Raw genomic sequence first — 57,671 nt, 5'->3', positions numbered from 1 at the left:
GACCTTGACCAGGCTGGAGGCCTGCTCGCCCGTGGGCTCGTAGTCGAGGGAGGCGTAACCGCGCGTCTTGGACTTCAGCTGGTCGAAGAAGTCGAAGACGATCTCGGCGAGGGGCAGGGTGTAGCGGATCTCCACCCGGTCCTCGGAGAGGTAGTCCATGCCGATCAGCGTGCCGCGACGGGTCTGGCACAGCTCCATGATCGCGCCGATGAACTCGCTCGGCGCCAGGATCGTGGCGCGCACGACGGGCTCGAACACGTCATCGATCTTGCCCTCGGGGAACTCGCTCGGGTTCGTGACCGTGTGCTCGCTGCCGTCTTCCATGACCACGCGGTACACGACGTTCGGCGCGGTGGCGATCAGGTCGAGCCCGAACTCCCGCTCGAGCCGCTCACGGATCACATCGAGGTGGAGCAGACCCAGGAAGCCGACGCGGAAGCCGAAGCCGAGCGCGGCGGAGGTCTCGGGCTCGTAGACGAGCGCGGCGTCGTTGAGCTGGAGCTTGTCGAGGGCCTCTCGGAGGTCCGGGTACTCCGAGCCGTCCAGCGGGTAGAGGCCCGAGAACACCATCGGCTTCGGGTCCTTGTAGCCGCCGAGGGCCTCGGTCGCGCCCTTGTTCAGGGTGGTGATCGTGTCACCGACCTTGGACTGGCGGACGTCCTTCACACCGGTGATGAGGTAGCCGACCTCGCCGACGCCGAGACCGTCGGCCGGCGTCATCTCCGGAGACGAGACACCGATCTCCAGCAGCTCGTGGGTGGCGCCGGTCGACATCATCTTGATGCGCTCGCGCTTGTTGAGCTGCCCGTCGATCACTCGTACATAGGTCACGACACCCCGGTACGAGTCGTACACGGAGTCGAAGATCATCGCGCGGGCGGGAGCGTCGGCGACGCCGACCGGCGCCGGAACGTCCCGGACGACCCGGTCGAGCAGCGCGTCGACACCGACACCGGTCTTCGCGGAGACCTTGAGGACGTCCTCCGGCTGGCAGCCGATGAGGTTGGCGAGCTCCTCGGAGAACTTCTCCGGCTGGGCGGCCGGCAGGTCGATCTTGTTCAGCACGGGAACGATGGTCAGATCGTTCTCCATCGCCAGATACAGGTTGGCGAGGGTCTGCGCCTCGATGCCCTGGGCCGCGTCGACGAGCAGGACCGTGCCCTCACAGGCCGCCAGCGAACGCGAGACCTCGTACGTGAAGTCGACGTGTCCGGGCGTATCGATCATGTTCAGGATGTGCGTGGCGCCCTGGGCCGGCCCCTCGGTCGGCGCCCACGGCAGCCGGACCGCCTGGGACTTGATCGTGATGCCCCGCTCCCGCTCGATGTCCATGCGGTCGAGATACTGGGCACGCATCTGCCGCTGGTCGACCACACCGGTCAGCTGGAGCATCCGGTCGGCGAGCGTGGACTTGCCGTGGTCGATGTGCGCGATGATGCAGAAGTTGCGGATCAGAGCCGGGTCGGTACGGCTCGGCTCGGGCACGTTGGTAGGAGTCGCGGGCACGCAGGGTCTCGTCTCGGGGCGATGTCGGATCGATACGTAGGCTCCATGGTCCCATGCCCGCCGCCCTGTGCCCGGTTTGGGCGGCCCCGCGGGTGACTGATACTGTGGACAGCTGTGTCTCGTGTGCCCTCTCAGCCCGCGAGCCACAATCCAGAAGGAACATCGAACCTGTAAAGGCTCTTTCGTGGCGAACATCAAGTCCCAGATCAAGCGGAACAAGACCAACGAGAAGGCGCGCCTGCGCAACAAGGCCGTCAAGTCGTCGCTCAAGACCGCGATCCGCAAGGCCCGTGAGGCTGTCGCCGCCGGCGACCTCGAGAAGGCCACCGTTGCCACTCGCGCCGCCTCGCGTCAGCTCGACAAGGCTGTCTCGAAGGGTGTCATCCACAAGAACGCCGCCGCCAACAAGAAGTCGGCGCTGGCGATCAAGGTTTCCTCCCTCCAGGGCTGAGCTCTGATGTAACCGGTCGTACGGGACCCAGCGGGCCCTCTCTCCCGCTCCCGCCCGACCACCTGGACTCGCACGCGGACGCGTTCGCCACGCGGGTGCGAGCCCACCCATCTGTACGCCGAAGGCCCCGCCGCCTCCTTCCCCAGGAGCCGCCGGGGCCTTCGCCGTACCGGGGCGCAGCAGGGTTGGGCGCGGCACGGCAGCGGCCGAGCACGGCATGCCAGCTCTGAGGGCGGCACGACTGGGCAGGACACGACTGGGCACGGCGGGCCGGGGCCAGCAGGGCGAAGCCCCCCACAGGGCACATCCCCGAGGGCAGGACGGGGGCCGGAACGGAGTTCCGGACAGCGCGGCGGGAGTTACAGCAGGGGCGGGCGGGGGCCTGGACAGCGCGGCGCGAAGCCGCCGGGGGGCTGGGCGGAGGCCTGGACAGCGCGGCGCGAAGCCGCCGCAGGGGACTGGGGCGCAGCCCCAAACACACGGCGCGAAGCCGCGGCAGGGACCGGGGCGCAGCCCCGGACGGCATCAACCCGCGCCAGCCCCCGGCAGGGTTTCGGGAAGGGGCGGGGTGGGGGAATCGAACCGCCCCGGAGCAGCGCACCCGCACCGCATCCATAGGGCACCCCGCCGCCCCCTACCGCCGCAGCCGCGCCGCCCGCGCCACCGCCACGACCGCCTTCTCCAGGGCGTACTCCGGGTCGTCGCCCCCGCCCTTCACCCCCGCGTCCGCCTCCGCGATCGCCCGCAGCGCGAGGGACACCCCGTCCGGGGTCCAGCCACGCATCTGCTGCCGCACGCGGTCGATCTTCCACGGCGGCATGCCCAGCTCACGCGCCAGATCCGCCGGCCGCCCGCCCCGCGCCGACGACAGCTTGCCGATCGCCCGTACGCCCTGCGCCAGCGCGCTGGTGATGAGCACCGGCGCCACCCCGGTCGAGAGCGACCAGCGCAGCGCCTCCAGGGCCTCCGCGGCACGCCCTTCGACGGCCCGGTCGGCCACGTTGAAGGACGAGGCCTCCGCACGGCCGGTGTAGTACCGCCCGACGACCGCCTCGTCGATCGTCCCGTCGACGTCCGACGTCAGCTGCGCGCACGCGGACGCCAGCTCCCGCAGGTCGCTGCCGATCGAGTCCACCAGCGCCTGGCACGCCTCCGGCGTCGCCGCGCGCCCGAGCGCCCGGAACTCCTGCCGTACGAACGTCAGCCGCTCCGCCGGCTTCGTCGTCTTCGGGCAGGCCACCTCCCGCGCCCCCGCCTTGCGCGCGGCGTCGAGCAGGCCCTTGCCCTTCGCGCCGCCGGCGTGGAGCAGGACGAGCGAGATGTCCTCGACCGGGTCGTCGAGGTAGGCCTTGACGTCCTTGATCGTGTCGGCGGAGAGGTCCTGCGCGTTCCGCACGACGAGGACCTTGCGCTCGGCGAAGAGCGACGGGCTCGTCAGCTCGGCCAGCGACCCGGGCTGGAGCTGGTCGGAGGTGAGGTCGCGCACGTCCGTGTCGGCGTCGGCGGCCCGGGCGGCCGCCACCACCTCCTGGACGACGCGGTCGAGGAGCAGGTCCTCCTGCCCCACGGCGAGCGTCACGGGGCCGAGGAGGTCTTCGGGGGAAGTCTTTCTGGTGGCCATCGCCGTCCAGCATCCCACGGGCCACTGACAGCCACGCCCGGCAGCGACGCCCGCCGCCGCCCGGCACCGGTCCCCGACAGCACCGCCCGAAACCCATGCCCGAGAATGTCCGGGTGAGCGAACGACGACACGTACTGGTACTCCCCGACCGCGACGCCGCCGAGGAGGTCGCCCAGGAACTCCCCGACCGTTTCGGCGTGGCCGAGGCACCGCAGCTCGTCCGGGACGCCCTGGCCGGGGAGGACGACGCCGAGGACGCCCAGTGGCTGGTGGTCGTCGAGGACCCCGACGGCCGGCTCGACGCGGCGGCGCTCGACGAGCTCGCCGCCGAGTACGAGGGCTGGCTGGAGGCCCCGTAACCGCCCCACGTAACCGCACCCCGCGAGCGGCTCTCAGCCCTGCGTGGCCTTGGGGACGATCTGGATGTCGAGGTCGATGCTGATGCTGGACCCGACGGCCGCGATCCCGCGCGCGAGCAGCGTCTGCCACGTGAGGGTGAAGTCCTCCCGGTGCAGCTCGGTGGTGGCCCGGCAGGCCCCTCGCGTCTCGCCCTCCAGACCGCTCCCGATGCCCAGGTACTGGGTGTCGAGCGTCACCGTACGGCTGACGCCGTGGAGGGTGAGCGCCCCGGTGACGCCCCAGCGGCTGCCGCCCCGGTGGACGAAGCGCTCGCTGTAGAACTCCAGCGTCGGGTACGAGCCGACGTCGAGGAAGTCCCCCGAGCGCAGGTGGTCGTCGCGCATCTGCACCCCGGTGTCGATGGAGGCCGCGTCGATGACGACGTGCATCGCCGACTGCTCCATGCGGTCGGCGATCCGCACCGCTCCCGCGAAGCTGTTGAACCGGCCGTGGATGCGGGCGAGGCCGATGTGGCGGGCGGTGAAGCCGATCTGCGAGTGCGTCGGGTCGATCTCCCAGTCGCCCGGCTCCGGGAGCTGGGGCTGCGCCGCGATCTGGAGCAAGACGTCACCGACGCCCGTATGGCCGCCCTCGGTGACGACGGCACTGCCGTGGTACGGCGTGTAGCCCTCGGCGGTGACCGCGAGCCGGTAGTCGCCCGCCGGTACGGTCGCGAGCGCCGTGCCGTACGGGTCGGTCTCCCCGCCCAGCACCTTGCGGCCGACGGCGTCGCTGAGGACGAACTCGGCCTGCCGGACCGGTTCGTGCACGGGGTCGATGACCCTGCAGCTCAGGACCCCCGCCGAGGCCGGGATCGCGAGACCGGCGAGCGGACCGCCCCGAGCGGCGCCCGCCGCCCGCTTTCCGAAGAGACGATCGAACATTCTTCACGCACCCCCGCATGACTCGTTCACTATGCAACGAAGTTGCATTCGATCACTGTTGAGGCGTTCGAGGCAAACGAGCCAAGTGTTACCGAGGGTCCGAATTTTGGGGATTCCGTTTAGCACCCCCGCTGCGCCCCCGTCTCAGGCGTGCGGCCTCACGACGACCGGCAGCTCCTCCAGCACGATCCCGAACAGCTCCCGATACGCGTCCCTCACCTCCTCGTCCCCGTCGAGTACCCGCTCGACGCGCTCCCCCAGGGCGCGGGTGATCAGCTTCCGGTCGCTGAGGGTGATCCGGCCCTCCTCCGTGAGCAGGGAGCAGATGAGGGACCGCGGAAAGTGCGAGTCGGGCGAGGTCCGGTGGTACCAGGATCCGGCGGTGAAGTCCGCGAGCTCGCGGGGCCGCACCTCCAGCCGGTACTGCGGCTTCCCGTCCCGCAGTACGTCCAGATCGCCCGGAGCGCCGTCGGCCGCCTCCTGGACGCGGAAGACCCCGCCCGGGTCCTTCTGGTCCCCGCGCTCGTCGAAGGCCAGCGGATAGTGACTGTGGTCGCCGAAGCCGACGTCGGCCAGCCACCGCTCTCCGTCGGCCGTCTCCACGAGGAGCGCCATGTGGTCGTACGGGATCCCGAGCTTCCCCGTCGGGTCGACGACACGCGCCTGGAGCAGCGAGACCCGGTAGCCGAGCTCCCTCAACAGAACCGCGAACGTCGTGTTGATCTCATAGCAGAAACCGCCCCTGCGGCCGCCGACCACCTTGTCGACCAGCGCCTTCTCGTCCAGGACGATGTCCTCGCCGAGATGGATCGAGAGGTTCTCGAAGGGCACGCTCAGCAGGTGCCGCACATGCAGCTCGCGCAGGGCGGTGGCGTCCGCGCTCGCGGGCCGCGGCGCGCCGATCCGCTCCAGGTAGGCAGCGGCGTCCGGAAGGGCGGGCGCCGTCGGGACGGGGGCGTCCGATTCATCACTCACACGGCCAGTCTCCCTCTCCTCGGATGGTCACGACGCCCCGACGGGGGTCGACTCCTCTTTCCTCGCGGGCAGTTCACGCATGCGCGCCAGCGGCGAGGGCAGCAGCCAGAGCACGGCGAGGACGGCTCCGCCGGTGGCGATCCATAGCGTCGGGCGCAGTCCGATGGCGGTGCCGAGCAGACCTCCGGCGAGCGCGCCGAGGGGGCGGAAGCCGTGGTTGAGCGTGCGGTACGCGCCCACGACCCGGGCCCGTAGGGCGTCGGGGACCACCGCCATCTGGAACGAGCCCGCGGCGATGTCCACGATCATCACCGCGACGCAGGAGAGGAACTCCGCGACGAAGAGCACGGCCACCACCAGCGGAAGCGGTCCGTCGGCCAGAGGTATCAGGAGCAGGGGCAGTGTGAAGCCGAGGAAGCCGACGACGATCGAGGCGCCGATGCCGATCCGTCGGACGACCGCTCCGCTGCACGCGGCGCCGATGAGTCCGCCCACCGCTCCGGCTCCGAGGATCAGTCCGAGCAGCCCAGCCCCGATGCCGAGGTCGGCAGTCGCGTAGAGCACGAAGAGGGTGTGGAACATGTAGTTGAAGAACTGGACGGTGCCGGACGCCGAGAAGAGTGCGCGCATCGAGGGCTCACGGAGCACCCAGCGCATCCCCTCGGTGAAGTGCCCCTTGGCCACGGGGGCCGGCGGGGGTTCGACCGCCTTGATCCGGGCCAGATAGCCGGCCGACACCAGATAGGTGAGGGCGTCGGCGACCAGGGCGAAGGGCGCGGTGAGGACCTGCACGAGGACGCCGCCGATGCCCGGTCCCGCGAGCCAGGACATCGAACGGCTGCCGTTGACCAGCGCGTTCGCCTGGACGTACCGGTCGGTGGGGACGAGCGCCACGAGGAGCGTGGTGTTGCAGACCTCGAAGAGCACAGTGAGCGCGCCGATGCCGAAGGCCACCGCGTACAGCTGCCCGAGCGTCAACGCGTCGAGCGCGTAGGCCACGGGAAGGGTCAGCATGAGCGCCGCCCGCCCGAGGTCCGCCGCGATCATGGCGCGCCTGCGGCGGGCCTGCCGGTCGGCCCAGGCGCCGAGGGGCAGGTTGAGCAGGAGGGCGGGGAGAAGCTCGGCGGTCTTGAGCCAGCCCATCTCGGCGGCGTCGGCGCCGAGGATGAGGACGGCGGCGAGCGGGAGGGCGATGAGCGAGATCTGGTCGCCGACGAGCGAGACGGTCTGCCCGGTCCAGTAGCGGCGGAAGGTCCGCTCGCGCAGCAGTGCCGGTATGCGTTCCACGAGGGTCATCCCGCTCACTCCGCTTCTCGGTTGTCGGGAATCTCCTGGTCGACGTAGGCCATCCGCAGGATGGTCACGGCCCGGGTGCCCTCCGGCCTGAGGGACGGGTCGGTCCCACGCTCTTCGTAGGGCCGAAGCAGTGCGTCGATCCGCTTCCCGAGCTCGGTCAGCTCCGCAGGGGCGAGATGGAGCAGGGTGTCACCGAACTGCTCGGCCTCTCGCCACTCCTTCGGCAGTGCGTGCCGGTTCTTCATGGCCCGCGCGACCCGCTCGAAGTGGAGCTCGGTCGCGGCGGCGCTCAGCGCGCCGGCGGCCTCCGCGACCGCCGCGTCCTCGCTGTACTCCGGCCACTCCGTGTACCGGGCGGTGGCCTGCCAGGGCTTCTCCCGCCCCCGGCCGCCCGGCGCCTCCTGCACGAGGCCGTACTTGGCGAGTATCCGCAGGTGGTAGGAGCAGCTGGCCACGGACTCGCCGGTCAGTTCGGCGGCCTTGGTCGCGGTGAAGGGGCCGCTGACACGCAGTAGCCCGACCAGAGACATGCGCAGGGGGTGGGCGTAGGCGCGCAGGGCACGCGGGTCGGTGAGGCGGATGCTGCGGGGCTGCTCGCCCTCGGGTCGCGGGTCGCTGATCTCCGGCATGATGAAAACCTATCTTTAGAAAGATTTCTTTACAAGCATTTCTTTACATAGCGCTCCACCCCCTCGGTACGGCCACGAGCGCATGCCTCGCACCCACCACCGCGATCGCCCCGTCCCGGTCGGTCCGCAGCACCCGCGACCCACCGGCCCGCAGCGCCTCCAGCGTCCGGGGCGACGGATGCCCGTACGGGTTGTCCCGCCCTGCCGACACCAGCGCGAGACGCGGCCGAACGGCCCGTATCAGCCCCGGATCCTGGTGCGCGGATCCGTGGTGGGCCACCTTGAGCACGTCCACCGGACCCAGCCCCGGACTGCCCCTCAGAAGCGCGCGCTGAGCCGGTGGTTCGAGGTCACCGAGGAGCAGCAGCCCCAGCCCTCCGGCGGTACGGACGAGGAGGGTGACACTGGCGTCGTTCGGACCGTCGGCCGATCCGCCGGGGCCGGCCGGCGGCCACAGCACCCGCCACTCCAGGCCACCGACCCTCCGGTGCTCCCCCGGCCCGGCACGGACCAGCGGCACTCCCGCGGCGGCCGCCGTCCGCCGCACGAACGCGGCCTGCGCGGGTGGTTCTTCGAGCCCCGTGGTCTGGATCGCCCCCACCGACCGCCCCCGCAGCACCCCCGTCAGCCCGGCCACATGGTCGGCGTGGAAGTGCGTGAGCACCAGCAACGGCACCCGCCGCACCCCGAGCTCCCGCAGACAACGGTCCACCGGTACGGGATCGGGTCCGGCGTCCACCACCACGGCCGCGTCCCCGCCCGCCGCCAGCACCGTCGCGTCCCCCTGTCCCACCTGTTCCCTGTCAAGTTCAGCGTGTCGCAGGCGGACTTGCTGAACGATGGGGTCTCGCGACTGGGGAACAAGGCCCTCCCGGCCTGCCCGACAGGGGCTCCAGATGCCACCGAGCGCAACCAGTTACTTGGCTTATGATGACAAGTCACATTGGTGATGTAGGGACGGGTGCCATGGTGGGGACTGGCCAGGACGGTGCCGACGCCGCTGAGCGTCGACTTGGAAGAGCCGTCATTTTTCTTCTACAGCAGGCTCCGATGGTGACGAACAACGTCATCCGGGCCGATATTGCGACATTGCTTCGTGCCGGTCAGGCCATGGATTTCGCCTCGCGCCTTCACGGATTCAGCAGGGTATCCAGCCCTGATCTCATTCGGCAATTCGCGAGGCAGGCCGGCATCGCTGACATGGATCTTGTCTCGCAGATCCTCCCGGTTCTCAAGCAGGCAGACGTCATCGACTACACGCTGGCCACCGATGGCGCCATCGCGCATGTCGAGGAGTTCATCGGAGTCTCAGGAACCGTTATCCATCAGGCATTCAAGGTCTTGGGGATCTTGGGTCCTTCCGAGAATGAACTTGCACTTCTTCACAGCATCGAGATCGCCTCTTGGGCGCCACTCACTAAGACCCAGCATCTTGATCAGATCGTCAAGCGAGGAATCGGAGACGACGCGGCCGCGAAGGGGCTGGGCTACTCTCTCGCAACTTCGGTCAATCGCCGGGTCTTCTCTAGTGACCTAAACGAAGATGTCGTCTTCAACCCGAACGTCTGGGGAACCGGCCAGGTCCAGATCGCATCCTTCCTCCAGTCCCTCCCCCCGAACGAACGGGATGCGCTGCTCGCCATCTGCGAGAAAGCAACCGCCCGCCCTGGTTCCACTCTGGATATCATGGGAGGCAATCCTGCCATCATTCGAAGCGCGCGCAAGGTCGGTCTGATCCAGGCCGCAACTGTGAAATCTAGCGCCCATGGCCAACCTCTGTCACAGACCTACGTCTTCTCCCCGCTCGTTCAAACCACAGATGACCAGTCGACGACGACTGAGGCACTGCACCTGCGTAAGCTGTTCCTCGCTCACATCCTCTTCGGGCAGGAAAAAGCCCGACTCGGCCTGGGCAGGATCAACGACCCAGTCGTCCTCGTCTCAAAGCTCCTGAACTCCAGGTCCGTCGGTCCGGCCACCAACATCGGAACGGACTATCACCTTCTAGAGTCCGCTGGAGTCGTGCGGGTCGAGGAGCTTTCCAATGGGAGAGCCTTCCTTAAGTTGATCAAGGAAGAAATCGTTCGGGATGGCCTCGACTGGCTCAAGGCAAGCGTCGGCAATATTCCCGGCAGTGGCTCGTCTTCGTTGAAGATGGAAAATGTCCCCGGTTCCTTCATGACGCCGGAAGAGGACCGATCTATGATGCCCGATGACGCAGCCAGCGATGAGATCACGACCGCTGCAATTCTCGAACTGAGGAAGGAAGCCCAGCGTGCAGTCAGGCACGAGAGCCCGTTCGGGCGGTAGCGGGGGGGCCACCCCGAAGTCACCTCCCATCGGAGAACAGCTGGAAGCCCGGGTTGCTCAACTCTGGTTCTGGGAAGGTTACTATGCCCGGTATGGCGTCAATCTCCAGCGTTACTACCAAGAGCCGATCCTTGTCACGGATCTGGATCTCTTTGCTTTCGACTTCAGCCCCCACCTCTCCCTGATCAAACACATTGGTGAGGTCAAATCCGGGACTGGCAAAAGCGCGGAAAAGCCGCTGGATAGGCTCGTATGGCTCCGCGGGCTGCGTGAACTCGTCGGCGCTGACGCCGCAGAACTAACGATGGCCAAAGGTGTCACCAGCCGAATTCGCGACTTGGGGCGGAGCCTGGATGTCGCGGCCCAGAGTGTCCAAGATTTTGAGCGCAGGGAAAGTAACGCCGTCGGCAAGATGGCAGATCTCGGCTCTCATGGTGTAAGCGCACTGATCCTGGAAAAGGAAGTTCGGGAAACCTGCAAGCGTGTACCGGATCTAGAGCGAGCATTCTGGTTCCTGCGTGGCGAAGTTCTTTTCCTTGACCATTTCTTGGCGATCAAGCAACTGCTCGATCTACTCCAAGGAATCAGCAAGTATTGGACCCCTCGACTCCAAGACGCGGAGGCTCGCGCCGTCAGGTGGCTGGCATCAGAAAGCGTCAGCATCCTCACCCTGAAGTTGGTTGCGGCCTCTTCGACCGCAGTCACGCTCGACAGAAACGCCTGGGACGCTCTCGTTTCAGAAAGGCTCGCAGAGGGCGCCGTCCCGATGCATCAAATGCGGAAGATCTCGGACTCGGTCGATAAGTTCGTCGCCGGCATCCTGTCTGCGGCAAGAGTTGCCCCCGAGATCCGCACCGAGGCGATCGGTGCTTTCCTGCCCGAGCCTCCTGACTATGCCGCTTCCCTAGCGGAACTCTGCTGGAGATTGAAAAGTGATGCTCCAGTCGCCCGTGTTCTTCCCCGCCAAATGGACATCTTCATCTTTGAACGTCTGACTCACCAAAGGCATATCGACGCCTCGGTTGTCGGACGCCTCGGTCTGCAAAGGGACGCGTTTGGGCGATCGCGGCGCCTGATCTCTGCCTTCTTGCGAGGGTGCGGGGCCAGTTTCGATGAACTGGAACAGGCGCTGGTCGGACCTGCCATGCCCGGAGACGAAATCAGCGTCGAAATCCATGCAGGCGAGGCAGATCCTTCAGGAACGTGATACTGGCTGGGGTGGCAGGACTCGGAGCTTCCCCGCGCGCTCAGCCAATCGGAGTCGGAGTTGTCGATTCTCCGACTCCGATTGGTGTAGGGCTCCGATCAGTGCTTCGACGTCAGTCCGTAGCTGCTGGATTTCCTCGGCATCGGCAACGCGAAGTTCCTTGAGTTTGACAACCTGCTTTCGGAGTCGCCGTTCTTGGTCGGGGGTGCCGCCTCGGGCTCGAACCCTCTCATAGAAGTCGTTCTTCAGATCGAGATGGCGTTGGGTGAGCGCATTGCGTGGAACTCCGGCTTCGATGGCGAGGGCGACGATAGTGAGTGCGCCGTTGGATTCCTCAGGAGTGCCCGCCAGGATTCGGTCTATTGCGGCCTTGATCCGGTCGCGTTCGTCGGGGGCGGGGCTCATGCGGAAGTCTCCTCGCGGGTAATACGGTTGCTGCGGTGGTGCTCGACCAGCATGCGGAGCCGGTCGGCCTGGTCTCGGATCCGGTCAGCCAGCGGCAAGGGGACCGATTCAGAGGCCGCTTGCTTCTCCAAGGACTCGGCCTGCCAGGTCATTTCGGCAGCGTGCTGATCGGTGCGAGTGATGTTGACGCAAGAGGACACACAGCGATCGAGCGACGGAGTGTCGGCGGCGGTAGTCCGGTGGCAGAGCGCCTTTTCTCGGTTGTAGACACACATCAGGTAGGCGTGAGGGTTGTCGTGAACGGCGAGGACGGGGTTCCTGAGGATGTCCTGGGCCTGGCGGGCGGTGCGGATCGAACCGGCGAAGGTCGGAACTTGGGCTGCTGCGTGGATGGCTCGGCGGGCCGCGGGACCCGACAGGCCGGCGCCTTCGGCGAGGCCCTCGTGCAGGCTCATGAGTGTGTCCGCGGTGGCCCGTGCCGTTTCGATGTCGAGGAGGGTATGGATTCCGTCGCGGCTTCGAGCGGCGTATCCCGCGCTGACGGTAGTCCGAAGATGGCCGTACTGAACGGCGAGCGCGACCAGTCCGCCGGGGCGGCGGGCGATGTGCCAGGCCAGCGTCCTCCGGAATCGCGATGTTCCGACCCTGCCGTGTAGATCGGGAGGGACAACCTCGGTTGGCAGATCGAGATGGTGCGCCAGGTCATTGGCCCAGGAGATAAAGTCCTCAATCCTGCTGTTCATCGTATGGGCGAGAAGCGAACCGGCATTATCGGGGCGGTGGTTGGGGAAGTCATGGGCGCTGGAGTCGAAGAGGAGACTCTCATTGGGGACGATCTCCTCCAGGATGCGGATGGCGTTCACCGCCGGCTCGATCGCAACCCAGGGAGCCTCTCGGAGTTCGCCTCCGGAGTGGTGGTTTCCGTTCTCGTCCCGAGCGGTCTTGTAGGTGTTGCCGAAGATGAGGTGCCGGCCGGTTGCCGGTTGGGGGCAGCAGCCGGTGCGTAGTCCGAGTACCTCGCCGGGGCGCATGCCAGTGAGGTAGGCCAGGACAATGAAGCAGGCCGTGCCCAGGTGCCGCATCAGCACGTCGGCGTCGGCGAAGTCGATGGAGTCCGCCCACCTGCGGCCGTGGACGAGCGCGGTGATGGTCGCGGGCAGCGGGCTCCGTCCCGGGTGTTGGGCCCGGTAGTCCCGCCAGGCCTTGCGACGGGTCATGTTGGACACCTGGCCGATCGAGGCGCCGGTGAGACCGGCGATGTAGCTCACCGAGGTGACGTGCTTGCCCGCGTGGATGTGCATGGGGATGGGCCCGCCGGCCGCGGCAATCTCGTGCAGATAGGCCTTCAGAGAGGCCAGTGACTCATTGGTGGCGATCGCATTCTCGGCCCGCTCGATTAGCCTATTCTTCTCCGTCCAGGCAGCCAGGATGTCGGGGGCCAGGTCATCGACTGTCCGCATGGCCCAGATCAGCAGCGGCCCCATAGTTGCCGGTGTGATCGGCTCGGCGGAGTTCTCGCCGCTGCCGTCTGTCGCAGGCGGGAGATAGTCGTCGACCCCTTCGCGTTCCCAGGGAGGTTGGGCGACGCCATGCGGAGCGATGCTGATCGTGTCGAAGACCCAAAGGCGGGTCAGCGCGGTCATACGGTGCAGGACGGTGGACCGCGAGAGTCCACGTTCGCGTACCAGATGAGCGATGTATTCGGTGTAGGTCTGGTCGTCGCAGTCTGCCACGCTCGTGATTTCCGCGGCGTGCATCCAGCGGGCGAAGTCCCGCCAGACCATGGCGACTTCGTAGATGCTTTCGGCGTTCATGCGGGTTCGCCAGGCCCCCGACCGGCCGCGCAGGAAGGAGTCCGGCAGGCTCCCGTTGATGAACGCGTGTGTGATCTGCCGCAGTTCGTGTTGGGTGGTTCGGGGGAACTTGGCCCAGTGGATGCTCTTGCGCTCGACGCTCGGGTTGGCGTTCAGCGGAGCCAGGGACCATGTCGCGTCGCCATAGCAGGACATGGGCTCGTCGGGGCTGACGACGAGCGCGGCGTCGATGACCAGGGTCTGTGCCGTGGGCCGGGAGTGTCCAGCGGCGAGGAGGATTGTCACGCGTCGTAGTGTCCGTTCAGAAGGTGGTCGATGATCCCTCGGTCCTCGGCTGTGACGCCAGCCAGTGCCTGCTGCCAAACGGGCTCGCCGAGCCTGGCTTTGAGGTCTTCGAGACGGGCGTGCGCGTCGTGCCAGTCAGCGTCCCAGAGATCGGGGGCGAGGACGTCCCGCAGGCTTTTGAGGCTGCGGTGCAAGTGGGCCAGGCGGGGATGGTGAACGGGGGTGACACGGGCGTTCGGACAGGCGGTGCAGAGCAGGAACGACGCGCGGCAGCCGGTTCCGACCGGGGTGAACGGGCTGTTGCCGTAGTCGGTGCAGTCGGTTGTGGCCGTTTCGAGGGCGTCCGGTGCAGGTCCATCGCTGAGCCGGGCCCGCAGGACCGTGTTGCGTGCCTGATCGAGGGCCTCGCTGATGCCCGCGGCGATCACTGGGATCGCCGCTTCCTGGACCTGGGGCTCAGGTAGCACGTAGACACCGTCGTGCGTGTCCTGGGAGTTCTGGCCTGGTTCACGTCGGTGCAGGGCGTTGACGGTCTTGCGGAGACGTCTCATCGGTGAGCCGGGCAAACCGGTCTTGCGGGCCCAGTCGCTGGCCGCCGCGTCGTGCAGTCCGATGCCGAACATCTCGACCCACAGGTTCTCCGGGACGGTGCGGTCCCTGGGGTAGTTCTCGCGCCATATCAGGAGTCGGTCCACGTCGGGATCAAGCTCGGCGACGGCTTGCCGGGCCGGTGCCGTGGCTTGTAGAGCCTTGGTGATCAGTCGGCCCGGGGAGTCGGGCCCGAAGTCGGTGAGGTTCCTGGTCTCGAAGTGTCGGCCAGCGCCTCGGCGGGCCTTCTCCAGCTCCAGGCGATAGACGGGAATCCCGTTCTCACCGGAGCTCGGCGTCGCGCGTGGGACACGCAACTTGGAGACAGTGGTCGCGTTGAGGCCTTGCTCGGCGGACAGCAACACCGCCAGGGCGACGGCCTCCATCCGGTTCAGGAAGAGCCGCCGCCAGGTGTGCAGTGCATTCTCCCCGCCCAGGGCGACGCTGTAGCGGTTGATGACCCGGACTCGGCCGTCGGTTCCCTGATAGCGCGGGACGTTGCCGGTGCGGGCCAGAGTGTCCAGCGCCTCGCCGATCAGATGCTCACGGGTGTCCGGCACGACCGCCCCGGCCCTCCACTTCTGCAGGAGCACGGTGTTCTCGCTGATCCGCAGGTGAGCGGTGCGGAACATCCGCTGTGCCGTGGTGCGGACCTGGGTGAACTCGTCGGGTGGCAAGGCCGTCTCGGTCTTCTTTACTAGGGGGACGCGTTTCGCCATCACCTCTATGAGCGGCCCGGTCACTCGTGCGTCCCTCTGGAGGAAGGCCGCGACGCGGGTGATCTGAGCGCGGCCGGAGGCGTTTTGAGAACGGCTGAGCCGCCAGCGGTTCCAAAGGCCCGCTGTCAGGTCGGGGATGTCGGTGGGTGGGGTTTCCTCCATGGCGAGGAATCGCGCGAAGGTCTGCAACTGCCGCCAGGTGGCCAGACTCGCCGACAGGGCGTTCCAGCCTCCTCCCGGCTCGCAGCGTGCGGCGAACAGCACCGCCCACGACCGCTGCATAGGTGTCGGGACCGGGAGTTCGGCGAAGTCGTAACTCCGCATGGCGCCATCGCGGTCACGGTGGCGGACCAGAACAAGGCCTGGCTCCAGAACCAGTGGCCGGCGGTGGGGCTGCGGCGGCAGGGCTGCGGAACGGCCTCGTCGGCTCATGCACTCACCAACTGCTCGTCGAGGTCCTGAATGCCCTCGCTCTCGCGCGCGATGCGCGCGAACGTGCTGTTCAGTCGTTCTTCCGACAGCCTCGTAGCTAGGCTTGCGTCGGGAATCTGGTCAACCAGCAAAGATCGCAGCTGAAGGTCGGCGACGGGCGCGAGGTAGATCTTCCTCGTCGTAGTCAGCTCGGCATGACCGAGCAGGTCCTTGACCATATTCCAGGGATCGCCATAAAGCAGCCGGAAGTCTCTCCGTTCCTCCGGTGTGAGGCCCATCCGCTGGTCCACGAGGTGGTTGAGGACGACGAGCATGTAAAGCGCGAAGCTGTGCCTGGCCATGTGGGGGGTGGCAAACGGTGGATCCGAGAGGATGCCCGACAGGACGTCCTCGCAACGGTCCGAACCTGCTCTGAAGACGTTCTCCCAGGAGTCCGGGTGGAACGGGAGCCCGCTCTCGTTGAGCCAGAGCCACAACGGCTCCGGCCCTAGCGGTCCTTCCGTGAAGAAGGTCATCCGCTCTTCGACCGTTGCCTCGTTCAGCGGGGTCTGTCCGACCACGCCGTCCTGGTCCCGCCAGTGCAGCACCCGCTTCAGGCGACCGGTCTCATGGGTGACCAGGCGCCACTCGGGCAGGCGTTCATACCGGCCCTTGATCTGTGCCCGGCGGACTAGCCTCGCCCGGGTCGACTCCGTGTATCCCTCGATCTCGCCAACCACGACCGCCGAGGTGTAAAACGTCCGAGCCTTCTTCGACTTCGTCACCGCCCGTGCCAAACGGCCGGTGTAGTAACGGCCGCCTTCCAGACGCGTGCGGGGAATCTCGATCGTCAGCAGCGAAGCCCCCTCCGTCCTCCGCACCCCCGAGGAGAAGAGCAAGCTCGCGTAGGCAGCGTTCCTATCAGACAAGCGCCCCTGCCAGCTCGGATCGGGCAGCCCTTCGGCCGTATGCCCACGGAGTCCGACATCGACCCACAGACGAAACGCCCGCGGAGTCAGCCACCTGACATTGCTCATCCGGGCGTGCTCGGCGCGGCCCGCCGGCACCGAGACGATGTCGCCGTACCGATTCCGGACGGACTTCATCTCGACCGGGTTCGTTCCTGTGTGCTCGTGGTCGACGGCCCACGTGTAGAGACGCGTCAGCGCGGCCAAGCACCGATTCCAACGGTCGCCCCCGACTCTCCGAGGATTGCGCGGCGACCTCGTGCGCCAGTCTTCGAAGTCCCACAAGTCGTCAGACGTCGCCTCGTTCCAGGTGCGGCCGCGGGCCCAAAGAAAGTCGAAGAACAGGCAGTAGTCGTCCGTGTAGTTGCGCTTCGTCTCTCGCTCAAGCCGAGCAAACGATGTACGACACAGGAAGTGACTCAGCACCGGATCAATTTGATAGTCCGGCGACAGCAGGATCGGATCGCCAGGGTGGATTCCGGTATGGACCTCACGTTGCCCGAGGTCTCCCCAACCTGCCAACACTGGGACTCGGTCCGACGTGATCACTCGTCTCGTCGGAACCCAGTACCTTCGCCACCCCGCCACAGCACCACCTTGCTAGATCAGCTTCAACACGCTGATCCAACAGGGAACAGGCCGCACATCGCGAACACCCAGCCCGGCGGCGGCCACCCGGTGGCCCACCGGGCCACCGGCACCGGCCGCACGACCACCAGGAAGAGCACCGCCGCGACAAGCACACCCAGCCACCCCCGGTACGGTGCTCTGCGCGCCCCGAGCAGCACGAGCCCAGTGAGCAGCGCGAGGGCCAGCCCGCCCCACCATCCGCCTGGCCAGGCCAGCTGGGCACCCGGCAGCTCCCCGCCCGCGCGGGCCACCCCGGCGATCCACCCGGCCGGCCACCCCGCCACCCACGCCGTCGCCACCGCGGCCGGCTCCCACACCTGCGCCAGGGCGAGCGCGGCGAAGCCGAGCACCGTAGCGGGCGCGACCGCCAGTTCGGCGAAGAGGTTCGCCGGGATCGCGACCAGACTCACCCGGGCGGCGAAGACCACGACGACCGGCGCGCACACCGCCTGCGCCGCGAGGGCCGCCGCCAGCGCCTCCGCGAGCCGCCCCGGCACCCGGCGCCGCCGCAGCGCCTCGCTCCACCGTGGAGCGACCGTCAGCAGGGCCCCGGTCGCCAGGACCGAGAGCAGGAACCCGTAACTCCGCGCCAGCCAGGGGTCGTAGAGCACCAGGAGCAGGACGGCGGCGGCCAGCGCGGGGATCAGCGATCTCCGCCGCCCTGTACCGATCGCCAGGAGGACGACGAGCCCGCAGGCCGCTGCGCGCAGCACGCTCGGATCGGGCCGGCACACGACCACGAAGGCCAGCGTCAGCGCTCCCCCGGCCACCGCGGTCGCCCGCAGTGAGAGCCCGAGCCGGGGCGCGAGCCCGCCCCGCTCCACCTGGTGCGCCCTTCCGGGACGCCCGATGAGCAGGAGCAGGACGACGGAGAGGTTGCTGCCGGAGACCGCGAGGAGATGGGTGAGGTCGGTGGCCTCGAAGGCGTCGCGCAGTTCGGGTCCGATCCTGGAGGTGTCCCCGACGACAAGGCCCGGCAGCAGGGCACGCGCGTCCGGGGCGAGCCCCTCGGTCGCCCTCCGCAGCCCGGCGCGCAGCTCGCCCGCCGAGCGCTGCGGCGCGCTCGGCTGCCCGACGACCCGTGGCGGTCCCGCTCCGTCGACCTTGACCACCGCGGCGAACGGCTCACCAGAGCGCAGCGGCGGCGCCAGCCGGGCTCCGACGCTCAGCCGGGTCGAAGGAAGGAGCCGCAACCACGCCTCCCGCCCCTCCCCCGGCGGCACGACCAGCAGCACCGGCGCTCGCGTCCGGTGCGCCGCACCGTCCGTCCGCTCGACGCGGGTCACCTCGCCGTCGAGGACGACCGAGACCGGCGCCATGGCGTTGCCCCGCACCCGGGGCCGGGTGAGCCGCGGGTCGGAGATGACGGTGACCTCCAGCTGCGCCCGGACGTACTCCCGCGCCAGAGCCGGTACGGGACCGCGCCGCAGATCCGCCGTGTGCAGGCCCGCCGAGACCGCCCCGGCCGCGGCGCAGAGCAGGACCCCCGCACACGCGGTCGTCCGCAACCTCCACCCGGACGTCGCCGGGGCCGCCTCCCGCGCGTCCGGCTCCCCTCCCGCGCCGTCGAACCGCCGGGCCAGGACCGGAGCGAGCAGGACGGCCGCCCCCACCAGGCAGACGGTGACACCGGCCACCGTCCACCACCCGGTGACGCCCACCGCACAGGCCGCTGCCGCCCAGGCCGCCAGCGCCAGGGGAACGAGCCGCAGATCGACCGGCCCCTCCGCCGCTGCCTCCCGGTTCACGGCCGGACCAGCGGTTCGAGGTCGGCGAACCGCCGCTCGCCGATTTATCCGAACCACTGTCAGACCCGGGTCCTAGACTTGAGTTAGAAGCGTCGGAAGGGGCGTGGACGGGGCGGTCACAGCGGTATTGCCCCGAGTCGCCCGGAGTAGAAGCAGGTGATGCGTGCAGATTCGTGCCGAGCGGCAGAACAACCCTGTAGCTGATGAGGTAAGTGCCCTCGTAGCGGTCACCCGGCCGATCATCGCGGGGATCTATCACTCGATCAGCCAGGACACCCTGAGCGGCGTCGGGCCCCGTGAGGGCATAAAGCTGAAGCTCCTGGGCAAGATCAGGAGCCAGGGCGACGGCGATACCGGCATCGCGTTTGAATACGCCGTCCATGATGCGGTCGTCAGCGGCGTCCCCATCGTCGTTGAACGAGTGGCCGACGCGCTGGCGCAGTGCAAGATCAACAAGGGCGACCCCTCGTCGATCCTGTTCGCCATCGAGAAGAGCGGGTCTCAGCAGCTGATCTCCACAGAGATCGACCTCATCACGACCGATTCGAGGGTTCTGTCCGGAGAACGCGGGCAGCCGGTCAAGCTGAAGGCACATCTCAACCGGCTCGCCGCTGCTTTCCGGCGCCCCAGCACCCGCGCGCAGCTGCCTCAGAGCATCAGGGGCCTGTGGAAGGCGGACCTCTTCCTGGGGTCCACCGAGCCCGACCACTGGGTGGGCACCACGGTCAAGATCAACCGGTCGCACCTCGAAGCGGCCAGGGGGCTGCGCGTCGCCATCGTTCCCAGCAAGTCGGGAGCCTCTGACGCGATCAAGAAGGACGAACAGAAGAACCTGATCGTCTGCCCGATGCCGCACGACGGCAGCTTCATGCAGGTCTTCTATGAGGGGTGGCGGATCGTGCAGGCCCTCTGTGAAACCGACTTCAAGATGCCCAAGGAAGTGGATCTCCCCAGCCCCATCGACCGGGAGGTCGCCCGCGTCTATATCGAGCGGCGAGAGTTCCCCGTCCCCGACGTTCTGGATGCCACCAAGAAGTTCGCGCAGCCGGAGCTTCTTGTTGCCGACGAGTCCCCAGCCTCCAACGTTGCGTTCGGGGCAGAAGCAGAGCCGGAAACCTCCACGATCATCACGCCGTTCCCGCGGATGAACAGCTAACACCGAGCTGTCCCGCGGGCCGGACACAGCTCGCGGGACAGCCTGCCGTCAGATCCGTCGTCCGATTGACGAGCCGAAACGCGGCATCCCGAGATCGGTCCGGCCGTGTTTCTGGGCGAGGTCACGCATCGTCTTGAGCTTGCCTTCAGCAGCAGCGAGCGTGGCTTCGAGGCCGGCGACTTCACCGCGCCAACCGCGAGCGTGCGCTTCATCGAGCCGGGCATGAAGATTGACGATGATCTCCTCCATCCTGTCCTGCTGATCGGGATCCGGCCGGAGGGCAGGGCAGCGGACGCAGGCGTGCTCGTGGACGCAAGGGGTGCCGTAGTCCCGGGTGCAGACGCCGAGCGCGACCTTGCGGAGCTCGAAGTGGGTGATGAACTCGTCCCACTCCTCCCTGGTGAGGTCGTGGTACTCCTCGCTGGGGCGGAGTTGCCGGCGGCGGGCGATGTAGGCCCGGTGGTGGGAGATGACGTCCTCGGGGTAGATCGCGGCGTATCCCATGGTGGTGTTCACGTCCTCGTGCCCGAGGATCTTCGCGGTGATATGCGGCGGCAGGCCAGCCTGCAGTGCGTCGGTCGCGAAGATTCTGCGGAAGTCGTGGGGCGTGAGGTCCAGTGCCTGACCGGTCTGGTCCGTGAGCCCGGCCCGTTCCAGTGCCTCGCGTAGGACGCTCGCGATGAACGCGGGCGGGATCACCGTCGGGATGAAGCCGCGGCGCCGTTGAAAGAGGAACGGCAGGCGCGGGCTGTGGAGTCCTTCGTGCGGGTCGTAGCGGGAGATCAGTGGCAACGATCCATTCGTGTCGCGGGCGCGTTGGATGACGGCGGTCAGCACCTCGCCGAGTTCGGGAGAGACCAGTAGCAGACGCTCGCGATCCGTCTTGGACGGCGTGACCTGGAGCATGGGGACGACTTCACCGGTGCTGGGCAGGGTGTAGGCGATGAAGCTGTAGTGGGTGAGTTCGAGGACTTCCTCGATGCGCATGCCGGTGTGTCGCAGGGTCTCGACCGATGCCCAGGCCCAGAACGAGCGCTCGTCCTCGCGGGTGAGGTCACGTTGCTCGCCGGTCTCCGGGTGGATGACGGCGATCCGCCGACGGTCGGACTGGCGGCCGGCATGACGCTTCCAGCGCTCGCCGGCGATGTCGACTCCTTCGCCGAAGTCGACTGCCGCCGTGCGCTCGAAGAGGTCCTGGGTTTCCCTGCGCCAGCGCTCGACGGCGGCAACCAGAGTCGGCAGCAGGGGTGCCCTGGTTCTTGTGCGCTGGTGCATGCGTGCCACCGCGCTCTTGCGTTCCTTCGCGATCTGGGTGGCCGACAACGGGATGGGGTTCGGGGCAACCCATGGACCCCATCGGGTCGGCTCGTGCACCGCCCACTGTGCAAGGTCGATGTAGAAGGCCCGGACGAGGAGAAGGATCGGCTGGATCTGCAAACGCTCCTTGCCGACCCGGCCGGGGCTGTGCCGGATGGTCCGCAAGCGCTCCTTCCAGGCTGTGATCATCTGCTGGTCGAGCTTCAGCGTGTTGATTCCGGGGTGGTGGTCCTCCAGGTCCTTCCAGAACAGCTGGCAGAGATTCTGCGTCACCCGCCGCAGGCTGGAGTAGTCCAGGTCAGCGGACCGCACGGTCAGATAGTCGACGAGTAGATCGCGCACGGGTCTGCAACTGATCTTGTAGTAGTCGACCATCTCCGGGACGGTGAGCTGTCCCTTGACCGTGAGCGCGCGGAGTCGATCGGGGGCGTGTTCGCCGAACGTTCCCAACTCGAAGAGCACGGTGTAGAAGGCTCGGTCGTACTTCCCGCCGTTCCCGGGCAGGACGCGGTCGTAGACCTCGACGTACTCAAGGCAGTCCCCGATCGTGATGTCGCTGATCGACCCGCCCTTGGTCATCATGATCCGCGCGATGGTCTTGATCACCCGCGCTCGGGTGCGCTGGGCATCCCGGCCTGTCGCATCCAGGTGGGCAACGAGTCGGGCATACCCGTCGGGGTCGAAGGTCGCTGGGACGCGTGACAGCACGTAGTTGAACCGCTGGCGCAGAACCCATTCCAGCGACGGGTGGAAGGCCTGGGCCTGGATCAGCCAGCACATCGCCGAGCGGGCCTCGGGTTCGTCGTGGTTGACCCACTCGCCGCGGTCCTTGCGCCAGGCGAGGAACCTGATCGCCCAGTCGGCGTCTTCCTCCTCCAGGCCGCTGGCCAGCCACCGTTCCTGCCACGTCTCACCAGGCCACTGCGAGAACCAACCCAGCAGCTTCGGCGTCGCCCGCCGGAGCCGCGCGAGCTGCCGGTAGTCGAAGCGGTAGGCCTCCGAGGCAGCGAGCACCCGCTCATGGAGCTCACCCGAACCGAGCTGGGTGTGCGGCCAGGATGTCGGCCGCGGTCGGGCCGGTGGGATGTTCCACTGCCTGATGGCAGGGCGCCCGCGGCCGTCGACCTCCGGTTCCGGTGCGAGCTGCGGCGGCACCATGGTCCGGTTGGATCGCATCACGCCCACGGGCCGGTCCCTCCCAGGAGCGTCTTCAGGACCTCGGGGCGGTAGCCCTCCGCCGGCGCCTTGGGCGGGGCGATGGGCCGGGCCGGGGCATCGTAGTGTGCCCGCATCCGCTCAATCACGTCCTCGTCCCGGGGCTCTGTGTAGATCTGCGTGGTGGTGATCTGTGCGTGTCCGAGCACCCACTGAATGTCGGTCAAGTTCAGCTTCGGATCGTCGACCATTCGGTGGGCCGCGGCATGCCGCAGGTCGTGAAGGCTCCAGTTCGCGCCCAGCGAGCCGTTGGCGCGGGTGAAAACCATCCGGGCCGCGTCGTAGGTCAGCGGCTTCCACGGGCGACGCAGGGTCACCCAGAGCGGGGCTCCAGGCCCGCGCGGAGCGTCGGCGGCCAGCTCGTGGCGGTAGAGCTTGAGCCAGACGAAGGCGTCCGTGGAGGCGGGCAGCCATTGAAGGGCCCGCGTGCCCTTGCGGATGACGCCGATGAGCTGCTGCCCGGTGTTCAGCCGCTCGTTGGTGACACCGATCAGTTCCGATGCCCTCGCGCCGGTGGAGATGAAGAACGCCATCAGGGCCCGGTCCCGGTTGGAGCGCAATGCGGCGAAGACCTGGTCGAAGAGCCGGTCGGGGATGTTGCGGGGGGTTCGGTTCGGGCGGCGCTGGCGCAGCGGTGCCCTCCGGTGCCGCTTGAAGGTGTCCATCGGGTTGTGGTGGGCGTGCACCCGGCCGCCATCGGCAGACTTCACCGCTGGAACCGGGTTGGCCAGGGGGCCATCACCCGTCGACAGGTGATAGTCGTAGAACTCCCGGAGCACCGCGAGGTTGTGGTCGATCGTGGCGGGCGCGTAGTTCGTGTTCAGGTAGCGCTTGGCCGTCACCGGATTCGTCTGGCCGGCCCGCTTGTTCGGCCGCCCCGGCTTCGCCGCCTCACGCAGCCACAACACGAAGTCGGTGACGTCCGTCCGCGTGGCTCTGCCCCACGGCACGTCGACCGCGTCAAGGAAACGCAGCCACCGCAGCAGAGCCAGTCCGTAAGAACGGAGGCTGTGCGGACTGAAGTCGCTGGCGACCAGCTCGCGGAAGTAGTCGCTGACCGGACGTACCTCGCTGCCGTCGACGTCGAGCAGCTGATACGGCACCGGCCCGTCGACGACAGCGACCAGGCGGCCGATCTGCCGTACGCGGAGCGACCGTACGTCGCGCATCACAGTGGTCAAGAAGCCCTCCCATAGGTCCCAAGGGGATTGGGACGCTAACGAGGGCGACACAGGCCACGATGTCACTCGGTCAGGACACACCGCCTAGTTCGGTCAACACGACGCCGTTGACCTCCCGCAGCTCGGCCACCGACCGGAAGCCGCCTCGCTCCGCGCGATGGTCGACGATGTGCTGCGCGAGGACAGGACCGACGCCCGGCAGCGTGTCGAGCTGTTCGACGGTGGCCGCGTTGAGACTCACCGGCATCCCAGGCCCCCCGGTCCCGGCACCGGCACCGCCGGCCGGCAACCCCGGCAACCCGACCAGGACCTGTTCGCCGTCCATGAGGACGCGGGCCCGGTTGATTCCGGTGAGATCGGCCCCGGGTTTCGCCCCGCCCGCGGCCCGCAGGGCGTCCGCCACCCGCGAGCCCGCGGGCAGGGTCAGCACTCCGGGCCTGCGCACCTTGCCGCCGACGTCGACCACCACCTTCTGCCCACCCGGCCCGGCCCCCGGGGCTCGCTCGCTCCCCGGCCCGGCCCGCACCACGGGTGAGACGGGCGTGGCCGCCGCGGGGGCGGCACGGACGATCTCAGGGGCACGTACCGCCTCCGGCCGCCCCGTCCAGAAGTACCCGCCCGCGAGGCCCGCGGCCAGAAGCAGGACCACGCTCAACGCGGCCAGCGCCCGAGGCTCGAGCCCGCACCGCGTCTGCACCCACAGCGGAGTCCGCTCCCGTAACGCCGCCGCCAGCCGCCCCCGGGGCCGTACCGGAGAACCACGCTCCTGCACCGCCTGAGCCTCAGCCGCTTCCGGCGTCCCGGACCCCACCGGCGGCACCGGCGTCGGCGGCGGCGCCGGTGGGAACAGGGCGTCCCCCCGCAGCCGCACGCCGGCCGTGGACACCTCCGAGACCCGGCGCACCCGGGCGCGCCTCCGGGCCCGGCCAGGAGGCGCGCCACGCCCTCCCGGGCCGCTGCGCCCGTCCGAACCCGGTGCCCTGCCGGGCCCGCTCGTCGGAGCCCCCGGCCTGGCCGAGACTCCGGTGGTGATCGATGCGATACGTGTACGAAGAGCCATGCTCGTGACGGTAGAGATCGCGACGGCCCCGTGCGGGACTCACCCAAGTCCCGTGGAAAAGACTTCGGTTGTGGATATCTCCGTCACTCTCACGGGGGACGGGGCAGCTCAGCGAGGTGAGACGACGACCGCGAGAAGCCCCGGGCCGGTGTGCGCGCCGATGACCGCCCCCACCTCGCTGACGTGGAGTTCCTCGATGCCGGGGATCCGGCCCCTGAGCCGGTCGGCGAGCACGGCGGCCCTCTCCGGTGCGGAGAGGTGGTGCACGGCGATGTCGACGGCGCCGGAGCCGGCCCGCTCCACGGCGATCTCCTCCAGGCGCGCGATGGCCTTCGAGGCCGTCCGCACCTTCTCCCGCAGCTCGATCCGCCCGCCGTCGAGTTCGAGCAGGGGCTTCACCGCGAGCGCGGAGCCGAGGAGCGCCTGCGCGGCGCCGATGCGCCCGCCTCGGCGCAGATAGTCGAGCGTGTCGACGTAGAAGTAGGCGGAGGTTCCCGCGACGCGCTTCTCGGCCGCCGCGACCACCTCGTCGAGGGAGCCGTCGGCCTCCGCGACCTCCGCCGCCGCCAGGGCGCAGAAGCCAAGCGCCATGCCGACCATGCGGGTGTCCACCACGCGCACCGGCACGGGGGCGTCCTTCGCCGCGAGTACGGCGGCGTCGTACGTCCCGGAGACCTCGGCGGACAGATGGAGCGAGACGACACCCCGCGCCCCCGCCTCCGCCGCGTCGCGGTAGGCGGCTGCGAAGACCTCGGGGCTCGGCCGGGAGGTGGTGACGGACCGCCGCTTCTGCAGGGCCTCCGCGAGGGACCGGGCCGAGATCTCGGTGCCCTCCTCCAGTGCGCGATCGCCGATGACGACGGTCAGCGGAACCGTCGTGATGGCGTGCCGCTCCCTCGTCCGGGATGGCAGGTAGGCCGTGGAATCGGTGACGATCGCGACATGCCGGGACATGAGCGGGAGGTTACCCGCCGGAGCTACGGCGCGGCAGCCCGGCCCCCCGCCGAACGTCCTCCGGCGTCCCCGGCGTCCCCAGGCATTCCCTCCGGCACCACGGGGCAGCCCGCGTCAGATCAGGTCGTGGTCTCCGGGCGGGTCGACTTCTCCCACGGGTAGGCGGTTCGACGGGGGTCACGTGCCGTGATCGCGGGCGTCTCGTCTTCGGCCGTCGGACTCGGCGCCGCAGGACTACCCCACGTTCCCGCCTGCCCCGCCGCGGGACTCCCCCACGCTTCCGGCGCAGCGCCCTGCTCCGGGGCGGCGTCCGGGGTGTCCCAGTGCCGCAGGGCGCCCGCCTCGACGTCGATCTGGGCGCTCAGCGACGACAGGTCGTCCTCGGCGAACCTCAGGGCCCGGTCCCGAGCGGCCCGGCGCAGCGCGTCGGCCGACCCCGTGATCTGCTCCGTCCGCCGCGTGAACTCGGAGAGCTGTCCGGCCACCCACGCCTTGTCGGGCTCGCGCTCCATGCGCTTGAGGTCCTCGTCCAGTTCGAGCCCGTGCGCGCTGAGCCGGTGGAACAGGTCGAGTGACTCCTTCAGCGAGGCGTCCTCGCCGACACCCGCCTGGAGCGCTTCCTGCGTGGCCCTCATCGAGGTCCGCAGCGAGAGCCGCAGCCGGGCCAGCTCGCCCGCGGCCCCGGCCTGGCCGAAGCTCTTGGCCCGCAGCGTGGTGTCCTCCACCGTGCGCCGGGCCTGGTCCAGGGTGCGGTCCACGCCGCGCTTGGCGGCCTTGGCCACCTTCACGGTGGTGTAGACCCCGAGCGCCACGAAGGCCAAGAAGAGCAGCGCCATGATCGTGATAATCGCGGCTTCCATGTCCGCCCCTCCGGCATCCGTCGAGTCCCCACGACTGTGGTTCCTCCACGGTAAACGGAACGGGCAGGCCACGGGTTCCATCGGAACCCCCAACCTGCCCGTAGGGGAAACCCCTATGTGCCCGTCAGACGACCATGTGCTGTCAGGCGACGATGTTGACCAGCTTCGGCGCACGCACGATCACCTTGCGGATCTCCGCGCCGCCCAGCGCCCCGACCACGTGCGGGTCGGCCAGCGCCAGCGCCTCCAGCTGCGCGTCCGTGATCGACGGGGAGACCTCCAGGCGGGCCTTGACCTTGCCCTTGATCTGCACGACGCAGGTCACGGTCTCGTCGACGACGTACGCCGGGTCGGCGACCGGGAAGCCCTGGTGGACGACCGAGTCGGTGTGGCCCAGCCTGCGCCACAGCTCCTCGGCGATGTGCGGGGCCAGCGGGGCGACCAGCAGCACCAGCTGCTCGGCGACCGGCCGGGACAGCGCGCCACCGGTCTTCGTCAGGTGGTTGTTCAGCTCGGTGACCTTGGCGATGGCGGTGTTGAAGCGCATGGCCGCCATGTCCTGCGCGACTCCGTCGATCGCCTTGTGCAGGGCACGCAGCGTGTCCTCGTCGGCCGCGGTGTCGACGACGGTGACCTCGCCGGTCGACTCGTCGACGATGTTGCGCCACAGGCGCTGCAGCAGCCGGTACTGGCCGACCACGGCGCGCGTGTCCCAGGGACGCGAGACGTCCAGCGGGCCCATCGCCATCTCGTACAGGCGCAGGGTGTCGGCGCCGTACTCGGAGCAGATCTCGTCCGGCGTCACCGCGTTCTTCAGGGACTTGCCCATCTTGCCCAGAACGCGGCTGACCTTCTCGCCCTCGTACCAGAAGGCGCCGTCCCGCTCCTCGACCTCGGCCGCCGGCACGGCGATGCCGCGGGCGTCCCGGTAGACGAAGGCCTGGATCATGCCCTGGTTGTAGAGCTTGTGGAACGGCTCGGCCGAGGAGATGTGGCCCAGGTCGAACAGCATCTTGGACCAGAAGCGCGCGTACAGCAGGTGCAGCACGGCGTGCTCGGCGCCGCCGACGTACAGGTCGACGCCACCGGTCGGCATGCCCTCGCGCGGGCCCATCCAGTACTGCTCGACGGCGGGGTCGACCAGCTTCTCGGAGTTGTGCGGGTCCAGGTAGCGCAGTTCGTACCAGCAGGAGCCGGCCCAGTTGGGCATGGTGTTGGTCTCGCGGCGGTAGCTCCGCGGACCGGCGCCGTCGCCCAGGTCCAGGGTGACGTTGACCCAGTCCTCGTTGCGGGACAGCGGGGTCTCCGGCTGGGTGTTCGCGTCGTCCGGGTCGAAGGTGCGCGGCGAGTAGTCCTCGACCTCCGGCAGCTCCAGCGGCAGCATCGACTCGGGCAGCGAGTGGGCGACGCCGTCCTCGTCGTAGACGATCGGGAAGGGCTCGCCCCAGTACCGCTGGCGGCTGAACAGCCAGTCGCGCAGCCGGAAGTTGACGGTGCCCTCGCCGATGCCGCGGTCGGCCAGCCAGGAGGTGATCTTCTCCTTGGCGTCGACGACACCCAGGCCGTCCAGCGAGATCTCGTCGTTGGCGGAGTTGACCAGCTTCGCCTCGTAAGAGGCGAAGGCGTCGTCCCAGACCGACGGATCCGTGCCGCGGTCGTCCGACGGCTCGACGACGCAGCGCATCGGCAGCTCGAAGGCGCGCGCGAAGGCGAAGTCGCGGGCGTCGTGCGCCGGGACGGCCATAATCGCGCCGGTGCCGTAGCCCATCAGGACGTAGTCGGCGATGAAGACGGGGACCTGCTCGCCGCTGACCGGGTTGGTCGCGTACGCGCCGGTGAAGACGCCGGTCTTGTCCTTGGCCTCGGCCTGCCGCTCGACGTCGGACTTGGAGGCGGCCTGCTTGCGGTAGGCGTCGACGGCCTCGGACGGGGTGGCGTGCCCGCCGGTCCACACGTCGTGGGTGCCCTCGGGCCAGACGGCCGGGACGATCTTCTCGATCAGCTCGTGCTCGGGCGCCAGGACCATGTAGGTGGCGCCGAACAGCGTGTCCTGGCGGGTGGTGAAGACCGTGATCGCGCCGGTGTCGCCGACCTGGAAGTCGACACGGGCGCCCTCGGAGCGCCCGATCCAGTTCCGCTGCTGCAGCTTGATGGCCTCGGGCCAGTCCAGCGCGTCCAGGTCGTCCAGCAGGCGGTCCGCGTAGGCGGTGATCCGCATGTTCCACTGGCGCAGCTTGGACTTGAAGACGGGGAAGTTGCCGCGCTCGGAGCGACCGTCGGCGGTGACCTCCTCGTTGGCCAGGACCGTGCCGAGGCCGGGGCACCAGTTGACGGGCGCGTCGGAGGCGTACGCCAGGCGGTACTCGCTCAGGACGTCGGAGCGCTCGGCGGCGGTCAGCTCGCTCCACGCGCGCGTGCCGGGGACCTCGCGCGTGCCGTTCTCGAACTGCTCGATCAGCTCGGCGATCGGACGGGCCTTGCCGGCCTCACCGTCGTACCAGGAGTTGAAGATCTGCAGGAAGATCCACTGGGTCCACTTGTAGTACTCCGGGTCGATCGTGGCGAACGACCGGCGCTTGTCGTGGCCCAGGCCCAGCCGGCGCAGCTGGACCTTCATGTTCTCCATGTTGGCCTCGGTGGACACGCGCGGGTGCGTGCCCGTCTGCACGGCGTACTGTTCGGCCGGCAGGCCGAAGGCGTCGAAGCCCAGGGTGTGCAGCACGTTGTGGCCGGTCATACGCGCGTGGCGGGCGTAGACGTCCGTGGCGATGTAGCCCAGCGGGTGGCCGACGTGCAGGCCCGCACCCGAGGGGTACGGGAACATGTCCATGATGAACTTCTTGGGCCGGGCGGCGACGGCGGGGTCGCCCGCCAGGTCACCGGAGGGATTCGGTGCCTCGTACGTGCCCTCGGCGTCCCAGAAGTCCTGCCAGCGTGCCTCGATGTCAGCGGCCATGGCCGACGTGTAGCGATGCGGGGCCGCCGTCTCGGCGGTCGTATTGATCTCGGTCATGGTCCTTGAAGCTCCATCGATCGTCTCTGCCCACTGCCACGAACTGCCGCGAAATGAAAAAGCCCCTCGCACAGGAGGGGAAGCCGCGCCGACTCCGGCGGGATGACGGTCGACGGAACGACAGTCATGCGCCGGGACTGTTCAGCGCGGCTCGGTAAGCAGGAGGCGTACGGCACGCATGGCGCCAGGGTACCGCAGCGCCCGCACGGGCCGCACCGGCGTTCCATGCGTGGACACGCGAAGAAGCGGGCCACCCGATCCGGGTGACCCGCTTCTTTTCTGTGGAGCTAAGGAGAATTGAACTCCTGACCTCCTGCATGCCATGCAGGCGCTCTACCAACTGAGCTATAGCCCCTCGTTGTTTCCCGTCTCCGTTTTGGTTTCCCTCGCGGCGACAGACAGAACATTAACCGGCTCCCCGGCAGATCTCCAAATCGATTCTCCGACCCCCTCCGACCTGCCGGGTAGGGTCGCCGACTGTGTCCGTCTCCGTGCTCTCCAAAACCCGCGCCCGGCCGTGGCCCCTGGCCACCGCCGCGGCGGTCTGTCTGCTCTCGTTCGCGGCCTTCTGGGTGGCGCAACGCCTCGCCCACGTGAACATGCTCGACGTGATGGTCTACCGGGCCGAGGGCGAGACCGTACGGGCCGGCGGAGACCTCTACGCGATGCGCGCCACCTCGGCGAACCTCGCCATGACCTATCCGCCCTTCGCGGCCCTGCTGTTCGTCCCGCTGACCCTGGTGAGCGTCCCCGTGATGCGGACGCTCGCGACCGCGGGGAACCTGCTCCTGGTGATCGCCCTGGTCCAGCTGTCGCTCCAGCTGGTCCGGCCGGCACTGTCCCGGACGGACCTGTGGCGCACGACACTGTGGGTCGCCGCGGCCGTGGTCTGGTGCGAGCCGGTGTGGACGACGCTGCGGTACGGCCAGATCAACCTGCTCATAGCGGTGGCGGTCCTCTGGGACCTCACCCGCCGCGAGGGCAGCCGCTGGGCCGGCCTGGGCATCGGTCTCGCGACAGCGGTGAAGCTCACACCGGGACTCTTCGTGGTCCTTCTGCTCGCCACGGGTCTGCTGCTGTGGCGCCGGGACCGGGTGTGGAACCAGTGGCTGCGTACGGGAGTGACGGCGACCGGGGTGTTCCTGGCGACGACGCTGGCCGTGGCGCTGGCCCTGCCGGCGGACTCGAAGAAGTTCTGGACGGAGACGCTCTTCGCGACCGGCCGGGTGGGCTTCGCCGAGGAGACCGCCAACCAGTCCATCAGCGGCGTCCTGGCCCGCCTGATGCACACGGACGCCCCCGGCGTCTGGTGGGTGCTGGCCGCCGCCGTCATGGGCGGCGCGGCGATGGTCCTCGCGGTACGCGCCGCCCTCCGCGGCGACAAGGCGGTGGCCGTGATCACCTGCGCGTTCACGGCGCTGATGATCAGCCCGATCTCCTGGTCCCACCACTGGGTCTGGTGCGTACCCCTGCTGATCCTGCTCGCGGACCGCGCCACGCGCGCGTGGCCGGTGACCGGTGCGGTGGCCCTGGCCTTCACGTCGTTCGCGCTGTGGTGGGTGCCGCACGACCCGGGCCGCCCCGAACTTGACCAGAACGCGGGACAGATGCTGCTCTCCGCCGTCTATCCGCTGACGGCGACGGCGCTGCTCGTGGGGTACGTACTGGCGGAGCGACGCCAGGCTCGGAATCAGAATCAGGCCCAGGATCAGGACCAGGGCCAGGACCAGGGCCAGGGCCAGGACCAGGCCCAGCCCCAGACCCAGGTTCAGGCTCTGGCGAAGGAGTAGAACCGCTTGAGGGTGCAGTGCTCGTCGAGGAGCCGGCCGTAGATCGGCTCCCCCTCCAGCTCGCGGTACGTCTCGATGGGGTCGCCTTTTATGATCAGCGCCCGCGCGCACTCCTCGCACCAGTACTGGAACTCGGTGTTGACGGGATCCATGTCGCGCACGATGGGCGTACCGCTGCCGCACCAGTCGCATTTCCGCCTGTGTGCACCCATCAGTCAGCTCCAGCTGTGGCCGCAGGCCGTGCACCCATAGGACACCCTGCCGTTGTCGCCGAGCACTTGGGTCACCCTCCCGTCCGGATCCTCGTCCCCCTCCGGCCGTCCGATTCTGCCATGGCCCCGCAAGGGGGTCAGCGCGCTCGGCGGGGCAGCCCGGTCGCGGCGCCCACGACCGCCGCGGCGGCCAGGGCCAGGGCCGTCACCCACAGCGCGTTCGCGGACGCCTGCGCTCCGGAAGTCGTCACCCGGCCCAGGAAGAGGCTGCCGAAGGCCGCGACTCCGATGAGCTGTCCGAGCTGGGTGACGGTGGCGAGCAGCCCGCCGGCGTCGGCCGCGTCCTCGGGCCGTACGGCGGCCAGCGCGCCGGTCAGAGCGGGGCTGAAGGCCATCGCGATGCCCGCGCCCACACCACAGAAGGCCGGGTAGAGGACCCAGCCGCCCGAGCCGCCGCCCGCGAGGGTCAGCCCGAGGGCGAGCGCGGCGACGGCCGCGAGCAGGAACCCGCACGGGATCAGGGCGCGTTGCGCGCCGGCGGGCCAGCGCCGCCAGGTCAGTCCGACGACACCGAACGCGACAGCGGCGGGACCGAAGGTGAGACCGGCGCGCAGGGCGCTGTGGCCGAGCCCGCCCTGCAGGTGCAGGGTGAGGGTGAACAGGAACCCGGCGTTGACGCCCATCGCCACGGTGATCCGGAGGACGGCCCGCACCATGCCGGGAACGCGCAGCACGCGCGGGGCGATGAGGGGCGCGCCGCCGCGCCGCGCGAGCCCCGTCTCGTACGCGACGAACACGGCGAGGAGCACCGGAGAGCCGCCGAGCGAGATCCACGACCACAGCGGCCAGCCCTGCTCCTCCCCGAGGACCAGGGGGACGGTCAGCAGGGACACGGCGGCCGCGAGGAGCAGCAGTCCCGGCAGGTCGAGGCCACGGGTCCGCTCGGGCCCCGTGCGGGCGTCCCGGGGGAGGACCCGCGCGCCGAGGGCGAGCAGGGCGAGTCCGATCGGGACGTTGACGAGGAAGACCGGCCGCCAGCCCGTGCCGAACAGGTCGGCGCTGACGAGGACACCACCGAGGACCTGACCGGCAGCGGCGCCGGTGGCCAGGACCGCGGAGTACGCGCCGAGCGCCCGGACCCGGCTCTCGCCGGTGAAGTTCCGCTGGATGAGGCTGAGCACCTGCGGGATCATCAGGGCGGAGCCGACGCCCTGGACCAGCCGGAAGGCGACCAACTGGCCGTTCCCGGCGGCGAGTCCGGAGGCCAGCGAGGCGGCAGTGAAGAGGGCGAGGCCGCCGAGGTACATCCGGCGGTGGCCGAGCAGGTCGCCGAGGCGTGCCCCGGTGATGAGCAACACCGCGTAGGTGACGGTGTATCCGGCGACGACGAGCTGGAGTCCGGCTCCGGAGGCGGAGAGTTCGGTACGGATGGTGGGGGCGGCGACGTTGACGATGAAGACGTCGAGGAGCGCCATGAACTGGGCGGCCAGCACCACGCCGAGCAGCAGCCCGGGCCGATTGTCGGTGCCACCGTCTTTACTGAGTGCGGGACGTGTTGTGGTCGAGGGCATGCGATGAGCGTGCCCTCGGTCGGATACGGGTAACGAGAGCCCGCTGATGCTGGTGCTGACACCACCTGGCAACAGCGGCACGGGGACTCGACCATGGGGGTGTGACGACATTGGCAGCTGTACCGGCCCAGCCGCGCCGACGGCCTGAACTGGCTACGTTCCTGCGCAGCCGCAGGGCCCGGGTGACGCCGGAGGACGTCGGCATGCCACCGGGACTCCGTCGCCGCACACCGGGGCTGCGCCGCGAGGAGGTCGCCCAGCTCTCCGGTGTCGGGGTGACCTGGTACACATGGCTGGAGCAGGGCCGTCCGATCAACGCCTCCGCGCAGGTCCTCGACGCCGTGGCCCGCACGCTCCGCCTCGACCGACCCGAGCGCGAGCACCTCTACCACCTCGCCGAGGTGGCGTACGCCCCCGAGCACACCACCCCGGACGTCGAGGTCGTCAGCCCCGAGATCCAGGGGATCCTCCACGCCCTGGACCCGCACCCGGCGGTGCTCTACAACGCGCGGTACGACGTGCTGGCGACCAACACCGCCTATGAGCGGCTCTTCCTGTGGGAGGGGAGCCGGATCGACACGGGGCCGTTCGGCTTGCGCAACGTGCTGTGGGCGCTCTTCACCGCGCCGGAGGAGGCATGCCCCCTCGTCGACCGTGAGCAGGAGCTGCCGCTGATGGTGGCCCAGCTGCGGGGCGCCTACGGACGGCACGTGGGCGAGCCGTCGTGGGAGTCGTACGTCCGGCGGCTCGCCGAGGCCAGCCCGCGTTTCGCACGGCTCTGGCGGAGCGGCGACGTCGTCCCGCCGGGGACCCGGGTGAAGACCTTCCGTCACGAGGCGGTCGGCGAGATGCGGATGACCTCGGTCTCCCTCTCCGTCAACGGGATGCCGGAGTGCCGGATCGTGACGTACACGCCCAACGACGAGGAGAGCCGCCACGCGATTCGGAGACTCGGCGGAAACGACGAATCCCGCCCCCTGCTGGGGACGGGATTCGGCGACTGTGGAGCTAAGGAGAATTGAACTCCTGACCTCCTGCATGCCATGCAGGCGCTCTACCAACTGAGCTATAGCCCCTCGTGTTCCTCGCGCTCTGCGCTGCGAACAAGAAGAACTTTAGCCTGTGACCTGCCGGAAAGCGAAATCCGGGTCCGGCAGGCCGCTCACGTGCCTCAGTCGTCGTCGCCGAGGACCGGCTCGGGCAGCGTGCCGGCGTTGTGCTCCATCAGGCGCCAGCCACGGGCGCCCTCACCGAGGACGGACCAGCAGCAGTTGGAGAGCCCGCCCAGGCTCTCCCAGTGCTGGGCCTCCAGGCCCAGGAGCCGGCCGATGGTGGTGCGGATCGTGCCGCCGTGGCTCACGACGACGAGCGTGCCGTCCTCGGGGAGCTTCTCGGCGTGCCCCAGGACCACCGGAGCGGCGCGGTCGGCCACCTCGGACTCCAGTTCGCCGCCGCCCCGACGCACGGGTTCGCCGCGCTTCCACGCGGCGTACTGCTCGCCGTACCGCCCGACGATCTCGTCGTGGGTCAGCCCCTGCCACTCCCCCGCGTACGTCTCGCGCAGCGCGGAGTCGTGGTCGACGGTGTGGCCGGTGAGCGCGGCGAGCTCGGCGGCGGTGGCCGACGCCCGCTTCAGGTCGGAGGCCACTATGGCGTCCGGCTTCAGCGCGGCAAGCAGCCGGGCGGCCCGGCGCGCCTGGGCGACACCGGCCTCCGTCAGCTCGATGTCCGTCGACCCCTGGAACCGGCGCTCCAGGTTCCAGGAGGTCTGGCCGTGACGCCAGAGGACGATACGGCGGCCGCTGCCGCCCTTGGTGATGCTCAGCTCAGCTCACCGTCCGCTCCCTCGGGAAGGCCGGAGCCCTCGAGGTCCACACCGGTCAGGGCGGCGTGCTCGGCCGCCTTGCCGCGGGTCTTCAGGGCTTCCTCGGGCAGGGGGAGCTCGGGGCAGTCCTTCCACAGGCGCTCGAGGGCGTAGAAGACACGCTCCTCGCTGTGCTGGACGTGGACGACGATGTCGACGTAGTCCAGGAGGATCCAGCGGGCGTCGCGGTCGCCTTCACGGCGCACCGGCTTGGCGCCGAGGTCCTTGTTCAGCCGCTCCTCGATCTCGTCGACGATCGACTTGACCTGGCGGTCGTTGGGCGCGGAGGCGAGCAGGAAGGCGTCGGTGATCGACAGCACGTCGCTGACGTCGTACGCGATGATGTCGTGAGCGAGCCGGTCGGCGGCCGCGAGAGCGGCGGCGTTGACGAGCTCGATGGAGCGATCCGTAGCGGTCACAAGCAGGCTTTCGTCGGCGGTCCAGTACCCCTCCAGGGTCTCACGGACCGCCGACGACCCCGCCAACGTTTAACGGGGGCCGCTATCGGGCCTCCGGGGCCTTGTAGTCCTGGCCCAGGATCACGGTCACGGCGGCCGTTCCCGAGGGCTTGCCCTTCTGGACCGCGCCGGCCGGGAGACCCAGGGTCTTGGCCACCTCGGCCGCCGTCACCTTCTGGGTCTCGTCACCGTAGATGACCTGCGATTTCTCCTGCGTGTCCGTGTCGGTGCCGCCGATGAAGGCGTAGCCGCCGTTGATCAGGACGACCCGGGCCGCCTCGGTCGCGTCCTTGCCGGAGCCGTCCCGCAGGGAGACCCGCGGCACGTCGCCCGCCTCGGGGGCGGAGACCTTGCCGCCGAGGATGTCCTTCACCACGCTGTCGCTCGCGCCCTCGGTCAGCGTGCCGTCCTGCTGGACCGGCAGCAGGGCCGTCTTGTAGGCACCGATCTTGGCGTGCTCGGCGAGCTTGGCGAGGGAGGCGCCGAGGTCCTTCTCGGGGAGCGAGGGGTCGAGGATCTGGACCAGGGACTCGACGGTGACCGTGGCGGCCTCGGGGTCGTCGGAGATCTTCCGCAGCACCCCGTTCATGACCTGGCCGAAGCGCTGGAGCTGCTTGACCTCGGCCTCGCCGGGTGCCCGGTAGGTCGCGTAGGCGACGGCCGCACGGCCGTTCAGGGTCTGCTTCTCACCCTTCTCGACGAGCGGCTCCGCGCCCTTCTTCGGGTCGGGCACGGCCGTGTCCGTGTCGACCTCGATGCTGCTGACCAGCTCGACGAGGTTCTCCAGGAACGGGGTGTCCAGCCGCCAGGTGCCGGTGATCTTCGTGCCGAGGAGGTTGCCGATCGCCTCGCGGGTGCCGCCCGAGCCGTCGTCCTCGACCGACTTGCCGAGGGTGGTCGCGGAGCCCTCGCCGTCGGCGACGGTGAGGGAGTTCGGGAGCAGGACCGTGGTGCCCTGCTTGGTGGTGGTGTTGTCCACGAGCAGGGCGGTGGAGGTCCCGCCGCCCTTCGTGTCGTGGAGGTGGACGACGATCGTGTCGCGCTTCTGCGGGCCGGTCGCCGTGGCCTGCTTCTGTTCCGGCTCGGAGGTGCCGGGGAGCATCCCCGCGGACCAGAGGTAGCCGACACCGCCCACGGCGGCGAGCACGAGGACGACGACGAGTGCGACGACCCGGTTGCGGCCGCGCCGCCTGGCCTCCTCGCGCCGCTCCGAGCGGCTCTCGGTGAACTTGAGCCAGTCGATGACGTCCTCGGAGTCCTCGTCGGGCTCCTCGATGAACGAGAACTGCTCGGTGCGGTACTCCCGGTCGTCGTCGCCCTGCCGCGCGGGGCCGGGCCGCTCGGGCGCGGGACGCTGACCGGGGACACCTACCGGGGCCGCGACGGCGGCCGGGGGGGCGGTGGGAGCCGCCGGCGCGGCCTGCGTCGCCTGTGTGGTCGGCATCGCCTGCGTGGCCTGTACGGGCGCGGGCTCGGCCTGCGCGGCCCACTGCTGCCCGGTGTCCGTGTCGTAGGTGGGGTAGGCGTAGCCCTGTTGCCCGTACGGGTCGTACTGCGGCTGCTGGGGCTGGACCGGCTGCTGGGGATGCTGGGGCTGGACCGGCTGCTGCTGGGCGTAGGGGTCGTAGCCGTACGCCTGCTGCTGCGGCGGCTGCTGCTGGCCGCCGTACGGGTCGAAGTGCTGCTGCCCGGCCTGCTGCTGTGGCTGCTGCGGCTGCTGGTACACCGGCTGCCCGTACTCGTCGTAGCCGATGATCTGCGGCTGCGGATAGTACGGGTCGTACGGATTCTGCTGATCGTTCACCGGTGGCCCTCCCCGAAGCTCATTCGCCGCGGTACAACTGGCGCTTGTCGATGTAGCGCACCACACCGTCCGGGACGAGATACCAGACGGGGTCGCCCTGCGCGACCCGTGCCCGGCAGTCGGTGGACGAGATCGCGAGCGCGGGAACCTCGACCAGCGAGACGCCACCCTTGGGCAGTCCGTCGTCGGTGAGGTCGTGGCCCGGCCGGGTGACGCCGATGAAGTGCGCGAGCGAGAAGAGCTCCTCGGCGTCGCGCCAGGTGAGGATCTGCGACAGCGCGTCCGCCCCGGTGATGAAGAAGAGGTCCGAGTCGCTGTTGAGAGAGCGCAGGTCCCTCAGCGTGTCGATCGTGTAGGTCGCGCCGGGTCGGTCGATGTCGATCCGGCTGACCGAGAACTGCGGGTTGGACGCGGTGGCGATGACCGTCATCAGATAGCGGTCCTCCGCCGCGGACACGGTCTTGTGACCCTTCTGCCACGGCTGCCCGGTCGGCACGAACACCACCTCGTCGAGGTGGAACAGGGCGGCCACCTCACTGGCGGCCACCAGGTGACCGTGGTGGATCGGGTCGAACGTTCCGCCCATCACGCCGAGTCGGCGTTTGCCGCGGCCGCCGGTAGACACTTCCTGCTCTCCCATGCGTGCAGAGCCTACTGGCACCGCGGCGGACGCCGGATCGGCGGTCGGCGGATCAGCGGTCGCGGTTGAAGCGCGTGGTGATCCACAGCAGCAGGAGCAGCGCACCGAAGGCGCCGAAACCGGTGAGGTAGGGGTTGAGGCTGTCGTGGTTGCCGCCGTGCTCGGCGGCGCCCTCGGCGAGCGAGACCAGGTTGGCGGCGGTGCTGTGGAGGCTCATCGTCAGCAGGACCTATCGATCGGGAAGGGGAGCGGAGACTTCGGGCACATCGTATGCGGGCGGTCCGGACACTCTCACGCCGACTCAGGCGTTGGCGTCGTCGTCGGTGTCGGCAGGTCGGTCGTGCCACTCCACGATCCACGGCGCCTGACTTATCCACAGGCTCCGGCACACGGTGGCGCCACCACCTAGGCTGGGTCCGTCAGGGGGACGAGCACCGACTCGTACGAACAGGGGGCATCCATGACCGAGAACCACCAGGGGAACGTGCCGAGCAGGCAGCGAAAGCGGTTCCCCGGCATCTCCTCGCGGGCCTACGAACATCCGGCCGACCGCTCCGCGCTGGTCGCGCTGCGGAAGCTCAGCGGCTTCGACACGGCCTTCAAGGCACTCAGTGGACTTCTTCCCGAGCGCAGCCTGAGACTGCTTTTCCTCTCCGACTCCGTCCGGGTGAGCGACGCGCAGTTCAGTCAGCTCAACGACATGCTGAGGGACGCCTGTTACATCCTGGACCTGGAGAAGGTCCCGTCGATGTACGTCACGCAGGACCCCAAGCCCAACGCGATGTGCATCGGCATGGACGAGCCGGTCATCGTGGTCACCACCGGCCTGGTGGAGCTGCTCGACGAGGAGGAGATGCGAGCGGTCATCGGCCACGAGGTGGGGCACGCGCTCTCCGGCCATGCCGTGTACCGCACGATCCTCCTGTTCCTCACCAGCCTCGCGCTCAAGATCGCCTGGGTGCCGCTGGGGACCGTGGCGATCACGGCCATCGTGACGGCGCTGCGCGAGTGGTTCCGCAAGTCGGAGCTCTCCGCCGACCGGGCCGGCCTCCTCGTCGGACAGGACGTGCAGGCCTCGATGCGCGGCCTGATGAAGATCGCCGGCGGAAACCACCTCCACGAGATGAACGTGGACGCGTTCCTCGCCCAGGCCGACGAGTACGAGAAGGCCGGCGACCTGCGGGACTCCGTCCTGAAGATCCTCAACGTGCTGCCGCGCTCGCACCCCTTCACCACCGTCCGGGCGGCCGAGCTGAAGAAGTGGTCGGAGAGCCGCGACCACCAGCGGATCATGGACGGTCACTACCCCCGGCGCTCCGAGGACAAGGACACCTCGGTCACGGACTCCTTCCGCGAGTCGGCGGGCCACTACGCCGAGACGGTGCGGACCAGCAAGGATCCGCTGATGAAGCTGGTCGGGGACATAGCCGGTGGTGCCGGTGACCTCGCGGGCGACCTGGGCGGACGGCTGCGCAACCGCTTCAACGGTCAGGGGGGTGGGCAGAGCAGCGCTCAGGCCACCAAGGAGACCGACGGCAAGCCCGGGAGCGGGGCCGCGGACGGCGAGACCCGGGACGGTCAGAGCGAGGGCTGAGCGCTCGGCGCCAGCGCACCGCACAGGGACGGGGCCGCGGGCCTGGCCGTGGCGTACGGGTCGGTGACCGCCGGCCCGCCCGCCTCCGGGGCCCGCGCCCCGGCCAGGAGCGGCTTCAGGCCGCCGGTGGAGCCGGGACCGCACGCCTGCGGTCCGGCCTCCACCGTGCTGACCAACAGCTCGGCCCTGTGCATGCGCAGGTCCTCGCGGTCGAAGCGGAAGTGCACGACACGGTGGACCGTGAACAGCGAGGCCGCGGCGACCGGTCCCGGGCCGGCGGCGGCCGGGCGCAGGGCATAGGTGAACGTGTGGTCGGCGGTGACGTCGATGGTGTCCGGGCCGGACTCCGCGAACCGGAGCGTGCCCTGCACGCGGGTGGCGGGGTCGGCGAGGACCGCCTGGCGCGGGTCGAAGCGGACGAGCCAGGCGGCGAGGGCGTGCCGTCCGTCGTCGGCCGGTGACTCGACGCTCCGGTCGAACTGCTCCAGCTGGTCCGGGTCGAGCAGCAGCCGGACGGGGCGCACGGTCGTCCCGGAGAGGGTGTCGGGCTCCAGGGAGGAGGCGACGAGGTAGTCCTTGGCGATGCTGAGCGCGGTGACGACCTGGCTCTCGGCGAAGTGGGAGGTCCGTCCGACGACGGGCAGGTTGATCCCGGCGGCTCCCGTGCGGTACTCGGCGGCCGGGCTGTGGGCGAAGAGCTGCTCCGGCTGACCGCCCGGGACGGTGCCCTGCGGGGCGAGCGGGACCACGGTGGTCCGCAGGGGTTCGGCCCGCTGGTCGACGGGGGGCAGGTACGGGTTGCGGACGCCCAGATAGATGGCGGTGCCGAAGGCGAGGAGGATCAGCAGGACCAGGAGGACGGCCTGGCGGGAGCCGGTTCTGCCCTGCTTGGCGGCCCGGGACCGGACGGCCTGGGCGTACTCCCCCATCCGCTCCTGCGCGGAGAACTCCTGGAGACGGGCAGCACGGACGAACGCCTCGTCGAAGACGACGGATCGGTATTCGTCCTCACCACCGCCGGGGAGACCGTCGGGTGTCCCCTCAGGCGGGTCGCCACGCCCTGCCATACCTTCAGGGTAGGTCCGCGGAGGCTTCGGTAAACGCCGAGGTGCACGCCAACTTCGGACGGGTGCCGCCGTCAGGGTGTACGGGGGACGACGGAGAGCCGCGGTGGGCCGTACTCGGCGGACGTCGGCTGGGTCGCCGGGACCGCCGCGGGGACTGCCGGCGGGACCGTCACCGGCACCGGGGATCCATGGGCGGCGGGCGGTGCCGGGGCCGGGTTCGGGGTGTCGACGCCGGTGGTGGCCGGCGGCGGGCTCTGGTCCTGGCGGTTGGCGACGGCGCCGCGGTAGACGGCGCTGAAGGCGAGGGCGACCATGCCGATGCCCATGACGAGGGCCAGGACCCAGGCGACGGGCCGGTGCCAGCGGGCGCGGCCTCGGTAGGGGCGCAGGGCGCCGCCGTGGCGGCCGTAGGGGCTCGCGTCGTCCCCGATGTCGTCGGGCTCGTAGGTGAGGCCGACGGGGTCGCAGCCGTCCTCGTAGGGGTCGTCGTCGGCGGATCCGCGGCCGGCGCGGGCCCGGGCGGACTCGGCCTCGGCGCGGGCCTGGGCGGCGGCGAGGAGGCGCTCGACGGCGCTCGGCTCGTGCACCGTGGCGGCCCGTACGAAGGCCTCGTCGAAGACCACGGTGGCGTAGTCCTCGGAGGCGCCTCCGCGGTCGACAGAGTCCTCAGGGTCTCCGCCGTCCGGAAACGGCGTGCCCCCCACGTCGTCCGGCACGGATTCAGAGTAGACCCGGGAGGTGGTTTTGGGCAGGGAGAGTGCGAACCCTCCCCGCCCGTACCGAAAGGAGCCGGTTATCGAACGTGACCGTCGCCGGTGACGATGTACTTCGTCGAGGTCATCTCGGTAAGCCCCATGGGGCCCCGGGCGTGGAGCTTCTGCGTGGAGATGCCGATCTCCGCGCCGAAACCGAACTGCCCGCCGTCCGTGAACCGCGTGGAGGCGTTCACGGCCACCGTGGTGGAGTCGACCAGCTGGGTGAAACGGCGCGCCGCGGCCTGCGAGGTGGTGACGATCGCCTCGGTGTGGCCGGAGGACCACGTGCGGATGTGCTCCACGGCCTTGTCCAGGGAGTCGACGACGGCGGCGGCGATGTCGTAGGAGAGGTACTCGGTCTCCCAGTCCTCGGGCGTGGCCGGTACGACGGTGGCCTTGGAGGCCGGGGCGTGGGCGAGGACCCGCTCGTCGGCGTGGACGGTGACACCGGCCTCGGCGAGGGCGTCGAGGGCCCGGGGCAGGAAGGCCTCGGCGATGTCCTGGTGGACGAGGAGGGTCTCGGCGGAGTTGCAGACGCTGGGCCGCTGGGCCTTGGAGTTGATCAGGATGTCGACGGCCATGTCGAGGTCGGCGGCGGCGTCCACGTAGACGTGGCAGTTTCCGGTGCCGGTCTCGATGACCGGGACGGTGGACTCCTCGACGACGGTGCGGATCAGGGAGGCGCCGCCGCGCGGGATGAGCACGTCGACGAGGCCGCGGGCGCGCATCAGCTCGCGGACCGATTCGCGGGACTCGCCGGGGACGAGCTGGATGGCGTCGGCGGGCAGGCCGGCGCCGCCGACGGCGTCGCGCAGGACCTTCACCAGGGCGGTGTTGGAGGCGTACGCGGAGGAGGAGCCGCGGAGCAGGACGGCGTTGCCGGACTTGAGGCAGAGGGCGGCGGCGTCGACGGTGACGTTGGGCCGGGCCTCGTAGATGATGCCGACGACGCCGAGCGGGACGCGGACCTGGCGGAGGTCAATGCCGTTGGGGAGGGTCGAGCCGCGGACGACCTCGCCGACGGGGTCGGGCAGCGCGGCGACGTGACGGACGTCGGCGGCGATGGCCCGGACGCGCTCCGGGGTGAGGGTGAGCCGGTCGATGATGCCCTCGTCGGTGCCGACCTCGCGGGCCCTGGCGATGTCCTCGGCGTTGGCTTCGACGATCTCGGCGGTGCGGACTTCGAGGGCGTCGGCGATCGCCAGCAGGGCGTCGTCCTTGGCCGCGCGCGGGAGTGGCGCGATTTCGGCGGCGGCGCCACGGGCCCGGTAGGCGGCCCGGGTGACCGGGGAGAGGTTGTCGAGGGGCGTGAGCGAGGTCATGCCCGCAGGGTACTGGCACCCCTGCGGACATCTGTCACGTATCCCGCACTCCGAGACACCCGCCGGTCACCGGCAGGCGCCTCGGTCGCCGGGACGCCCCTCAGTAGGGGTGGACGCCGACCGGGGCCGCCGGTGGCGGGCCGTAGCCCTCGGCGATCCGCTGGTGATAGGTCTCGCGGTCGATGACCTCGAGGCCGACGATCTCCCAGGGCGGCAGCTTGGCGGTCTGCCGGTGCTCGCCCCACAGGCGCAGGGCGACGGCCGCGGCGTCGTGCAGGTCGCGGGCCTCCTCCCAGTACCGGATCTCGGCGTGGTCGTTGGCATAGCGGCTGGTCAGCAGGAACGGGTGGTCGTGGGCCAGCTGTTCCAGCCCGCGCCGCACCTCCTTCAGCGGTGACTCCGCCCCGGACACGCTGAGGGTGATGTGCCAGAGTTTGGACACGGGCCGCTCCTCGGCGCGCGATTCCCGTGTCTCGGTGGTGGTCTCGGTCTTTCTGTCCGTGGACCTGTCCCGTGCCTCGTCGAAGTCGGCTCCGGCCTCGACACTGGTCAGGGCGCGTTCAGCAGTCCCGCGGGGCAGTGCCCCAGGGCGCGCTCGTCTCACCGGCGGCCTCCTGTGTGATGCGTGTGGTGCTGTACCCCGCCTTGCTCTTACCCCCGAGACAAAGTTGACCAGCCCGAGGCGGCACATGGGGCGGTTTTGGTAAACGTCCCTTCCGGATGGCCGTACTTTCAGCCGTCTTTCAGCCGATTCAGCGGATGCGGCCGATTCAGCGGATGCAGTGGATGCAGTGGATGCAGCCGAATTCAGCCGATTCAGCGGATGACGACCAGGTCGTCGCGGTGGACGACCTCGCGCTCGTACTCGGGGCCGATTTCCCGGGCGAGTTCGGGCGTGGACCGGCCGAGCATCTGGGGGATCTCCTTGGCGTCGAAGTTGACGAGGCCGCGGGCGACGGCCCGTCCCGCCGTGTCGCGGAGTTCGACGGGGTCACCGGCGACGAAGTCGCCCTCGACGCCCGCGATACCGGCCGCGAGCAGGGACTTCTTACCTTCGACGACGGCGCGTACGGCTCCGTCGTCGAGGGTCAGGGAGCCCTGCGGGGTGGAGGCGTGGGCGAGCCAGAGGAGCCGGTCGGCGGAGCGGCGGCCGGTGGGGTGGAAGTAGGTGCCGGTGTCACGGCCCGTGAGGGCGTCGGCGGCGCGGCTCGCGGAGGTGAGGACCACGGGGGTGCCGGCGGCGGCGGCGATCCGGGCCGCCTCGACCTTGGTGACCATGCCGCCGGTGCCGACGCCCGCCTTGCCCGCCGCGCCGATCTCGACATGGGCGATGTCCTGGGGGCCGGTGACCTGGGCGATCCTCGACGTGCCGGGCTTGGCCGGGTCGCCGTCGTACAGCCCGTCGACGTCGGAGAGCAGGACGAGCAGGTCCGCGCGGACGAGGTGGGCGACAAGGGCGGCGAGCCGGTCGTTGTCGCCGAAGCGGATCTCGTCCGTGGCGACGGTGTCGTTCTCGTTGACGACGGGCAGCGCGCCCATGGCGAGGAGCTGGTCGAGCGTCCGGTAGGCGTTGCGGTAGTGGGCGCGGCGGCTGGTGTCGTCCGTGGTGAGGAGGACCTGGCCGACGCGGACGCCGTAGCGGGCGAAGGAGGCGGTGTAGCGGGCGACGAGGAGGCCCTGGCCGACGCTGGCGGCGGCCTGCTGGCGGGCGAGGCCCTTGGGGCGCCGGGTGAGGCCGAGCGGGGCGAGACCTGCCGCGATGGCGCCGGAGGAGACGAGGACGATCTCTTTCTCGCCGCCGCTGCGGACCTTCGCGAGGACATCCACGAGGGCGTCGACGCGGTCGGCGTCGAGGCCTCCGGAAGCGGTGGTGAGCGAGGAGGAGCCGACCTTGACGACGATCCTGCGGGCCTCCGTCACGTACTGCCTTGCCACGTCCGTCTGTCCCGTCACCTGCGTCGTCACCTGCGTCGTCCTCACTCGGCTGTCCCCCGCGCCGCGCGTGTGCCCCGCCGCGGCTGCCAGGCAATCTACGCGAGCCGTGACGACTGCCGCTCGTCCATTCCGTTCTCTGGACCGGACTCCGCCGGGGCGTCCGGGTCCTCCGGAGCGTCCTGGGGCTTGCGGGGAACCAGGATCCGCTGGGAGATCAGATAGGTGAACGGGATCGCGACGACGGCGGCGGCGAGGGGCGCGATCCTGTCGTCCATGCCGGCCCAGGTGACCAGCGCGTACAGGCCGACGCTCTGCACCAGGTAGTTGGTGACGTTGGTGAGGGGGAAGAGGGCGAACTTCTTCCAGGTCGGCCGGGTGCGGTAGGTGAAGTGGGTGTTGAGGAAGAAGGAGCCGACCATGCTGAGGAGGAAGGCGAGGGAGTACGCGGCGAAGTACGGCATCCACGGGTGGAGCAGCAGGTAACACCCGAAGAACGTGCCGGTGTTGACGCCGCCGACCAGCGCGAACCGGACGATCTCCGCCAGCCGCGCCCGTCGCGCCCCGCTTACGCCGGCCGCCATCAGCGCTCCCGTTCGGTGGCCACGACGCGGATGCGCTCGGCGGCGGCGTGCTCGGCCGCTCCGCGCCCGAAGGAGCGGTGGGTCTCCTTCACGAGGAAGTGCGGCCGCCGCTTCGTCTCGTAGTAGATGCGGCCGATGTACTCGCCGATCAGCCCCAGCATCACCATCTGCACGCCCCCGAGCCCCACGATGATCGCGACGAGGGTGACGTATCCGGGGGCGGTGACGCCCTGAGTAATCGCCGCGACGGTCACCCAGACCGCGTACAGGGCGGCGAGGCCGCTGAGCATCATGCCCAGCCAGAGCGCGATGCGCAGCGGGCGGTTGTTGAAGGAGATCAGCCCGTCCATGCCGTAGTTGAGCAGGGAGCCGAACTTCCACTTCGTCTCACCGCCCTCGCGTGCGGCGTTCTGGTAGTCGAAGGTGACGGTGTCGAAGCCGATCCAGGAGAACAGTCCCTTGGAGAAGCGGTTGTACTCGGGCAGCGACAGCAGGGCGTCGACGGCGGGGCGGGACAGCAGGCGGAAGTCCCCGACGCCGTCGGTGAGTTCCACGTCGACCCAGCGGTTGACGGCCCGGTAGTAGACGCGGCTGAGCACCGAGCGGACCTTCTTGTCGCCCTCGCGGGTCCGCCGCGCCATGACCTGGTCGTGGCCCTGGTGGAAGAGGTCCAGCATGCGCGCGAGGAGCTCGGGCGGGTGCTGGAGATCGGCGTCCATGATCACCACGGCGTCACCGGTGGACTTGCGCAGGCCAGCGAGCATGGCGGCCTCCTTGCCGAAGTTGCGGCTGAAGGAGGCGTACTGGGTGCGGTGCGGGTGCCGGGCGGCGATCGCGCGCAGCTTGCCGAGGGTCCCGTCGGAGCTGCCGTCGTCCACGTAACAGATCTCGTAGCCGACCGGGAGGCCGTCGAGCACCTGGCGCATGCGCGCGTCGAAGCGCTCGACGACGTCCTCTTCGTTGTAGCAGGGAACGACGACGGAAAGCCTGGTCATGAACGGTCACTCCCGAGGGATGAGCGAAAGAACGTCCTGAGGGACCGCCACCGAACTCGCCTTTTCGAGCAGCGCGGCCACGGTACGGCGCGGTGGTGTCCGGCTCGCGTCGCCCGAGTGACCGCCCCTGGTCGGCATGTCGTCCACGCAGCAAAGCATGCGGGGCAGATATTAATATACGTGACATTTGCACCCTTTTGTCACTCATCCGGGCCACGCCGTGGGACGGCATGCCACGGATCTCGGGCCCCTGGAGCGATGACCGGTGAGCAGGACGACCATGCCGGACGGCGACGAGCGCGGTGAGGTACGGATGCCCGACGACGGAAGCGGCCCCGCCGACTCCGGAAGCGGTCTCCGGCGGGCGGTGTCCGGGATCGGCTCGGTCGTCTCCGTCGCGGCCGGAGCACTCCTCTCGGTCGGGGCCTTCCTCGGGCTCTACGTGCGCCCCACATCGGACGACTGGTGCGCCCTGTGGAAGGCCCGCGACATGGGCGTCCTCGGGATCACCGCCGACTTCTACCGCACCCAGAACGGGCGCGTCACGAACGCCTTCCTCACCGGCCTGATCTACGCCGACGACATGCGGGGGCCGAAACTGCTGCCCGCCGTCCTGGTGGTCACGCTCGGCGCGGGCCTCTTCCTCCTCGGCCGTGCGGCGCTGCGCGCCCTGCGCCTGCCCCCGCCGCCGCCCGTCCTGCTCGCCGCGGCGGCGGCGCTCCTCTCGGCGCTGCTGTTCTTCGCCGGTACCCGCTCGTACCAGGTGCTGCTCTGGGCGCCGGCGACCATCTCCCACACCCTGCCGAGCGTGATCGGCCTGTGGGCGGTGCTCGTCGCCGTCCGGGCCGCGCGCGGCGGCCACCGGTGGGCCCGGACCGCGGCGGTGGTCTCGGCGTTCCCGACCGGCCTGGCGCTCGGCATGCTCAGCGAACCCTTCGCCATGACGGCCGGGCTGTTCGCGGCCGCCGCCGCTTTCCTCTGCCTGCCCCGGCTCGGCTGGACGAGGGACCGGTACGTGCCGACCTGGTGCGCCTCCGCGTGTCTCGGGCTCGCCGTCGGGCTCGTCCTGCTGATCACATCACCCGGCGCGCGGTGGCGGCGCGCCCAGCATCCGGCGGAGCCGCTGTCGGCCTCGCTGGTGGGAGAAACGTTCCATGACTGGTGGCGCGTGGTGGAGACGATCGCCGGCCAGGGGGCGTACGCGGGCGCGGCCGCCATCGGCGCGCTTCTGGGTCTCGGACTGGGCCTGACCCGCGCCTCGGAGGGCCACGCCCTGGGCCACCCGGCGGGCCGTGCCTCGGCCGCCTCCCTCCGGCTCCCCCCCTTCCGGCTCCCCCCGCGCAGGCTGTTCCTGACCGCCGTGCTCCTGCCGCTGCCGCTGACCGCCCTCGCCGCCCTCGCCGTCACCTACGGGCTGCGCACCGGTTACGGAGACACGGGCTGGACCTACGGGCGGACCTGGACGAGCTTCCTGTTGCCGCTGCTGCTCACCCTCTGCGCGTACGGAACGTGGGGCGGGTACCGGCTGGGGCTCCTGCTCCGGACCAGCCGCCGGCCCGCCGCCCGCGCCGCGGTACTGGTCGCGGTGGGCGCGATCGCCGTCGGGAGCACGGCCGCCCTGGTGCGGCCGGTGTACGAGCTGACCACGAGCACGGTGGTACGCGCCCACACCTGGGACCGGCAGAACGCGCGGATCCGGGCGGAGGTCGCGGCGGGCGCCCGCGAGGTCGCGTACCGGCCCCTCCTCATCGGCGGGCTCACCGAGCCGCTGTTCGCCTCCACGTACGAGCGGGACTGGGCGGCGCGGTGCGCGGCCACGTACTACGGCGTGGACCGGATCCACCGGCCCTGACCGCGCCCTCCCTCCCCCGCTCCCGGGGGACGCCACCCTTCCGGGACGCGCGAGGCCCCCGTGACACGACGGAGTGGGGCGCCCCGGGCCGAACCCGGGACACCCCACTCCGTCGAAGAAAGCTCCGGCGTCAGCCGTCCGTACGGGACGCCCGGTTCGCGCCCCAGCCCTCCCAGGCGGAGCTGATCATGGCGCGGACGTCGTGCTGTGCCTTCCAGCTCAGCTCCGACTCGATGCGCTCCGCCGAAGCGACCACGCGGGCCGGGTCGCCCGGACGGCGCGGGGTGACCAGCGGCTCGACGCTGTGACCCGTGATCTCGTTGATCAGGTTCACCATCTCGCGCACCGACACGCCCTCGCCGCGCCCGATGTTCAGGGTCAGCGTGGCCGTCTCGCCGGCCTCGCTCGCCGCGACGAGCGCGCGGGCCGCGGCCAGGTGGGCGTCGGCGATGTCGGCGACGTGGATGTAGTCGCGGATGCAGGTGCCGTCCGGCGTCGGGTAGTCGTCACCGAAGATGTGCGGGGACTCGCCGGCGTCGAGGCGCTCGAAGACCATCGGCACCAGGTTGAAGACACCGGTGTCGGCGAGCTCCGGGGCGGCCGCACCCGCCACGTTGAAGTACCGCAGGCTGGCCGTGGACAGGCCGTGCGCCTTGCCGGCGGCGCGGGCCATCCACTCGCCGACGAGCTTGGTCTCGCCGTACGGGCTGAGGGGCAGGCACTCGGTGTCCTCGGTGACGAGGTCCACGTCGGGCATGCCGTAGACGGAGGCGGAGGAGGAGAAGAGGAAGCTCTTCACGCCCGCGGCAACCGCCGCTTCGAGGATGACCTGCAGGCCCGTCACGTTCTCGTGGTAGTAGAACAGCGGCTTCTCGACGGACTCGCCGACCTGCTTCTTGCCGGCCAGGTGGACGATGCCCGTGATCCGGTGCTCGCGGAGCACCCGGTCCAGGAACGCGCGGTCCAGGACCGTGCCCTGCTCCAGGGCGACGCCCTCGGGGATGCGCGCGGGCTTGCCGGTGCTGAGGTCGTCGACCACGACGACGTGCTCGCCGCCCTCGGTCATTGCTTTGACGACGTGGGAACCGATGTAACCGGCGCCGCCGGTGATGAGCCAGGTCATTCCGACAGTGTAGTCACAGCCCCGAGGACCCCCGGCGGGGTCGAGTACGGGCCCCGCCCTCGCCTCCCGTACACGCCGAAGCCCCGCCCGGACGATGTCCGGACGGGGCTCTAGCGTGCGGGGGAGGCGGTTCTCAGCGCTCGATCTCCGCGAACGCCGCGTCCCACTGGTCGAGCACGTGCGGCAGCGCCAGGTGCGCGACGTGCTCACGCCCGGCCCTGCCGTACCGCTGCCGCAGCTCGGCGTCGTCCATCAGCTCACCGAACGCGGCGGCGAGCCCGGGCACGTCGGCCGGCGGCACCAGGGTGCCGGTGACGCCGTCCGCGACGAGCTCCCGGACACCGCCCGAGACGTCGAAGCTCACACACGGCACGCCGCACGCGGCCGCCTCGGCCAGCGCCATCGGGCGGCCCTCGCGCTCACTGCTGATCGCGACCACGGACAGCTCGCGGTAGGCAGCCGCCATGTCCTTGGCCGTACCGCGGAAGACGACCTGGTCGGCGACGCCGAGGTCCTCGGCCTTCATCCGCAGCTCGCCCTCCAGGGGGCCGTCGCCGAAGAGGTGCAGCTCCCAGCCCTCACGGCCCTTGTGGGCCTCCGCGAACGCCTCGATCATCCGGTCGTACCGCTTGATCGGGTCGAGCCGGCCGACCGCGCCGATCCTGCGGGTGTCGAGCGGGGCGAGCTCGTCCGGGTAGAACGGCAGCGGGTTCGGCATGACGCGCACGTTCGGCACGCGCTGGTTGACGAACTCGACCGCGTCGCCCTCGGAGAGGACCAGGGTCTGCTCCAGCGCCGGGTAGTGACGCCGGATCAGCCCCAGGTTGGCGCTGCGCCTGGCCTGCGCGAACGACTCGTGGTACTGCCCGATGCCCTTGAGGTGACGCCACTCCAGCGGCATGACCCAGTCCACCGCCCACGGCGAACCGAAGACGATGAAGCCGTCCTCGACCGACGACAGCTTCCGCTGCATCTCGGCCCGCGCCCGCTCGCGCTCGACCCGCGCCCGGCGGGCGTCGGCACGCCGCGCCAGGCTGAGCCGGTCGCCGACCGTCCGGACCGGCGGCTTGGGCTCCGTGGCCGGCGGGTAGAGCGTCGTGTGCTTGTACGTACGCGTGGCGTTGTACGGGAAGGGCTCGGCGCTCGGGCGGATACCGATCAGCTCGACGCGGTGACCCCGCTCGCCCATGCCCTGGGCGAGGGTGTGCAGCACCCGCTGGGATCCGCCCATCGAGTCGACGTCGATACCGACGAAGAACACGTTGCGGACAGGGGAGGCCTCAGTCATGGGTGCCGCCTTCGAAAAAAGCGTCGACCACCAGCTTGCTCGCGTGGCCGGTCTCGTACGAGCAGAACATTTCCTGGAAGCGCGCGTAGCGCTGTGCGTGCAGCTCCTGGACGCCCTCCAGGTCTCGCACGGCGGCGGCGAGGTCCTCGGTGGTCGTCAGCATCGGCCCGGGCGCGATGTCCACGAGGTCGTAGTACGTGCCCCGGTCACCGCCCTTGTACTCCTCGTAGTCGTCCGTGTAGAGCAGGATCGGACGACCGGTGTTCGCGTAGTCGAACATCAGCGACGAGTAGTCCGTGAGGACCGCGTCCGAGAGCAGCATCAGGTCGTTGACGTCGGCGAAGCCGGAGCCGTCGCGGAGGAAGTGACCGAGCTCGGGAGCGATCTTGAACCGGTCGTACGGGTGGGTGCGCACGACGACGACCCACTCGTCGGACAGGTACGGGGCCAGCGCCTCGAAGTCCACGCGGATCGACTGGCCGGTGCGGCGGGCCGCGTCACGGAAGGTCGGGGCGTAGAGCAGGACCTTGCGGTCGGCCGGGATGCCCAGCTTCTTGCGGGTGGCGTCCGCCCTGGCCTGCTGCTCCGGCTCGGCCCAGCGCACGAGCACGTCGTTGCGCGGGTAGCCGGAGCGGATCAGGTCGGCCCCGACCTCGAAGGCCGGGACGAAGGTCCGCTCGAACTCGGCGCTCGGGCAGACGAGCGCGTCCCAGCGGCCGACGGCGGAGCGGAAGCGCCCCTTCTCCATCTCGGAGGCGCCGCGCAGCCCGGGGGTGTCGAAGCCCATCGCCTTGAAGGTCTGGCCGTGCCAGGTCTGGAGGTACCGGGTGCCCTTCGGCTTCGGGTACAGGTACGGCAGGTTGTGCGAGTCGACCCAGTACGCGGCCCGGGCCAGCGCGCGGCCGTAGGCGAAGCTGCCGCGCCGGACGAGCGTGACGTCGTCGGGGAAGGAGGAGCGGTCCCCGGAGTACGCCCAGACCACGTCGATCGGGAGGTTCCGGCGCTTGAGCTCCTCGTAGATGTAACGGGGGCTGTCCGCGTAACCGCGGCCCTCGATCGCCTCGAAGACGGCCAGGCTGCGCTTGCGCGGGAGCTTGGAGACCGCGTCGTAGGCGGTCGCCTTGCCCTCGTTGCCCACGAGGATCTTCCGGACCTTGCCGACCTTGGCCTTCGTCTTGCGGGCGTAGGGGCCGAGCGGTTCGAGGGACTTCAGCACTCCGGAGCGCTGCCAGGTCACCTCGAGGCGCCCCGCGCCCTTCTGCTCCGCCTGGACGCTCAGGTGGTGGAGGCCGAACTTGTGGTACGTGACGGTGGCGCGGAACTCGGGCTGGTCGTGCCGGGCCAGCAGCATGTCCGTACGCCGGGCGCCGTCGGCCACCAGGGCGACCACCGGGTGACGACGGGTCGCCACGCCGGCCTTGCCGACCGGGACCTTGCCCAGGTCCACCGCGGCCTTGGAGACGTACTGTCCGTCGCCGTCCGCGACGAGCGTGATCGGCACCGAGAGCGCCGTCTTGTGGGCGGCCAGCTTGACCGAGGCCTGGACGTCCTCGGTGATGAGGCCGAGCGGATCGTACGTGCGGATCTCCAGGTGCATGACCGGGCCGCGCATCGACACGGAGGTCAGCTCGTGACGCAGCCGCGCGCTGCCGAGGGACTGGTCACGCATGTGCCACTCGCTGAGGTCCAGCTCGCTGCGGCTCGCGTCGTCCGTCGGGGCGACGGCGCCCCAGTAGAGGGTCCCGTCCACCTCGGTCACGGCGCGGGGCGCGAGCTGCGGCCGGCCGAACTGGCGGGCGGCCGTCGCGAGCTCCTCGAGTCGGCCGGTACGCAGCAGGTGGATGCAGACGCGCTCCTCGCGCGAGAGCCGCGCGTAGGTCTCGTCGGAGATCTCGTCGAGGTACGGGTTGACGGCCTCGGCGAACTCCGCGACCCAGTCGGGGTCACGGAACGGCAGGTCGCCCAGGTACAGGCGGAAGTCGTGGCGGAGGAACTTGTAGTCCTTCTCCGCGCGGAGCTCCCCGTGGCCCTGCTCCTCGAACCAGGCGTCGATCAGCCGTGCCACGCCGATGCGGTCGCGGACGTTCTGGATCTTGTGGCGGCTGGAGGAGATGGAGACGCTCTCCGGCGCGAGACGCCAGGTGTAGATCGACCACGGGACGACGGCGAAGGTCTCCGCGAGCGTGTACGCCTGCGCGGAGAACAGCTGGTCCTCGTAGTGGATGCCCTCGGGGAAGGTGAGCGCGTTGTCCCGGATGAAGGCGGTGCGGTAGAGCTTGTTCGTCGAGAGGTGGTCGAAGAAGTACTCGGGCCGCTCGGCGATGCCCTGCACGACCCGGCGCTCGGTGAAGAGGTGCGGGTACCAGAGGCCGGTGGTGTTCGTCTCCTCGAAGAGCCGGGTCACCTCACCGGTCACGAAGTCGACGCCGGTCTCCTCGGCGACGAGCAGCAGGCTCTTGCAGGCGTGGCGGGGCAGCTCGTCGTCGCTGTCGAGGAACATGACGAACGGCGCGCGCGCGACCTCGATGCCGCGGTTTCGCGGGGCGCTGCAGCCGCCGCTGTTCTGCTCCAGGCGCACGTACCGCACGCGCGGGTCGGAGGCCTCCAGTGCACGCGCGACGCGCTCGGTGCCATCGGTCGAACAGTCGTCGGCGATGATCACTTCGAGGTTGTTCAGGGTCTGGTCGAGCAGTGACCGAACCGCTCGGGGGAGCCGTTCCTCATCGTTGTAGACGATGACGACGACGCTCACATCGGGGACGTCGCTAGTCGGCATCCAAGTCCTCTCACACGTGCATGCGGCGACGTCCGGTGCGTGTCCCGGTCTGCCACGGAGCTGCCTGCGCCACGATCATGGCGCGCTTCTGTTGTTCGTGATGGGGAGCGCGCTCGCAGTCGTGCGCTGAAACGCCCCCCGGCGACGGGCAAGACTACCCGGCAGGCAGAATTGTTCCATAACTCATCTCCGGCACATCGGGTGATGTTCACCGCATCGCCAGGAGTCTCCTGATCCGGCCCGACACGACCTGGCGGGCGCCGACCGTGCCGCCCGCGAGCCGCAGGATCAGGCCTCGGCGCGCCGAGGCCACGACCTGGACGAGCAGGACCCGGCCCAGCCCGCCGAGGACCATGCCGCGCCTGCCGGCGAAGCCGTCGGGGGCCCTGACCTCGGCGGTTCCGGTCGAGCCGTCGGCGTAACGCAGCTCGGCGAGGAGCGACCAGGACGCGAGCCGGCGCGGGCGGAGCAGCTTCGTGGTGGGGACCCGCACGGTGGCGGTCCAGCCCTCGCCGGCGGGGAGGAGCGGGGCCTCGGCGGAGAACGTGTCGCCCGAGACGCGTTCGGTGAAGTCGGCCCGGACGGACACGGGGCGCAGCGCGCCGACCCGCCCGTACAGCTCGTGCACGGTGAGGGTCACCCGGGTGGACGCGCCGACGGAGGCGACACCGTCCACGGCGATCGGCAGGTCGGCCGGGGCCAGCTCGTCGAGACCGTCCAGCGGTACGTCGCCGGGGGCGGCGGCCAGCACCGGGGAGCCGTCCTCGGCGCGGGGGTACGGGGGGACGAGCCTGGGCCGGGGGGCGGCGAGCTCGACGAACCGGGTCAGTTCCCGCCCCTCGGGCACGGCGACGAGGGCCGTGAGCCCGGCGTGCAGCCAGCGGGAGGGGGCCGCGGCGGCGGCGACCGCGGCGGCGTCGAAACCGGCCAGGTGGGTGCGGGTGACCGTCCACCAGTCGGCGCGGTAGGCGGCGGTCCGCTGCGGCAGCTCGCGCAGGTACATGGGGAGGTCGTAGTCGAGGAACTTCGTCTGCGCGGCGACGGCGAGCGCGGGCTTCCCCGCCGTACGGAACACCTCGACGACGGCGCTGTGCGCGGCGATCCGGTGCTCCCAGTTCGCCAGGGAGGCGCGGCGCAGCGAGATCGACAGGGTCGACGCCCGGCGCCGCACGTGCCAGACGTACACGGGTACGTCGGTGACGGCGAGCCGGGGGGCGGCGGCCTGGACGCGGGCGCTGAAGACGAAGTCCTCGTAGTGGAAGGCGCCGTCGGGGAAGCGGATCGCGTGCTTGTCGAGGAAGTCACGGCGGTACAGCTTGTTCACGGAGAGGGTGTCGAGGACGAACTCGGGGTGCCCCTCGACCCCTTCGAGGACGGTGCCCGGGAGGGTGGCGCCCTGGGAGACGTCGTACAGCGAGGGCGCCCAGACGGTCTCGCGGCCCTCGGGGAGCTCGCGCCGCACGCAGACGCCGGCGACGACGTCCGCGCGCCGCTCGGTCGCCACGGCGAGGAGTCCGTCGACGGCGCCGGGCATCAGCAGGTCGTCGCTGTCGAGGAACAGGACGTAGGGGTGGACGGCGGCGGAGACGCCGTCGTTACGGGGGGTGCCGCAGCCGCCGCTGTTGTCCGCGCGGATCAGCGGCCGTACCCGCGGCTCGTCGGCGAACCCGGCGAGCACGTCGGGGGTGGTGTCCCCGGAGGCGTCGTCGACGACGACGACCTCACCGACGGCCTCGCCCTGCGCGAGGGCCGAACGGATCGCGTCGCCGACGTGCTCGGCGTCGTTGTACGCGATGACGACGACACTGACACGTGCGGTGTCCTGCGGCTGGGGGGTCTCACTCACCCGAGAATCCTACGGGAGCCCCGCATCCGCCCCGGGACAGCGAGGAGGGCCGCCGAACGAATCGACGACCCTCCTCCGAGGTCCTGCTGCGCCGGACTCCGTCCGGCGGACCGGCACAGCCGCCCGGTCCCGCTAGAACGGGTCGAACTCGTCGTACTCCCGCTGCGCGTCGTCCCGCTGCGCGTCGCGGTCGCGGCGGCGCTGCGCCGCGGGGCGTGGGGCCTCCAGGCGGTGGTCCTCGCCGCGGCGGCCGAGCATCTCGGCGCCCGCCATCATCGAGGGCTCCCAGTCGAAGACGACCGCGTTGTCCTCGGTGCCGATGGCGACGCCGTCGCCCGCGCGGGCACCGGCCTTCATCAGCTTGTCCTCGACGCCGAGGCGGTTGAGACGGTCGGCCAGGTAGCCCACGGCCTCGTCGTTGTTGAAGTCGGTCTGGCGGACCCAGCGCTCGGGCTTGTCGCCGCGCACCCGGTAGACGTCCTCGACCTCGTCGTACGTGACGGTGAAGCCCGCGTCGTCGACGGCCTTCGGGGTGATGACGATCCGGGTCGCCTCCTCCTTCGGCTTGGCCGCACGCGCTTCCGCGACGATGCCGGCGAGCGCGAAGGAGAGCTCCTTCAGACCCGTACGGGCCACGGCGGAGGCCTCGTACACCTGGTAGCCGCGGGCCTCCAGGTCCGGGCGGATCATGTCCGCGAGGTCCTGGCCGTCCGGGATGTCGATCTTGTTGAGGACGACGATGCGGGGCCGGTCCTCGAGACCGCCGTACTGCCGGAGCTCCTCCTCGATGATGTCGAGGTCGGAGATCGGGTCACGGTCGGACTCCAGCGTCGCCGTGTCCAGGACGTGCACGAGGACCGAGCAGCGCTCCACGTGGCGCAGGAACTCCAGGCCCAGGCCGCGGCCCTGGCTCGCGCCCGGGATCAGGCCCGGCACGTCGGCGATCGTGTAGACGGTCGAGCCGGCCGTGACCACGCCGAGGTTCGGGACGAGCGTCGTGAAGGGGTAGTCGGCGATCTTCGGCTTGGCGGCCGAGAGAACGGAGATGAGCGAGGACTTGCCCGCGCTCGGGTAGCCGACGAGCGCCACGTCCGCGACGGTCTTGAGCTCCAGGACGATGTCCCGCGACTCGCCGGGCTCGCCGAGGAGGGCGAAGCCGGGGGCCTTGCGGCGGGCGGAGGCCAGCGCGGCGTTGCCGAGGCCGCCGCGGCCGCCCTGGCCCGCGACGAAGGTGGTGCCCTCGCCGACGAGGTCGGCCAGGACGTTGCCCTGCTTGTCGAGGACCACGGTGCCGTCGGGAACGGTCAGGACGAGGTCCTGGCCCTCCTTGCCGGAGCGGTTGTCGCCGGCGCCGGGCTGGCCGTTGGTGGCCTTGCGGTGCGGCGAGTGGTGGTACTCGAGCAGCGTGGTGACGGACTGGTCGACGACCAGGGTCACGTCGCCGCCGCGGCCGCCGTTGCCGCCGTCGGGTCCGCCGAGGGGCTTGAACTTCTCCCGGTGAACGGAGGCGCAGCCGTGGCCTCCGTTACCCGCGGCGACGTGCAGCTCGACGCGGTCCACGAAGGTGGTCATGGTGGTGCCTCCATTTGGGGATCCCCCCAGCCGAAGGTGGGGGAAGTACGGAATGTCTATCTAGTAACACGCGAAAGGCGGACCCGCTTCCCGTACGGGAAGTGAGGTCCGCCTCCGCAAAGATCCGATCAGGCGACCGGAACGATGTTCACGACCTTGCGGCCACGGTGGGTGCCGAACTGCACCGAGCCGGGCAGCAGGGCGAACAGCGTGTCGTCGCCGCCACGGCCGACGCCCGCGCCGGGGTGGAAGTGCGTGCCGCGCTGGCGAACGAGGATCTCACCAGCGGAAACGACCTGACCGCCGAAGCGCTTCACGCCGAGCCGCTGGGCATTGGAATCGCGCCCGTTCCGGGTGGACGATGCGCCCTTCTTGTGTGCCATGTCTCAGTCCCTCTTACTTCGCAGCCGCAGGGATACCGGTGACCTTGATCGCCGTGTACTGCTGGCGGTGACCCTGGCGACGGCGGTAGCCGGTCTTGTTCTTGTAGCGCAGGATGTCGATCTTGGCGCCCTTGTGGTGGTCCACGACCTCGGCCGTGACCTTGATGCCGGCCAGGACCCACGGGTCGCTGGTCACGGCGTCGCCGTCGACAACGAGCAGGGTCGAGAGCTCGACCGTGTCGCCAACCTTGGCAGTGGAAATCTTGTCAACCTCAACGATGTCGCCGACAGCAACCTTGTGCTGGCGACCACCGCTGCGCACGATGGCGTACACGCGGATCTCTCTCTCACTCGGGATCGAAAACCTCTGAAGCCAGCCGCCCACACGGGCCCGAGGGCCTGCGGCGTTCCGGAATCGGACGAGCGGCCTCTCCCGACGAGCGGGAGGGAGTTGCTCAGAGGTGCGACGCGTCCAGTCAGACACGCCGACGGTCTAGGTTACGGGCGGTGGCCACAGAGGGTCAAATTCGCCCGAGCGGGTGCGGGGCGGGCCCGAGGGGCGGCCCCCCCCCCGGGGGGGGGGGCGGGGGGGGTGTCGTTTAAACAACAGAAGCGGGCGCCCACAAAAACAGGTTTTATAA

46 protein-coding genes, 2 tRNA genes and 2 pseudogenes (1 of these 50 cut by a window edge) are annotated in these 57,671 nt (G+C 69.9%); 9 read left to right on the top strand and 41 right to left on the bottom strand.

Going from position 1 to position 57,671, the window contains the following annotated elements; all coding sequences use genetic code 11:
• Window positions 1-1,506: the 5' portion of a translation elongation factor 4 gene (lepA, locus tag ACWFR1_RS04920; protein ID WP_453546513.1), read on the bottom strand. 360 nt of this gene lie to the left of the window's left edge; only the first 1,506 of its 1,866 coding nucleotides appear in the window; its start codon is at window positions 1,504-1,506; its stop codon lies beyond the left edge, outside the window.
• Window positions 1,507-1,690: 184 nt separating this feature from the next.
• Here lepA and rpsT point away from each other — a divergent pair, with 184 nt between their 5' ends.
• On the top strand, window positions 1,691-1,957 hold the full coding sequence (gene rpsT / locus ACWFR1_RS04915; protein WP_317595090.1) for a 30S ribosomal protein S20: 267 nt from the start codon (window positions 1,691-1,693) through the stop codon (window positions 1,955-1,957).
• Between the two features lie 634 nt (window positions 1,958-2,591).
• On the opposite strand, the gene holA is transcribed toward rpsT, so the two are convergent.
• Window positions 2,592-3,578, bottom strand: coding sequence for a DNA polymerase III subunit delta (gene holA / locus ACWFR1_RS04910; RefSeq protein WP_453546510.1), 987 nt, complete (start codon window positions 3,576-3,578; stop codon window positions 2,592-2,594).
• Between the two features lie 95 nt (window positions 3,579-3,673).
• Between holA and ACWFR1_RS04905 the strand changes: the two genes are divergently transcribed.
• Window positions 3,674-3,937, top strand: coding sequence for a hypothetical protein (locus ACWFR1_RS04905; protein WP_453546507.1), 264 nt, complete (start codon window positions 3,674-3,676; stop codon window positions 3,935-3,937).
• 33 nt (window positions 3,938-3,970) lie between these two features.
• Here ACWFR1_RS04905 and ACWFR1_RS04900 read toward each other — a convergent pair whose 3' ends face one another.
• From ACWFR1_RS04900 to ACWFR1_RS04880, 5 genes and pseudogenes are all read right to left on the bottom strand, one after another.
• Window positions 3,971-4,861, bottom strand: coding sequence for a YceI family protein (locus ACWFR1_RS04900; protein ID WP_453546505.1), 891 nt, complete (start codon window positions 4,859-4,861; stop codon window positions 3,971-3,973).
• 144 nt (window positions 4,862-5,005) lie between these two features.
• The gene (locus ACWFR1_RS04895) at window positions 5,006-5,836 is read right to left on the bottom strand and encodes an arylamine N-acetyltransferase family protein (RefSeq protein WP_453546503.1); all 831 of its coding nucleotides are present in this window, start codon (window positions 5,834-5,836) and stop codon (window positions 5,006-5,008) included.
• A gap of 27 nt (window positions 5,837-5,863) precedes the next feature.
• The gene (locus ACWFR1_RS04890; protein ID WP_453546501.1) at window positions 5,864-7,132 is read right to left on the bottom strand and encodes an MFS transporter; all 1,269 of its coding nucleotides are present in this window, start codon (window positions 7,130-7,132) and stop codon (window positions 5,864-5,866) included.
• A 5-nt stretch (window positions 7,133-7,137) separates the two neighbouring features.
• The gene (locus ACWFR1_RS04885; protein ID WP_453546499.1) at window positions 7,138-7,761 is read right to left on the bottom strand and encodes a winged helix-turn-helix domain-containing protein; all 624 of its coding nucleotides are present in this window, start codon (window positions 7,759-7,761) and stop codon (window positions 7,138-7,140) included.
• 43 nt (window positions 7,762-7,804) lie between these two features.
• Window positions 7,805-8,554: pseudogene (locus ACWFR1_RS04880) on the bottom strand (ComEC/Rec2 family competence protein); the annotation flags it as partial.
• 257 nt (window positions 8,555-8,811) lie between these two features.
• Here ACWFR1_RS04880 and ACWFR1_RS04875 point away from each other — a divergent pair.
• Together ACWFR1_RS04875 and ACWFR1_RS04870 are read left to right on the top strand one after the other, a co-directional pair.
• On the top strand, window positions 8,812-10,071 hold the full coding sequence (locus ACWFR1_RS04875) for a hypothetical protein (protein ID WP_453546497.1): 1,260 nt from the start codon (window positions 8,812-8,814) through the stop codon (window positions 10,069-10,071).
• The gene (locus ACWFR1_RS04870; RefSeq protein WP_453546495.1) at window positions 10,037-11,278 is read left to right on the top strand and encodes a hypothetical protein; all 1,242 of its coding nucleotides are present in this window, start codon (window positions 10,037-10,039) and stop codon (window positions 11,276-11,278) included. Before ACWFR1_RS04875 ends, ACWFR1_RS04870 begins: the two co-directional genes overlap by 35 nt.
• On the opposite strand, the gene ACWFR1_RS04865 is transcribed toward ACWFR1_RS04870, so the two are convergent.
• The 5 genes and pseudogenes from ACWFR1_RS04865 to ACWFR1_RS04845 all read right to left on the bottom strand — a co-directional run.
• On the bottom strand, window positions 11,267-11,683 hold the full coding sequence (locus ACWFR1_RS04865; RefSeq protein ID WP_453546492.1) for a hypothetical protein: 417 nt from the start codon (window positions 11,681-11,683) through the stop codon (window positions 11,267-11,269). The two genes, ACWFR1_RS04870 and ACWFR1_RS04865, sit on opposite strands and share 12 nt — an antisense overlap.
• Window positions 11,680-13,782, bottom strand: a complete 2,103-nt coding sequence (locus ACWFR1_RS04860) for an integrase (RefSeq protein ID WP_453546490.1) — start codon at window positions 13,780-13,782, stop codon at window positions 11,680-11,682. Before ACWFR1_RS04860 ends, ACWFR1_RS04865 begins: the two co-directional genes overlap by 4 nt.
• Window positions 13,779-15,413 carry a hypothetical protein gene (locus ACWFR1_RS04855; RefSeq protein WP_453546487.1) on the bottom strand — a complete coding sequence of 545 codons (1,635 nt, stop codon included), beginning with the start codon at window positions 15,411-15,413 and terminating at the stop codon, window positions 13,779-13,781. Before ACWFR1_RS04855 ends, ACWFR1_RS04860 begins: the two co-directional genes overlap by 4 nt.
• A 104-nt stretch (window positions 15,414-15,517) precedes the next feature.
• Window positions 15,518-16,675: a site-specific integrase gene (locus ACWFR1_RS04850; protein ID WP_453546485.1), complete on the bottom strand. Its 1,158-nt coding sequence runs from the start codon at window positions 16,673-16,675 to the stop codon at window positions 15,518-15,520.
• Between the two features lie 434 nt (window positions 16,676-17,109).
• A pseudogene (locus tag ACWFR1_RS04845) lies at window positions 17,110-18,846 on the bottom strand (ComEC/Rec2 family competence protein); the annotation flags it as partial.
• 163 nt (window positions 18,847-19,009) lie between these two features.
• Between ACWFR1_RS04845 and ACWFR1_RS04840 the strand changes: the two are divergent.
• Window positions 19,010-20,002, top strand: a complete 993-nt coding sequence (locus ACWFR1_RS04840; protein ID WP_453546483.1) for a hypothetical protein — start codon at window positions 19,010-19,012, stop codon at window positions 20,000-20,002.
• A 48-nt stretch (window positions 20,003-20,050) separates the two neighbouring features.
• On the opposite strand, the gene ACWFR1_RS04835 is transcribed toward ACWFR1_RS04840, so the two are convergent.
• The 7 genes from ACWFR1_RS04835 to ACWFR1_RS04805 all read right to left on the bottom strand — a co-directional run bounded on the left by ACWFR1_RS04835 (window position 20,051) and on the right by ACWFR1_RS04805 (window position 29,957).
• A complete protein-coding gene (locus tag ACWFR1_RS04835; RefSeq protein WP_453546481.1) occupies window positions 20,051-22,477 on the bottom strand; it encodes a tyrosine-type recombinase/integrase in 2,427 nt (808 codons plus the stop codon).
• Between the two features lie 17 nt (window positions 22,478-22,494).
• A complete protein-coding gene (locus ACWFR1_RS04830; RefSeq protein ID WP_453546583.1) occupies window positions 22,495-23,706 on the bottom strand; it encodes a tyrosine-type recombinase/integrase in 1,212 nt (403 codons plus the stop codon).
• A gap of 79 nt (window positions 23,707-23,785) precedes the next feature.
• Window positions 23,786-24,364 (bottom strand): helix-hairpin-helix domain-containing protein, encoded by a 579-nt coding sequence (locus ACWFR1_RS04825; protein WP_453546581.1) that lies wholly within the window; start codon window positions 24,362-24,364, stop codon window positions 23,786-23,788.
• A 519-nt stretch (window positions 24,365-24,883) separates the two neighbouring features.
• Window positions 24,884-25,729 (bottom strand): DegV family protein, encoded by an 846-nt coding sequence (locus tag ACWFR1_RS04820; RefSeq protein ID WP_453546478.1) that lies wholly within the window; start codon window positions 25,727-25,729, stop codon window positions 24,884-24,886.
• A 119-nt stretch (window positions 25,730-25,848) separates the two neighbouring features.
• Complete coding sequence (locus ACWFR1_RS04815) at window positions 25,849-26,589, bottom strand: hypothetical protein (protein WP_453546476.1); 741 nt, start codon at window positions 26,587-26,589, stop codon at window positions 25,849-25,851.
• Window positions 26,590-26,731: 142 nt separating this feature from the next.
• The gene (gene leuS, locus ACWFR1_RS04810) at window positions 26,732-29,602 is read right to left on the bottom strand and encodes a leucine--tRNA ligase (protein WP_453546474.1); all 2,871 of its coding nucleotides are present in this window, start codon (window positions 29,600-29,602) and stop codon (window positions 26,732-26,734) included.
• Window positions 29,603-29,884: 282 nt separating this feature from the next.
• A tRNA-Ala gene (locus ACWFR1_RS04805) sits at window positions 29,885-29,957 on the bottom strand.
• Between the two features lie 124 nt (window positions 29,958-30,081).
• On the opposite strand from ACWFR1_RS04805, the gene ACWFR1_RS04800 reads away from it, so the two are divergent.
• A complete protein-coding gene (locus tag ACWFR1_RS04800; RefSeq protein ID WP_453546472.1) occupies window positions 30,082-31,392 on the top strand; it encodes a glycosyltransferase 87 family protein in 1,311 nt (436 codons plus the stop codon).
• Here ACWFR1_RS04800 and ACWFR1_RS04795 read toward each other — a convergent pair.
• Together ACWFR1_RS04795 and ACWFR1_RS04790 are read right to left on the bottom strand one after the other, a co-directional pair.
• Window positions 31,371-31,604, bottom strand: a complete 234-nt coding sequence (locus ACWFR1_RS04795; protein ID WP_267043587.1) for a hypothetical protein — start codon at window positions 31,602-31,604, stop codon at window positions 31,371-31,373. The two genes, ACWFR1_RS04800 and ACWFR1_RS04795, sit on opposite strands and share 22 nt — an antisense overlap.
• Before the next feature lie 137 nt (window positions 31,605-31,741).
• Entirely contained in the window at window positions 31,742-33,175 is a 1,434-nt protein-coding gene (locus tag ACWFR1_RS04790; protein ID WP_453546469.1) for an MFS transporter, read from the bottom strand.
• Between the two features lie 101 nt (window positions 33,176-33,276).
• Here ACWFR1_RS04790 and ACWFR1_RS04785 point away from each other — a divergent pair, with 101 nt between their 5' ends.
• Window positions 33,277-34,197, top strand: a complete 921-nt coding sequence (locus ACWFR1_RS04785) for a helix-turn-helix transcriptional regulator (RefSeq protein ID WP_453546467.1) — start codon at window positions 33,277-33,279, stop codon at window positions 34,195-34,197.
• On the opposite strand, the gene ACWFR1_RS04780 is transcribed toward ACWFR1_RS04785, so the two are convergent.
• The 6 genes from ACWFR1_RS04780 to ACWFR1_RS04755 form a co-directional block, all read right to left on the bottom strand.
• A tRNA-Ala gene (locus ACWFR1_RS04780) sits at window positions 34,179-34,251 on the bottom strand. The two genes, ACWFR1_RS04785 and ACWFR1_RS04780, sit on opposite strands and share 19 nt — an antisense overlap.
• 95 nt (window positions 34,252-34,346) lie before the next feature.
• Window positions 34,347-35,000: a histidine phosphatase family protein gene (locus ACWFR1_RS04775; RefSeq protein ID WP_453546580.1), complete on the bottom strand. Its 654-nt coding sequence runs from the start codon at window positions 34,998-35,000 to the stop codon at window positions 34,347-34,349.
• The gene (gene rsfS / locus ACWFR1_RS04770) at window positions 34,997-35,458 is read right to left on the bottom strand and encodes a ribosome silencing factor (RefSeq protein ID WP_267043590.1); all 462 of its coding nucleotides are present in this window, start codon (window positions 35,456-35,458) and stop codon (window positions 34,997-34,999) included. Before rsfS ends, ACWFR1_RS04775 begins: the two co-directional genes overlap by 4 nt.
• Window positions 35,459-35,540: 82 nt before the next feature.
• Window positions 35,541-37,301 (bottom strand): LCP family protein, encoded by a 1,761-nt coding sequence (locus ACWFR1_RS04765; RefSeq protein WP_453546464.1) that lies wholly within the window; start codon window positions 37,299-37,301, stop codon window positions 35,541-35,543.
• Window positions 37,302-37,320: 19 nt separating this feature from the next.
• A complete protein-coding gene (nadD, locus tag ACWFR1_RS04760; protein ID WP_317595110.1) occupies window positions 37,321-37,941 on the bottom strand; it encodes a nicotinate-nucleotide adenylyltransferase in 621 nt (206 codons plus the stop codon).
• 52 nt (window positions 37,942-37,993) lie between these two features.
• Entirely contained in the window at window positions 37,994-38,158 is a 165-nt protein-coding gene (locus ACWFR1_RS04755) for a hypothetical protein (RefSeq protein WP_024756716.1), read from the bottom strand.
• Between the two features lie 243 nt (window positions 38,159-38,401).
• On the opposite strand from ACWFR1_RS04755, the gene ACWFR1_RS04750 reads away from it, so the two are divergent.
• The gene (locus tag ACWFR1_RS04750) at window positions 38,402-39,535 is read left to right on the top strand and encodes a M48 family metallopeptidase (RefSeq protein ID WP_453546460.1); all 1,134 of its coding nucleotides are present in this window, start codon (window positions 38,402-38,404) and stop codon (window positions 39,533-39,535) included.
• Here the strand turns inward: ACWFR1_RS04750 and ACWFR1_RS04745 are convergent.
• The 7 genes from ACWFR1_RS04745 to ACWFR1_RS04715 all read right to left on the bottom strand — a co-directional run bounded on the left by ACWFR1_RS04745 (window position 39,520) and on the right by ACWFR1_RS04715 (window position 46,190).
• On the bottom strand, window positions 39,520-40,602 hold the full coding sequence (locus ACWFR1_RS04745) for an SCO2583 family membrane protein (protein ID WP_453546458.1): 1,083 nt from the start codon (window positions 40,600-40,602) through the stop codon (window positions 39,520-39,522). The two genes, ACWFR1_RS04750 and ACWFR1_RS04745, sit on opposite strands and share 16 nt — an antisense overlap.
• 71 nt (window positions 40,603-40,673) lie before the next feature.
• Window positions 40,674-41,318, bottom strand: a complete 645-nt coding sequence (locus tag ACWFR1_RS04740) for an SCO2584 family spore wall biosynthesis protein (protein ID WP_453546456.1) — start codon at window positions 41,316-41,318, stop codon at window positions 40,674-40,676.
• Window positions 41,319-41,395: 77 nt separating this feature from the next.
• Window positions 41,396-42,679 carry a glutamate-5-semialdehyde dehydrogenase gene (locus tag ACWFR1_RS04735; RefSeq protein ID WP_453546454.1) on the bottom strand — a complete coding sequence of 428 codons (1,284 nt, stop codon included), beginning with the start codon at window positions 42,677-42,679 and terminating at the stop codon, window positions 41,396-41,398.
• A gap of 100 nt (window positions 42,680-42,779) precedes the next feature.
• The gene (locus ACWFR1_RS04730; RefSeq protein WP_453546452.1) at window positions 42,780-43,283 is read right to left on the bottom strand and encodes a hypothetical protein; all 504 of its coding nucleotides are present in this window, start codon (window positions 43,281-43,283) and stop codon (window positions 42,780-42,782) included.
• A 212-nt stretch (window positions 43,284-43,495) separates the two neighbouring features.
• Complete coding sequence (proB, locus tag ACWFR1_RS04725; RefSeq protein ID WP_453546578.1) at window positions 43,496-44,599, bottom strand: glutamate 5-kinase; 1,104 nt, start codon at window positions 44,597-44,599, stop codon at window positions 43,496-43,498.
• A gap of 110 nt (window positions 44,600-44,709) precedes the next feature.
• Window positions 44,710-45,195: a GtrA family protein gene (locus ACWFR1_RS04720; protein WP_453546450.1), complete on the bottom strand. Its 486-nt coding sequence runs from the start codon at window positions 45,193-45,195 to the stop codon at window positions 44,710-44,712.
• Entirely contained in the window at window positions 45,195-46,190 is a 996-nt protein-coding gene (locus ACWFR1_RS04715) for a glycosyltransferase family 2 protein (protein ID WP_453546448.1), read from the bottom strand. The genes ACWFR1_RS04720 and ACWFR1_RS04715 overlap by 1 nt, the downstream gene beginning before the upstream one ends.
• Window positions 46,191-46,455: 265 nt before the next feature.
• Here ACWFR1_RS04715 and ACWFR1_RS04710 point away from each other — a divergent pair, with 265 nt between their 5' ends.
• Window positions 46,456-48,042 carry a DUF6056 family protein gene (locus ACWFR1_RS04710; protein ID WP_453546445.1) on the top strand — a complete coding sequence of 529 codons (1,587 nt, stop codon included), beginning with the start codon at window positions 46,456-46,458 and terminating at the stop codon, window positions 48,040-48,042.
• 130 nt (window positions 48,043-48,172) lie between these two features.
• Here ACWFR1_RS04710 and galE read toward each other — a convergent pair whose 3' ends face one another.
• From galE to rplU, 7 genes are all read right to left on the bottom strand, one after another.
• Window positions 48,173-49,165: a UDP-glucose 4-epimerase GalE gene (galE, locus tag ACWFR1_RS04705; protein ID WP_453546443.1), complete on the bottom strand. Its 993-nt coding sequence runs from the start codon at window positions 49,163-49,165 to the stop codon at window positions 48,173-48,175.
• Between the two features lie 133 nt (window positions 49,166-49,298).
• Window positions 49,299-50,453 (bottom strand): glycosyltransferase, encoded by a 1,155-nt coding sequence (locus ACWFR1_RS04700; RefSeq protein WP_453546441.1) that lies wholly within the window; start codon window positions 50,451-50,453, stop codon window positions 49,299-49,301.
• Window positions 50,446-53,229 carry a bifunctional glycosyltransferase/CDP-glycerol:glycerophosphate glycerophosphotransferase gene (locus tag ACWFR1_RS04695; RefSeq protein ID WP_453546439.1) on the bottom strand — a complete coding sequence of 928 codons (2,784 nt, stop codon included), beginning with the start codon at window positions 53,227-53,229 and terminating at the stop codon, window positions 50,446-50,448. Before ACWFR1_RS04695 ends, ACWFR1_RS04700 begins: the two co-directional genes overlap by 8 nt.
• A gap of 208 nt (window positions 53,230-53,437) precedes the next feature.
• Window positions 53,438-55,075 carry a glycosyltransferase gene (locus ACWFR1_RS04690; protein WP_453546436.1) on the bottom strand — a complete coding sequence of 546 codons (1,638 nt, stop codon included), beginning with the start codon at window positions 55,073-55,075 and terminating at the stop codon, window positions 53,438-53,440.
• 132 nt (window positions 55,076-55,207) lie between these two features.
• Window positions 55,208-56,647: a GTPase ObgE gene (gene obgE / locus ACWFR1_RS04685; RefSeq protein ID WP_453546433.1), complete on the bottom strand. Its 1,440-nt coding sequence runs from the start codon at window positions 56,645-56,647 to the stop codon at window positions 55,208-55,210.
• A gap of 128 nt (window positions 56,648-56,775) precedes the next feature.
• Entirely contained in the window at window positions 56,776-57,030 is a 255-nt protein-coding gene (rpmA, locus tag ACWFR1_RS04680) for a 50S ribosomal protein L27 (protein WP_024756701.1), read from the bottom strand.
• Window positions 57,031-57,043: 13 nt separating this feature from the next.
• Window positions 57,044-57,364, bottom strand: coding sequence for a 50S ribosomal protein L21 (gene rplU, locus ACWFR1_RS04675; protein ID WP_015033583.1), 321 nt, complete (start codon window positions 57,362-57,364; stop codon window positions 57,044-57,046).
• Between the last annotated feature and the right edge of the window lie 307 nt (window positions 57,365-57,671).

Source organism: Streptomyces sp. NPDC055103, assembly GCF_053607625.1.
Note: the sequence above shows the minus strand (reverse complement) of the source record. Positions and strands in the feature narration are given on the sequence as shown.

Coding starts and splice junctions, on each gene's coding strand:
- ACWFR1_RS04875 (WP_453546497.1), top strand. CDS start 8,812: ATGGTGACGAACAACGTCATCCGGGCCGATATTGCGACATTGCTTCGT.
- ACWFR1_RS04720 (WP_453546450.1), bottom strand. CDS start 45,195: ATGGCGGCCGGCGTAAGCGGGGCGCGACGGGCGCGGCTGGCGGAGATC.
- ACWFR1_RS04695 (WP_453546439.1), bottom strand. CDS start 53,229: ATGCCGACTAGCGACGTCCCCGATGTGAGCGTCGTCGTCATCGTCTAC.
- ACWFR1_RS04820 (WP_453546478.1), bottom strand. CDS start 25,729: ATGTCCCGGCATGTCGCGATCGTCACCGATTCCACGGCCTACCTGCCA.
- ACWFR1_RS04865 (WP_453546492.1), bottom strand. CDS start 11,683: ATGAGCCCCGCCCCCGACGAACGCGACCGGATCAAGGCCGCAATAGAC.
- ACWFR1_RS04905 (WP_453546507.1), top strand. CDS start 3,674: ATGCCCGAGAATGTCCGGGTGAGCGAACGACGACACGTACTGGTACTC.
- ACWFR1_RS04745 (WP_453546458.1), bottom strand. CDS start 40,602: ATGGCAGGGCGTGGCGACCCGCCTGAGGGGACACCCGACGGTCTCCCC.
- rpmA (WP_024756701.1), bottom strand. CDS start 57,030: ATGGCACACAAGAAGGGCGCATCGTCCACCCGGAACGGGCGCGATTCC.
- ACWFR1_RS04855 (WP_453546487.1), bottom strand. CDS start 15,413: ATGCGGAGTTACGACTTCGCCGAACTCCCGGTCCCGACACCTATGCAG.
- ACWFR1_RS04815 (WP_453546476.1), bottom strand. CDS start 26,589: ATGGAAGCCGCGATTATCACGATCATGGCGCTGCTCTTCTTGGCCTTC.
- nadD (WP_317595110.1), bottom strand. CDS start 37,941: ATGGGAGAGCAGGAAGTGTCTACCGGCGGCCGCGGCAAACGCCGACTC.
- ACWFR1_RS04750 (WP_453546460.1), top strand. CDS start 38,402: ATGACCGAGAACCACCAGGGGAACGTGCCGAGCAGGCAGCGAAAGCGG.
- ACWFR1_RS04700 (WP_453546441.1), bottom strand. CDS start 50,453: ATGACTGAGGCCTCCCCTGTCCGCAACGTGTTCTTCGTCGGTATCGAC.
- ACWFR1_RS04885 (WP_453546499.1), bottom strand. CDS start 7,761: ATGCCGGAGATCAGCGACCCGCGACCCGAGGGCGAGCAGCCCCGCAGC.
- obgE (WP_453546433.1), bottom strand. CDS start 56,647: ATGACCACCTTCGTGGACCGCGTCGAGCTGCACGTCGCCGCGGGTAAC.
- ACWFR1_RS04715 (WP_453546448.1), bottom strand. CDS start 46,190: ATGACCAGGCTTTCCGTCGTCGTTCCCTGCTACAACGAAGAGGACGTC.
- ACWFR1_RS04755 (WP_024756716.1), bottom strand. CDS start 38,158: ATGAGCCTCCACAGCACCGCCGCCAACCTGGTCTCGCTCGCCGAGGGC.
- holA (WP_453546510.1), bottom strand. CDS start 3,578: ATGGCCACCAGAAAGACTTCCCCCGAAGACCTCCTCGGCCCCGTGACG.
- ACWFR1_RS04835 (WP_453546481.1), bottom strand. CDS start 22,477: ATGGTGCCGCCGCAGCTCGCACCGGAACCGGAGGTCGACGGCCGCGGG.
- ACWFR1_RS04795 (WP_267043587.1), bottom strand. CDS start 31,604: ATGGGTGCACACAGGCGGAAATGCGACTGGTGCGGCAGCGGTACGCCC.
- ACWFR1_RS04790 (WP_453546469.1), bottom strand. CDS start 33,175: ATGCCCTCGACCACAACACGTCCCGCACTCAGTAAAGACGGTGGCACC.
- ACWFR1_RS04735 (WP_453546454.1), bottom strand. CDS start 42,679: ATGACCTCGCTCACGCCCCTCGACAACCTCTCCCCGGTCACCCGGGCC.
- galE (WP_453546443.1), bottom strand. CDS start 49,165: ATGACCTGGCTCATCACCGGCGGCGCCGGTTACATCGGTTCCCACGTC.
- leuS (WP_453546474.1), bottom strand. CDS start 29,602: ATGACCGAGATCAATACGACCGCCGAGACGGCGGCCCCGCATCGCTAC.
- ACWFR1_RS04890 (WP_453546501.1), bottom strand. CDS start 7,132: ATGACCCTCGTGGAACGCATACCGGCACTGCTGCGCGAGCGGACCTTC.
- ACWFR1_RS04900 (WP_453546505.1), bottom strand. CDS start 4,861: ATGTTCGATCGTCTCTTCGGAAAGCGGGCGGCGGGCGCCGCTCGGGGC.